The sequence below is a fragment of the Micromonospora sp. CB01531 genome, assembly GCF_001905095.1.
GTDB lineage: Bacteria > Actinomycetota > Actinomycetes > Mycobacteriales > Micromonosporaceae > Micromonospora.
Genome location: NZ_LWLS01000059.1, coordinates 1 through 57,671, shown reverse-complemented (window position 1 = coordinate 57,671; position 57,671 = coordinate 1). Strand labels below are relative to the sequence as shown.

Sequence of the window (57,671 nt, the reverse complement as noted above, 5' to 3'; positions counted from 1 at the left end):
GGCCGGGGTTGTCACGGTGCCGCCCACGGCGAGAGCGTGGCGGCGTGACCGACCCCGACACTCCCGAACAACCCAGCCTGACCGAGGAGGCCGGGGAACCGCCCACGATGCTCACCGAGCCATTCGACGCTCCATGGCCCGCGGCTGGGATCGTCCGGGCGGTCCGCCGCCGGGCCGACGCCGGCCAGCGGGAGCTGGCCCGATTCGCCGGGGTGCATCCGACGACCATCGGCCGGATCGAGGCGGGCTCTCTGACGCCGAGCATCGCCATGCTGCGCCGGATCATCAGCGTGGCAGGGTTCCGCCTTGCCGTGGTCGACGACTCGGGCCGGGTGCTCAAGCCCATGCGCGACCGCGCCGACCTGCGGGACGGGGCGGAGCGAAGGTACCCGTCCCACCTCGACGTCGTCACCGATCCGGAGCCGGGGGAGTGGTGGGCCGACCGGTACGGCCTCGCCCGGCCACCGGAGACCTTCTACCGCGACCGGGCGGTCCGGGACGCCCTGCGCCGGCGCAGCCAGTGGGAGGTGCGGGTGGCCAAGTACCGCGGCGTACCGCCCCCGCCCCGGCCACGACGGCGCACCCACGAGATCGGCCCGCCGTCCGGCTGGTGAGCCGGACGGCGGGCCGCCACGCGGAACGGACCGTCAGTCGTCGTTCAGGATGGTGCCGACGGCGACCGGGTCGGCGAGCCGTAGCCCCGGCACGCCCGCCACGTACAGGGTGAGCTGCTCGTCCGCCTCGCGCTTCTTGTCACCGCGGACGGTCACCGGGAAGACGAGCGAAGTCTGGCCGGCGGCCAGCGTCCGGCAGCCCACGTACGGGTCGTAGTCCGACCCGGCCTGCGCGGTGGTGCCGTAGGTGGCGGCGCAGATCAGGACCGGCTCGGATAGCGGCCGGGACACGGTCACGGTGAACGCCAGGGTGCTGTTGCCCTTGTTGCCCTCGACCACCGAGGTGTCGGCCACGCTCAGCGACGCCCGGGAGCGGAACCGGGCCACCTGCGGGTCGTGGTCGCTGGCGCCCCGGTCACCGAGGCCCTCGGCGTCGGTCGGGTAGTCGGCGTTGATGTGCGCCGCGCGGATCTGCACCAGGTCGCCGTGAAGCTTGCCGTTGGCGAACAGGTTGTCCAATGTCTGCGCCTGCCCGTTGAAGGTGTACGAGTAGGCCGCCGCCGGCACGTCCGCCGCCAGGTCGTCCCAGAGGTTGTGCATCCCGGCCTGGTAGAGCGGGGCGAGCTGGTCCGACGGGGTCGGGTTCTCCCCGGTCGCGATCGGGTCGTCCGGCCGCGGGAAGACGTTCAGGTCACCGCCGTAGATGACCCGGGCGTCCGGGTCGCTCGTCTCGATGGCCCGCACCAGCGCGGCCCCGTACGCGGCCTGCTCCCGCCGCTGCCCGACCCGGGTGTCCGGTCCGGACGAGTAGTGGTTGCTGATCGCGTAGAGCGGGTAGTGCTCGGCCGAGCCCGGCGCCGCCGCCACGGTGAACTTGGCCAGCTGCGCCGCCCGGGTGTAGACGTTGGCGCCGTCCACGCCGGTGGAGCGGTCCACGTCGGCCGGCAGCACCGCGTTGAACGCCTTCGGGTTCTGCACGTCCGCGTTGGATGGCAGCCCCGCCGAGCGGTACTGCACGGTCGGGGCGGTGCCCAGCAGCGGGTCGGCCGCGGACGCCGGGGTCAGGGTCAGCCGGTCCGTGCGGTAGAGGAACGCCGAGGTGATGCCCCGGGCGTCCGAGCCGGTCCGGTCGTACGCCGCCGCGTAGGCGGGGCCGCCATTGGCCGCGATGGCCAGCGCCAGCTCCTGGACGGTGTCCGGCGCGCCGTCGGCGTTGTTCGTGTCGCCGCAGACCAGCTTGCCGTCGGCCACCGCGCAGATGTCCTGGTCCTCCGCCTCCTGCACCATGATCAGATCCGGGCTGTGCAGCGCGTCGACGATCTGCCGGGCCTCCACGTTCAGCCGGGCGGCGTACTCCGCCTCGGTGGCCGGCACATAGTCGAACGGCGGGCTGACCCCGGTGCAGCCCGCGTTGCCGGCGAAGTCGCAGCCGTCGAACGGGTCGTCCCGGTAGTCGTACAGGTTCTCCAGGTTGTAGGTGGCGACCGCGACCTCGGCGTGCCGGTCCGCCGGCTGCGGCGGGTTGTTCTTCGCCGGATCCGCCCCACCGGTCAACGTCAGCTGCTCCGGCTGCACGCTGTACTTGCTGAACGCGTACGAGACGGCCCCGTAGGCGTCCTCGGTGAGCGTGTCGTACGTGCGGGCCTCGGGCAGCAGCGCGGCCGAGTCCCCGGCGGTCGCCTTCACGCCGCCGGCACCCAGCAGGATGCGCTGGTTGTTGCCGTTGTCGAAGAGGGTGCCCGGGATGTCGTCCAGCGGGTGCGCGTCCCGGAACACCCGGCGGGCGTACGGATCGGTCCGCTGCATGATCGGGTCCTCGCGGTCCACCACGTAGATCTCCGAGTCCGCGGTGGAGGCGAAGATGTGCCGCGGCGCGGACACGCCGCTGCCGGAACGGACCCGCATCCGCGTGCCCTCGTGGCGTTCCCAGTACCGCGCGGCGGCGGCCGCGTCGGCCGGCGGCAGTGCGTCATCGACCTGCACGACGCTGTCCACGTCCAGCCCGGAGTCGAGCTTGCGGACCAGCGAGGCGCTGGAGAGCTGGGTCTGGTTGAAGAACTCCGAGACCCGGGCGCGCAGCACCACCTCGTCGCCGACGGTCGGCGCGTAGCCGCCGATCAACGTGGTGAACGAGCCCATGAAGACGAAGATGCCGTCCGAGGTGAGCGGGTCGCCGTCCTCGGTGCCCGTGCGGCTCTGCAGGTAGAAGCCGTACTGGTCGGCCCCGGCGGAGCTGCGGGTGAGCGACTTCTGGGTGATCACGCCGCGCACGTCGTAGAGAGCGGAGCTGGTGCCGTTGCCGCTGGCCGGGGCGAGCGGTGACCGGTCGGTGCCGCCATCCTCGTCGTCGCGGGTCTGGCCCTGCACCTCGCCGACCGACAGCAGGGCGGTGGCCTGCACGGTGAGGGTGCAGGTGGCGGTGCCGCCGTCGGCGTCGGCCGAGGTCACGGTGACCGCGTACGAGCCGGCGGGAAGGCCGGTCGCGGTCAGCGTCGCGGTGGCCGTGCCGCCGACCCCGGTGGCCGGGCTGAAGGCGGTACGGCTGATCGAGCCGCTCGCCGGCGCCGGGCTGACCCCGGTGACCGCGAGGTCGGTGACGGTGTCGTCAACGTCGCTGGCGGTGACCTGGCGGGTCGCCGTGGCACCCGACTCGACGGTCAGCGTGCCGCCGCAGCTCAGCGTGGCCGGCTGGTCGACCGGGCCACCGTCGTCGATGGTGTGGCTGCCCAGTCCGTCGAAGGTGTCGGTGGGGAAGCCGGCCCACTGCACAGCCGGTTCGAACGGGTCTGACGGGTCGGTGTCGCCGGAGGTGACCGAGGGCAGCCGGCGCAGGGTGTTGTCGGCCGTGCTGATGAGCCCGGTGCCCCACTCGGTGCCCGGGTCGACGCCGACCTGCCCGATCGAGTCGAGCACGGTGCCGCCCTTGCGCAGCACGATCGCGTCGTCGCCGTTGTAGAGCGAACCGCCGTACGTCTGGTCGGCCTGGGCGAGGATCGCGGGCGCGGCCGTGGTGGCGGCGAAGACGAAGACGTCGCCGGGGGCGACGGTGCCGCTCAGCGCGACGTTCGTCGACGTGGTGGCGCCGTTGAAGAAGAACTGGAGCTGGTAGCCGCCGGCGGCCAGGTCGACCGGGACACCGGTGCCGTTGTAGAGCTCGATGGCCTTGTTGTTGGACAGGCCCTCGACGTACTCGGAGATGAACAGGTCGGTGGGCGCGGCGCTGGCCGCTGGGGGCGCGACGCCGATGGCCGTCGCGGTGACGGCGGCGGTCGTCGCGAGCGCGGCGAAGGTGCGGCGCGGGCGCATGGGGCCTCCACGATGGGTGGGCGGGAACTAACGAACGTTAAGAGTCGACCCGGTCCGGCGTCCATCCCCCGGGGTGGCCCGTTGGTGAACTTCCGTCAGCGCTGGCTGTCGAGCCGGTGCACCAGCTCGGCGACGTCCACGCTGTATTCACACCACTCGCGGTCCGGGCGGTAGCCCAGCTCCGCGTTGACCTTCAACATCGCCTCGTTGGCCTGCGCGTTCCAGGTCTGCACCTCGGCCAGCTCCGGCTCGGCCGAGCGCAGCTCCAGCAGCATCCGCGCCTTGATGGCCCGGTCGATGCCGTAGCCGCGGTGGTCCCGGACGACGATGGTGTCGTACTGGTCGGCCCGGGTCGGGTGCTGCGCCGGCACCACCACCTCGGTCAGCCCGGCCACCTCGCCGGTCTGCTCGTGCAGGGCGAGCACGATGTACGGCTTCATGCCCCGCCGGTGCAGCGTGTCCAGGCTGTCCCGCAGCCGCTGCGGGTCGTACGAGCTGGGCCGAAGCTCGCCGTCGTCCACATCGCGCACCTCGGCCTTGGCCCGGGCGTACGCCTCGATCAGGTCGTCCGGCGGGCCGCCCGGGCAGAACTCGAGGTGGTAGCCGGCGCCGACGCCGGTGGCCATCTCGGCCAGCGCCGGCCAGTCCACCGTGCGCAGGTCGAGCACGCTGCGGGTCTCGACGTATTCGCGGGTGAAGCCGAGCGACTCGTAGAACCCCAGCGCCGGGGTGTCGCCGACCACCTCCACGCCGATCGACTGGAAGCCCTCCTCCCAGACCCGGCGGCCGGCCACCCGCACCAGCTCGCGGCCCAGCCCGGTGCGCCGGACGACCGGGTGCACCAGCACCTCCAGCACCCCGATACCACCGAGCAGCAGCACGTTGACGTGCCCCAGCATCGGGCTCGGGGTGCCGTCCGGGGCCGGTTCGGCCTGAGCGACCCAGGAGATCCGCCGCTCACCGGGCATGACCTCGGAGAGGTATTCCCGCAGGGAGCTCTCCCGCCAGGGCGGATCCTGCGGCAGGTCGGCCGCCAGGACCGCGTTCAGCGTGTCCAGCAGCGACGCGATCTCGGCGGACGACGCGGTTCGAGGGTCCCACTCGCGCACCATCACCCGTCTAGCTTGCCGGGAACGGCTGCCCGGGGGAAGGGTCCAGTTCTCGAAATGTACGCAACCGGTTACGTCACGTACCGCTCAGCCGTCCGTACTCGTTCGCCTTGTTGAAGACGTCCTGGGCGTACCGGCGCACGTCGTTGTAGGAGAGGATGGCGTTCCACCAGTCGCCCGGGATGGTCATGTTCCGGCCGCCCTTGCACAGGTACTGGCCGGCGGCCAGGGCGGCGTCGTCGATGTCGTGCGGGTTCTTGACGCCGTCGTTGTCGGCGTCCGCGCCGACCTCCTGCCAGGTGCTCGGGATGAACTGCATCGGGCCGAGCGCCCGGTCGTAGACGGTGTTGCCGTCGAGCACGCCCCGGTCGGTGTCGGTGATCCGGGACCGCCCGCCCTGCCCGTCGAGCAGGTCGCCGAGGATGTTGGGCGAGGCGACCCCGTCCGGCTGCAGGGTGGCGCCGTTGGCCGCACCGTGCCGGGACTCGACGTAGCCGATCGCGGCCAGCGTGGTCCAGCTGAGCTGGCAGCTCCGGTGGGTCTGTTCGAGCACCAGCTGGGCGTAGCCGTACGCCTGCAACGCGACCACCGGGATGCCGGTCGTCCGGCTGACCCGCTGGGCCCAGGCGGCCAGCGCGTCGGCCGGGCGGCCGGTCAGTGCCGGTCCGGTCGGCTGCCCGACGCCGGGTGGCGCCCCGGTCGGCTGGCCGGTCGCGCCGGGCAGCCCCGGGGGCAGGCCGGCGCCGCCGGGCGCCACGCCGCCCTGGGGTACGCCGTCGGCCGGCGCGGTCGCGGTGGCGTCGACGGCGACCGGCTGCGGTTTGCGTACGGCCGCGGGCACCAGCAGCGCGCCGGCCGTCGCGGTGCCCGCGACCAAGAGGAGCAGGAAGATACCGAGCACCGTGGTGCGCCCGCTGGGGCGGCGCGACCAGTCCCGGGTGGCCCGGGCCGCGCCGACGGCGATTCGTCGGGGCGGCATCCGGACCGCGTGCGCGAACGGCATCCGCCGCCGACCGCCGGTCTTCGGGTCGGGGCTGCCCGCGGTGGTGGCGTCGGCCGGGGCCGGCTCCGCCTTCGTGGCCGCGTCGGGCGAGGTCGGCTCCGCCTTCGTGGCGGTGGTGTCGGCCGAGGCCGACTCCGGCTTCGCGCCCGTCGGGGTCGGCTGCGGCTTGACGTCGGGGGCGTCCGCCGGGGTGGGCCCGGCCTTCGTGCTGGCCGCGGTGTCGGCCGTCGACTGCGGCTTCGTGTCGGGGGCGTCGGCCGGGGGCGACTCCGGCTGGTGGGTGCTCCCGGCGGCGGTGCCGGTGGAACCCGGCTCCGTGGCCGGCCGGGGGCGGGGCACGGGAACCGGCCCGGCCGCCCCGTCGGGCGGTACGGCCGGTCGCAGGGGTCGAACCTTCGATCGCTCCTCGCCGTCCACCACCCGTCGAGTATCACCCATGCCCGCCGGAACGTCAGACCCGGTCGTACGCTGGTGGCATGCCCCGGTACGAGTTCCGCTGCCGCGCCTGCGGCGACACCTTCGAGGTCAACCGGCCGATGGCCGAGGCCGGCCAGCCGGCATCCTGCCCGCAGGGACACGCCGACACCGTGAAGCTGCTGTCGACCGTCGCGGTCACCGGCCGCGGTGGCGCCGGCCCGGTCGGCGGGGCGTCCGCCCCGGCCGGTGGGGGCTGCTGCGGCGGCGCCTGCGGCTGCTGACTCCGGCGACCTCGTCTCGCCGGTCGATCCGGCCGTGCTGCCGGGCCCACACTCGGTGGGACCTTGGTCGGATGCTGCCCGACCGTTCTCACGATGCGTGATCGCCCGATCATAGGGCAGCATGGAGCCCGACGTCACGGGGCGGAGGTTCCACGCATGTCGCCACGGATCGACCTCCCGAGCGGATGGGTGACCTTCGTGTTCACCGACATCGAGGGCTCCACCCGGCTGGCCCAGCTGCTCGGTCCGGGCTACCCCGCGGTGCTGCGGGAACACCGTCGGCTGCTGCGCCACACGCTGGCCGACGGGGCGGAGCTGCTGACCGAGGGGGACTCGTTCTTCCTCGCCTTCCCGAACGCGGCCGCGGCGGTCACCGCCTGCCTGACCGCGCAACTGGCCCTGGCCAGCCACGACTGGCCCACCCCCGAAGCCGCGCCGCGGGTCCGGATGGGCCTGCACACCGGATACGTGGAACCCCGCGACGGCGAGTACGCCAGCCCGGAGGTGCACCGGGCCGCCCGGGTGGCCGCCGCCGCCCACGGTGGACAGGTTCTCTGCTCGGGGGTGACCGCCCGGCACGCCGATCCGCTGCCGGACAGAGCGTCCCTGTTGGACCTCGGGCTGCACCGGCTGCGCGGCTTCGACGACCGGGAGCGGCTGTTCCAGCTGGTGGCGCCCGGCCTGGAGCGGAGTTTCCCCCGGCCGCGTACCGCCGACGCGGTGCCGCACAACCTGCCCACCCAGGTCACCTCGTTCGTCGGGCGGGAGGTGGAACGCGGCGAGCTGAAGCGACTGGTCGAGACGTACCGCGTGGTGACCGTGCTGGGCGCGGGCGGTGCCGGCAAGACGCGGCTGGCGGTGGAGCTGGCCGGCGGGGTCGTCGAGGCGTACCCGGACGGGGTGTGGTTCGTCGACATTGCCGCGGTGACCGACCCGGGCCTCGTCGCGTTCGAGATCGCCGCGGTGCTCGGGCTCCGCCCGGAGCCCGGCCGCCCGATGGTGGACACCCTGGTGGAGTACGCGGCCGCCCGCCGGATGCTGGTCGTGCTGGATACCTGCGACGCCCAGCCGGCGGCCTCGGCCGCGGTGATCTCCCGACTGCTGGCCGGCGCCCGGGACGTCCGGGTGCTCGCCACCAGCCGGGAGTCGTTCGGCCTCCCCGGTGAGGCGGTGTGGCGGATCCCGCCGCTCTCGGTGGAGCCCCGCCCGGACGGCGGGGAGAGCGACGGGGTGGCCCTGCTGCTGGACCGGACGGCGGCGGCCCGGGGCGGCCGGGCGCCGGATCCCACCGAGCAGGTCGACCTGCGCCGGGTGGTACGCCGGCTGGACGGACTGCCGCTCGCCATCGAGTTGGCGGCGGCGCGGCTGCGGGTGCTCTCCGCCGGGCAGCTCGCCGAGCGTCTCGACGACATGCTGGCCACGTTGGACGCCGGGCGGGAGAAGCCGGAGCCGCCCCCGGCGGGGGAGCCCGGTTGGAGCGGCAACCAGGACCCGGTGGCGGCTGGGGGCGATCCGCTCGCACCGGCGACCCGCGCGGTGCACCGCTCGGCCGCCGAACGGCACCTGACCATGCAGGCCACGGTCACCTGGTCGTACCGGACGCTCGGGGCGCGCTCGGCCCGGTTGCTGCGCTGGCTGGCGGTCTTCGCCGGCCGGGTGGACCTGCCGACCGTGCAGTGGCTGCTCGACGAGGATCCGCTCGACCCGCTCTCAGTGCTGGTGGACAAGTCCATGGTGCTGGCCGAGCCGCACGCCTCGGGCAGCACCTACCGGATGCTCGACCCGATCCGGGCGTACGCGGCCCGGCGGCTGGTGGAGGCCGGCGAGGAGCAGACCGCCCGGGACCGGCACGTCGCCTGGTGCAGCCACACCCTGCAACGCGCCCACCTGGGTTCGGACGGCCACCCGGTCACCCTCTCCCTGTACGCGCTCGACCCGCTCGCCGCAGAGCTGCGGGCCGCGCTGCGCTGGTGCGCCACCGGCGGCAGCGCCCGCACCGGGCTGCGGCTGGCCGGCATGCTGGACCAGTGGTGGCGGGAGCGGGGGCTGGCCCGGGAGGGGCGGCTCTGGCTGTTCCGGCTGTACGGCCGGATCGCCGAGACCGGCGAGGTGATCCCGGAGGCGGAGCTGGCCGCGGCGTACCACCTGCACTCGCTGCACGGCGGCGCGGACGGTGAGTTCGCCGAGGAGCTGCGCTACTCGCAGCGGGCCGAGGCGGCCGCCCGGCAGGCCGGCGACCTGGGGCTGCTCGCCCGGGTGCTGGCGGGCCGGGCCGCGCCGCTGGTCGACATGGGACAGTTCGTGGAGGCGGAACGGGTCTGCCGCGAGGTGATCGACTGGGCCTACGCGCAGGACGTGGTCTCCGACGCCCTGCACGCCATCTACAACCTCGCCGAGCTGCTCTGGCGCCGGGGCGCGCTGGACGAGGCGGCCGAGTTGCTCGGCGCGGCCCGCCCGGTCGAGGCGGCCCGCCCGGTCGAGCGGGGGCGCCGCTCGGTGGACATGCTCCTCGGCATGGTGGCGCTGGCCCGGGACGACCTGGTCGCCGCGCACGAACACCTGCTGGTGGCGCTCCGCTCCCGGATGAACCACGGCTACCTGGGCCGGGCCTGCGACACGGTGAACGCGATCGCGGTGCGCTGCGCGCTGGGCGGGGACCCGGTGACCGCGGCCCGGCTCTTCGGTGCGGCCCAGGCCACCCGGGCGAACCTGCGGGTCACCCCCGGCATCTACGGGCCGTACTGGCTGGCCCGGCAGGCGGAGCTGCGCCGGACGCTCGGCGACGCGGCGTTCGACACCGCGTACGGCGCGGGCGGCGAGCTGGCCCTGGAGGAGGCGGCCGCCCTGGCCCTCGGCGTCGACCACCCCGACCTCGCCCCCGATTCCCCCCGCTTCACCGCCCCCACCCGCTCCTCCTCCCCGTCGCCGCGCCGCTCCACCGCGGGTTGATCAAGAAGTTCGCGTCGGGATGTCCGGCGGGCGGCGACGCGAACTTCTTGATCCGCCGGGGCGGGGTCAGGAGGTCAGGAGCGGAGGGCGGCGCGGCGCTCGGCGTCGGCCTTGATCCGGGCGGCGCGGTCGAGGTCGGCCTGCCGGACGGCGGCCACGGAGCCGAAGATGCTGACCGCCTCGTAGTAGGTCCAGGCCAGGCTGTAGCAGGCCAGCCGGACGACCGCGTTGTACGTGGCGCAGACCCGCTTGAGGTCCTCGTAGAAGGCGCTGTCGAGGCGCGCCTTGTTGGCCGGGAAGACACCCATCGCCTTGTGGTTCCGGTAGCCGAAGTCGTGCCGGTAGCAGGAGAGGCTGAAGTTGAAGCCGAGCGGGTTGTCCGGGCTGGACGAGCAGTAGTCGGTCGACCAGTCGAAGGCGTACGCGGACCAGGCGGCCTTGTTCAGCCGGCCGGCGTTCCAGGCGTTGTAGCTGGTGGCACTGGTCTGGGTCCAGCTCGACAGCACGCTGAGCTTCTGCTCACGGCTCACGGCGGCCTGCGCGGGCGAGGCGACACCGAGGGCGGTGAGCAGTGCGAACGCGCCGGAAGCGAGGACGGTGACGAGGCGTCGGGACACGGGATCCTCCGCGGGTCGAGGCTTGGGACAAGGAGCCGGGTGATCACCAAGTGTCGACATTCATCGATGGGTGGGCAACGGCGGCCAGGCTACGGTTTGGTGACATACGTCGAAACAGACGAATGCCCCCGGTCGCCGGGGCGGCCGGGGGCATCCGAGGTGGGTCAGCGCACGACGCGCGCCGGGCTGGCCGGGCCCTCGTTCCAGACCCGGTCGAGCGCGGTCACGTAGTACGTGTAGCTCTGGCCGGCCGCCGCGTCGGCGTCCACCCAGGACTGCACGGCACCGCCGGTGCCCCGGACGGTCGCCACCAGGTGGGACGCGTCGGCGAAGGCGCACGCCTCGGCCTTCCCGGTGCCGTCGAACCGGTAGACGGCGTACGAGGTGGCGGTGCCGAACGGGCCGTTGCCGTCCGCCGGCTGCCGCCAGGTCAGGTGCACCCCGTCGGCCTGCCGGTCGGCGCCGGTGATCACCGGGAAGAGCAGCGGCTTGGCCGGCAGCTGCGCCATCGCCGGCACCAGCGCCGGACGGGAGTAGTGGTCGGCGGCGTAGCGGTCGGTGGCGTCGAGCCGGTTGGCCTTCACCTGCACCGCCGAGAAGTGCACGTTGCCGAGCACCTCCGGGTACGACCGGTTGAGCGTCAGGTGGTTCGACAGCTCGTCCGGGTTCATCCAGAACGACCCGTACGCGGGGTCACCGCTCTTGTAGTCGGCCTGGCCGATGTAGAGCTGCACCTTGGTGCCGCGCACCTGCTCGGCCCACCACGGCACCAGCCGGGCGTAGTCGGCGGCCGGGTACTGGCCGATGTACCAGTAGAGCTGCGGCACCACGTAGTCGATCCACTCCTCCTTGATCCACTTACGGGTGTCGGCGGAGATGATGTCGTACGACTGCGAGCCGGTGGTGTCCGAGCCGTTCGGGTCGGCCGACTTGTTGCGCCAGATGCCGAACGGGCTGACACCGAACTTCACCCACGGCTTGACCGCCTTGATCTTGGCGTTCATCTCCTGGATGAGCAGGTTGATGTTGTCCCGCCGCCAGTCGGCCTGGTTGGTGAAGCCCCGGTTGTACTGCGCGAAGGTGGCGTCGTCCGGGTACTGGTAGGTGCCGCTCGGGTACGGGTAGAAGTAGTCGTCGAAGTGCACGCCGTCGATGTCGTACCGGTTGACCGCGTCCATCATCGCGGTCTGGACGAACTCGCGGACCTCGGGGATGCCGGGGTTGTAGTAGAGCCGGCTGCCGGCGACCCCGGCCGGCGGGTAGGCGAACACCCAGTCGGGGTGCTGCCGGGCCGGCGAGTTGGGGGCGAGCTTCGACAGGTCGGCGCCGGCGCCGCCCGGCGCCGGCATGGAGACCCGGTACGGGTTGAACCAGGCGTGGAACTCCAGGTTCCGCTTGTGCGACTCCTCGACGAGGAAGGCCAGCGGGTCCCAGCCCGGGTCCTGGCCGCGTACCCCGGTCAGGTACTCCGACCAGGGCTCCACCGGCGAGGGCCAGAACGCGTCCGCCGTCGGGCGGACCTGGACGACGACGGCGTTGTGGTTGAGCTGCTGGGCCAGGTCGAGCCAGCCCAGGTACTCGGCCTTCTGCTTGGCGACCTGGTCCGGCGCGGTCCAGGAGGCCTTGCTGGGCCAGTCGATGTTGGTCACCGAGGCGATCCACATGGCCCGGAACTGCCGCTTCGGGGTGGCCGGGTCGGTGGTGCAGGTGGTCGAGGGGGTGGTCGTGGCGTCGGTGTCCGCGGCGCGCGCGGGGGTGCCGGCGATGAGTGCGCCGAGCAGCGCCACGGCCAGCCCGGCGGCGCTGAGCCGAGTTGCCTTCATGCGGTGCGGTTCCCTTCGTTGGGCTCCGGGAGGTGTCGGGTGGCGACGGGTGCCGAGCGGCATCCGGAAAGATTCGCCGCAGAGCATTCGCCGCTGGTAGGAAAATTTCATCAATCGCCAGGTGGCGCAAGACCTCAGGACGGATCGATGCGCAGGTCGGGCCGAATGCCCGAGGGTGAGCGGTCACCCACTGCTCATCGTGATCTCCCGGGAACGCTTCGTATCGGAATGCCGCTCCCGGTGCCGGGGTGGGAACGTCCCCGCCCTCCGCTGACCCGCGCCCCGCGAGGCACGGGGTCGCGCGGTCAGGGCCTCGGCTGGGGCTCGGCGGTGGGGCCATGGAGAACGGGTCTGCCGTCCTGCCAGACGAGCTCGTCCAGCCAGACCTGGCGGCCGGGGTCGACGCTGCCCTCCTGCCCCGGCGGCCAGGCGTGATAGAGCAGCCAGGTGCGGCCGTCCTGCTCCACCAACGAGGCGTGCCCGGGGCCGGAGGCGACCGCGTTGGACTTCAGGATCGGGTTCTCCGGGGCCTTCACGCACGGCCCGGCCGGGCTCTCGCAGACCGCGTAGCCCTCGGCGTACGTGTCCCGGTCGTAGGCGTTGGCGGCGAAGAAGAGGTAGAGCCTGCCGTCGTGCCGGTGCAGGAACGGTCCTTCCACCAGCGCGCCCTCCCACGCCTCGGTCTGCTTCAGCAGTCTGGTCGGCCGGCCCGTCAGCCGCAGCCCGTCCGGGGAGAGGCGTTGCGACCAGAGCCAGGTGTCCACGCCGATCGCGTTGCCGTCGTTCTTCCACAGCAGCCAGAGGCTGCCGTCGGCGTCCCGGTAGGGGCTGGCGTCGATCGAGCCGCCCAGGTCGGCCTGGCAGATCAGCGGCCCGGACGAGTCGTCCCGGTACGGCCCGAGGGGTGTAGCCGCCACCGCGCGGCCCACGCACTGCCGCCCGGAGGCCCGGTCCGCGACGGTGTAGTAGAGGACGAACCGGTCGGGGCCGAGCTGGATCGCCTCCGGCGCCCAGGTCTTCCCGGTGTCGGCCCAGTCGGGCAGCTCGGGCAGGGCGTCCCCGGCGGGGATCCAGTCGACCAGGTCAGGGGAGGTGAGCACCGGAACGTTTCGGCCGCCGCTGTTGGTGTGGAACAGGTACCAGGTCTCGCCGACCCGGATCGCCTGCGGGTCGGGGGCGTCGGTCCGGACGACCGGGTTGGTGAACACACGCGCCTCCTCCGACGTGCTCAACGTTGGTCCGCTGCCGCAACCGGCGACGAGCAGCGCGGCGGCCAGGGCCGCGCCGCTCCGTCGGGCCCACCCGCCGATCATCCCTTCAGGCCGCTGCGCGAGACACCCTGGATGATGTGTCGTTGGGCGGCCACGAAGAGGATCAGCACCGGTACGCTGGCCAGCACCGCCCCCGCCATGATCACCGGGTAGTCGGTGACGTAGGCGCCCTGGAGCAGGCCGAGGCCCGCGGGGAGGGTGAGCCGCTCCGGACTGAACAGCACGTAGACCGGCCAGAGGAAGTCGTTCCAGTTGGTGAGGAACGACAGCACCGCCAGGGTGGCCAGCGCCGGCTTCGACAGCGGCAGCAGCACCCGGGTGAAGACCTGCCAGTGGTTCGCCCCGTCCAGCACGGCGGCCTCCTCCAGCTCCCGGGGGATCGAGAGGAAGAACTGCCGGAGGAAGAAGACCCCGAACGCGCTGGCCGCGCCCGGAACCACCACCACGGTCAGCGTGTCGAGCCAGCCCAGCCGATCGGCGATCACGAAGTTCGGGATGATCAGCGAGGTCGGCGGGAGGAAGAGCGTCCCCACGATCAGCGCGAAGCTCAGCGCCCGGCCGCGGAACCGCATCCGCGCCAGGGCGTACGCGGCCATCGACGCGGTGGCCAGCACCAGCAGGGTGTGCAGGCTGGCCGCCAGCATGCTGTTGACGAACCAGCGCAGCACCGGATTGGCGGTGTTGTTGATGATCTGGTCGTACCCGTAGGTGGAGAACGGGTTCGGCAGCCAGCTCGGTGGGTCCTGCTGCGCGTCGGCGTAGGTCTTCACCGACGTGAGGGCCATCCAGGCCAGCGGGGTCACGAAGACCGCGGTGATCAGCAGCAGGACGGCGTAGCGCAGGACCCCACGCAGCCTCGTCATCGTCGCCCCCTCAGTCTTCCCGGTAGCGGAACAGCCGGAAGTTCAGAACGCTGACCACCGCGAGCATCAGCGCGAAGAGCACGCTCATCGCGGCCGCCCGGCCGGCGTCGTAGTCCCGCAGCCCCTCGTCCACGATCCGCCAGACCACCGTCCGGGTCTGCTCGCCCGGCGCACCCTGGGTGATCAGGAAGGACTGCCCGAAGACGTTCGCCGAGGCGAGGATCGTGGTGGTCAGCACGAAGAGCAGCACCGGGCGCAGGCCGGGGAGCGTGACGTGCCGGAACCGGTCCCAGCCGTTCGCCCCGTCCACCCGGGCCGCCTCGTACAGCTCGGCCGGAATGTCCTGCAGCCCGGCCAGGTAGATCACCGCGTTGAAGCCGCAGGTCCACCACACCGTCACCCCGACCAGCGACACCCAGGCCCACGGCACGTCGGTCACCCAGGGCGTGTCGGAGGGCAGGCCGAGCACCCCGAGCAGCCGGTTGACCAGGCCCAGGTTGGCGTCGAGCAGGAAGCGCCAGAGCAGGCCGATCACCGCGACGCCGAGGACGTACGGGGCGAAGAAGGCGGCCCGGAAGAAGGTCCGCCCGGGGAAGGAACGGTTGAGCAGCAGGGCCAGCCCCAGGGGTACGACGACCAGCAGCGGTACCGACAGCATGGTGAAGATCGCGGTGGCCCGGAGGCTGGACCACCAGTCGCCGTAGATCGCCGAGTCGCTGGAGAAGAGGTCCCGGTAGTTGTCCAGCCCGATGAAGGGCCGGTTGGGCAGCTGGAGGTCCCACTGGTGCAGGCTGATCCAGACCCCGAAGAGGATCGGCAGCAGCCCGAACACCAGGAACAGGACCAGGTACGGCGCGAGGAAGAGGTAGGGGGTGGCCCGGTGCCCCCGCGCGGTGACACCGCCCGGACGGCGCGTTCCGCCCGCCGGAGGCGGCGCGTCTCCGCGCGCCGCCCCGACCTCGATCACGTCCGCCACGGCGGATCAGCTCCCGTACTTCTTGCGGTTGTCCTCGAGCTGCTTGTTCGCCTTGGCCACGCCGTCGTCCAGCGCCTGCTTCGGAGACTTCTTGCCCAGCGCCGCCTCGTTGAAGGCGTTGTAGAAGGTGGTCATCACCTCACCCAGGCCGGGAGCGGCTGGCGGGAACGCGGCGTACGCCAGCTCCGGCGCGAGCGAGCTGATCTCCGGCAGCGCCTTGAACTCGGCGCTCTCCCGGACCGCCTTGCGGGCGGGCACCTGGCCGCCCTTGGCCCAGTCCAGCGAGTGCTGGCTGAGCCAGTTGATGAAGACCTTCGCGCCGGCGACCTTGTTGTTGTCGGCGCTGCGCTGCTTGACGATGGTGAAGTTGTGCGAGTTGGCCCAGGCCGCCTGCTGGCTGCCGATCTGCGGCAGCGGCGCGACGCCCCACTGCACGTCCGGGCTCTTCTTCAGGTCGTTGACCTGCCAGATGCCGTTCCAGTTGAAGGCGTTCTTGCCGCTCTTGAGGGCCAGGTAGTCGGCGTCCTGGCCCACGTTGGCCGGCGAGAACCCTTGCTTGATCATGTCCACCAGCCAACTGCACGCCTCGACCGCCGGATCGGAGTTGAAGGTGGCCTTGGCGACCTCCCCGTCGAAGAGGCTGCCGCCCCACTGGTGCAGCAGCGAGTAGTAGGTCATTCCGCCGGTGAACTGGAACGGGCTGACCCAGAAACCCTGGATCCCCGCCTTCTTCAGCTCGGTCAGCGCCGCCGTGTACTCGTCCTTGGTGGTCGGCGGCTTGTTCGGGTCGAGGCCGGCCCGCTGCATGGCCGCCTTGTTGTAGTAGAGGCCCAGCGGGTGCATGTCGAGCGGGATGCCGTACCGCTTGTCGTGGTAGAGACCGCCCTTCCAGACCGTCGGCGCGAAGTCCCCCTCGCTGAGTTCCAGCGCCTTCGCCACGTCGTCCAGCTCCATGATCACCCCGCGGGCGGCGAAGGTGGCGAGCTGGTCCATGTGCATGACGGCGATGTCGGGGCCGTTGCCGCTCGAGACGGCACCGGGAAGCTTGCTGTAGTAGTCCTGCCACTCGTAGGTCACCACGCTGACCGCGATGTTCTGGTGTTCGCCGTTGAACTGGGTGACCAACTGCTTGAAGATCTCGCCGTCGCCGCCGGTGAAACCGTTCCACAGCTTCAGGTCGACCTTGGGGCCGGTGTAGTCCTTGCCGCCGTTGCCGGCGGCGCTCGGCTTGTCGGAGATGCTGCCGCCGTCGCCGCAGCCGGCCAGGGTCAGGGTGGCCGCGGCGCCGAGCCCGACGCCGAGGCTGAGCAGCCGCCGCCGGCTCATCTCGTTCTGGATCATGGGTACTCCTTGGGGGACGGGATGCGGTATTTCCTGGTCACGGCTGGGGTGCGAAGCGCAGCAGGTTCCAGGAGCAGGCGGGCAGCACCACGGAGCACCGGCCGCCGTCGAGGGTGGGGGTGGGGAGCCCGCGGGTCGTCACCCGCTCGGGCTCGGCCTCGGTGTTGGTGGCCGTCGGGTCGATCCCGGCGGCGAGAGCGCGGTGTTCCCGGGCGCGCAGGCCGGGCAGCGCGCGCAGGTCCAGGTCGACGACGAGGTCGTCCTGGTCGCGGTTGACCGCGAAGACGGCCAGTTCGCCGGTCTCCTCGTCGTGCACCGCGACCGTGTCCAGCACCGGCACGTCGCCGTACTTCCCGGTGGGGTAGGTGGGCGAGACCGGCTCGGTACGCAGCACCGTGCCGCGGGCGTGGCGGGCGGTGAGGGCGAACGGGTGGAAGATGCTCTGCCGCCAGGCCGGCCCGCCGGTGCGGGTACGGATCGGGGCGATGACGTTGGCCAGCTGTGCCTGGCAGGCCACCCCGACGCGGTCGGCGTGCCGGAGCAGGGTGATGAGCAGGTCCCCCACCACCACCGCGTCGACCGCGGTGAAGTCGTCCTCGATCAGCGCCGGCGCCTCGACCCAGCCGCGTCGGTCCAGGTCGGCCTGCAGGCGGGACTCGTACCAGACGTTCCACTCGTCGAAGGAGATCTTTAGCTTCCGCCGCTGGCGCAGCCGGGCGGCCACATGGTCGGCGGTGGCCACCACCTCGCGGATGAAGTTGTCCATGTCCACCGCGGAGGCCAGAAGGCTGGCCCGGTCGCCGTCGGACGGGTCGTAGTAGGTGTGGGCGGAGATGTAGTCGACGTGCTCGTAGGTGTGCTCCAGGACGGTCGCCTCCCAGGAGGCGAAGGTGGGCATCCGCCGGTTGGAGCTGCCGCAGGCGACCAGACTGATCGACGGGTCGATCTTCTTCATCGCGCGGGCGGTCTCGGCCGCGAGCCGGCCGTACTCGTCGGCGGTCTTGTGGCCCACCTGCCAGGGCCCGTCCAGCTCGTTGCCGAGGCACCATAGCCGCACCCCGTACGGCTCCTCGGCGCCGTGCTTGCGGCGCAGGTCCGACAGTTGGGTGCCGCCCGGGTGGTTGGCGTATTCGAGTAGGTCGCAGGCCTCTTGCACACCCCGGGTGCCGAGGTTGACCGCCATCATCGGCTCGACGCGGGCCTCCGCCGCCCAGGCCATGAACTCGCCCAGCCCGAACGCGTTGGTCTCGATGGTCTTCCAGGCCAGGTCGAGCCGGCGCGGCCGGTCGCCGACCGGGCCGACGCCGTCCTCCCAGCGGTAGCCGGAGACGAAGTTGCCGCCGGGGTAGCGCACCACGGAGACGCCCAGTTCCCGGGTCAGGTCCAGGACGTCCCGGCGGAACCCGCCGGCGTCGGCGGTGGCGTGGCCCGGCTCGTAGACACCGCCGTAGACGCAGCGCCCCATGTGCTCGACGAAGGAACCGAAGAGACGGCGGTCGGCCGCTCCGATGGTGAACGACGGGTCGATCGTCAGCTGCGCGCTCCGCACGGGTGCCACCTTTCCTCGTACCGGTCGGGGTGACCTCGGTCACCCCGTACCTCAGGTTTCTACAACGTTGTAATCAACGTTGTAAAGAGGTCTCGGCGCGATACAGTGCCGGCAGAGCCGACAGGGGAGGACGGGCCAGTGCGACACAGGCTCAAGGACGTCGCCGAACGGGCCGGCGTGTCGGTGAAGACGGTGTCCAACGTGGTAAACGGCTACCAGCACGTACGGCCGGACACCCGGGCCCGGGTCGAGCAGGCCATCGCCGAGCTCAACTACCGCCCGAACCTGTCGGCCCGCAGCCTGCGGAAGGGGCGGACCGGGGTGATCGCCCTGGCCGTGCCGGAGCTGGACATCCCCTACTTCGCCGAGCTGGCCCGGCACGTGGTCACCGCCGCCGCCGAGCACGGCTGGACGGTGCTGATCGACCAGACCGGCGGCGGCCCCGAGCAGGAACGGAAGGCGGCCCGCGGGATCGGCGACCATCTGATCGACGGGCTGATCTTCAGCCCGCTCGCGCTCACCGCTGCCGACCTCGCCGGCCTCGACGGCCTGCCCATGGTGCTGCTCGGCGAGCGGGTGGACCACGGCCCGGCCGACCACGTGATGATCGACAACGTGAGCGCCGCCCGGCAGATCACCGCACATCTGGTCGGCCTCGGCCGCCGCCGGATCGCCGCGATCGGCGCCCAACGCACCCCCGAGGGCGCCAGCGCCCGGCTCCGACTGGCCGGCTACGCCGCCGCGCTGGCCGACGCCGGCCTCGGGTACGACGAGCGCCTGGTGGCCCCCGCGGCCGCCTGGCACCGCGCCGACGGCGCGGCTGCCATGCGCGCCCTGCTGGATTCCGGCGTACGTCCCGACGCGGTCTTCTGCTTCAACGACACCCTCGCCCTCGGCGCCCTGCGCGCGCTGCACGAGGCCGGGCTGCGGGTGCCCGAGGACGTGGCGGTGGCCGGGTTCGACGACATCGAGGACGGCCGCTTCTCCATCCCCACCCTCAGCACCGTCGCCCCGGACAAGGAGCGGATCGCCCGCCTCGCCGTCGACCTGCTCGCCGACCGCCTCGACGCCGACCGCGGCGCGCCGCCCCGGGAACTGGTGGCTCCCCACCGCCTGGCCCTCCGCGAAAGCGCCCCCTGACGCCTGCCCCGGTGGTCCCGCCGCCCGCACCCCCTGCGTTGATCATGAGGTTGGTGGCGTTCTTGATCACTACGTCCGCCGTCAACCTCATGATCAACCCATGCGTCGGTGAGGGTGGGGTCAGTCGAAGAAGCGGGCCAGGTGGTACGGGGGTGGGGGTGGGTCGTCGGGGGCGAGGGGAGTGAGGTCGGCGAAGATGGAGGCGCCGTCGCACCCGACGTGCAGCGGGTACCAGCGCGGGGTGCCGGGCGGGCGCTGACCGCAGATGCCCTTGAAGGTCTGCACGTCCAGCAGTCGTACGTGGGTCGGGTCGGCGACCGCGTTCACGTGCCGCCACCAGGGGCTCATCACGTGCAGGACGCCCCCCGGCCGCAGCGCCCGGTGGCACTCGTCGAACAGCGGCAGGAAGTCGATCAGGTGCTCCATGATATGCACCGCGAAGAACACGTCCACCGAGTCATCGGCGAGCGGCAGCGCGCCAGCGAGGTCTGCCACCGCGTCCACCCCCGGCGCCGGGTAGATGTCCAGCCCCAGGTTGCCCGGCCACTGCTTGGTCGCGCCGCAGCCCAGGTCCACCACCACCGGCGCCCGGCCGGCGACGGCCACCCGGCACCAGACGCCGAGCACCCCGGCGAGGCGGCCCACCATGTCCCGGACCAGGCGCAGCTCGCCCGGGTCGGCCACCTCTCCGCTCAGGTGCGCGACGCCCCGGTCGAAGCGCACCTCCACGGTGAGCGGGCGCAGCCGCTCATCGTGGCGGGTCAGATCGGCCCACGCCTCGACGAGGAACCCGTCGATCATCCTCAGCCGCTGGGCCGAGGGTGGGGACTGCCCCATCGTGACCATGCGCCACCTCCGGGCGCGCGATACCCGCATCGCCGCCCGGTATGCCTCGGATCGCCGACCGACAACCACGGAAGCGGCCCCAGGGCGGCGACGCCGGCATCCGCCGAGCGGCGGGGGCCGGATCAGCCGGAGAGGCTGCGGCGGCCTCGGTTGGCGCCCCGGATCCGCTGGCGGGGCGGCGCCACGGCCGGCTTGGGCCGCTTGAGGTGGTACCGGTGCAGCTCGTTGTTGCCCGGCAGCGAGGGGTCCTCGCTCATCGCGACCAGTTCCCAGCCCTGGTCACCGGCCCGGTTGAGGTGGGCCAGCGCGGTGTCACCGTACGGGGTGACGTCGACCATCGAACCGTCCGGGCCGTACCAGACGAACACGATCTCCCACCCGATGTCGCTGGTGGCCGCCTGGCGCCGGCGGACCAGCAGCGCGTACTCCCACTTGAGCATGGGGTCATTGTCACCCGGCGCGACCGGGTCGGCACGGATCAGTCTTCGGCGATCCGTCCGGCGTCGACCCGCAGCCGCCGGTTGACGCTCACCGCGTCCAGCATCCGCCGGTCGTGGGTCACCAGCAGCAGCGTCCCCGGGTACGTGGCCAGGGCCGACTCGAGCTGCTCGATCGCCGGCAGGTCGAGATGGTTGGTCGGCTCGTCCAGCACCAGCAGGTTCACCCCGCGCCCCTGGAGCAGGGCCAGCGCGGCCCGGGTCCGCTCGCCGGGGGAGAGAGTCGCCGCCGACCGCAGCACATGGTCCGCGCGCAGGCCGAACTTCGCCAGCAGGGTCCGCACGTCCGCCGGGCTCAACTCCGGTACGGCGGCGCCGAAGGCGTCCACCATGGGCTGGTCGCCGAGGAACAGCCCCCGGGCCTGGTCGACCTCGCCCACCACCACCCCTGGGCCGAGCGCGGCGTGGCCCTCGTCGAGCGGCAGCCGGCCCAGCAGCGCGGCGAGCAGGGTGCTCTTGCCGGAGCCGTTCGCCCCGGTGATCGCCACCCGGTCGGCCCAGTCGATCTGGAGGTTCACCGGGCCCAGCGCGAAGCCGCCCCGGCGTACGACGGCACCCCGGAGCGAGGCCACCACGGCACCGGCGCGGGGCGCGGCGGCGATCTCCATCCGCAGCTCCCACTCCTTGCGCGGCTCCTCGACCACCTCCAGCCGCTCGATCAGCCGCGCCGTCTGCTTGGCCTTCGCCGCCTGCTTCTCGGTGGACTCGGTGCGGAACTTGCGGCCGATCTTGTCGTTGTCGGTGGCCTTGCGCCGGGCGTTCTTCACGCCCTTCTCCATCCAGGCGCGTTGCATCCGGGCCCGTGCCTCCAGATCGGCTCGGGTCTCGGCGTACTCCTCGTACTCCTCCCGGGCGTGCCGGCGGGCCACCTCCCGCTCCTCCAGGTACGCCGCGTAGCCGCCCCCGTAGTGCCGGACCTGCCGCTGGGGCAGGTCCAGCTCCACCACCCGGGTCACGGTCCGGGTGAGGAACTCCCGGTCGTGGCTGACCAGCACGGTCCCGGCCCGCAGCCCGGTGACGAACCGCTCCAGCCGGTCCAGCCCGGCCAGGTCCAGGTCGTTGGTGGGCTCGTCGAGCAGGAAGACGTCGTACCGGCTGAGCAGCAGGGAGGCCAGCCCGGCCCGGGCCGCCTGGCCGCCGGAGAGGGCGGTCATCGGATGGTCCAGGTCGACCGCCAGGCCCAGCTCGGCGGCCGCCTGCTCGGCCCGCTCGTCCAGGTCCGCGCCGCCGAGGTCGAGCCAGCGCTCCAGCGCCTCGGCGTACGCGTTGTCGGCGCCCTCGGCCCCGGCGGTGAGCGCCTCGGTGGCCGCGTCCAGCGCGGCCTGTGCCGCCGCCACCCCGGTACGCCGGGCCAGGAAGTGCCGGACCGTCTCGCCCGGCCGGCGCTCCGGCTCCTGGGGCAGGTAGCCGACCGTGGCGGTGGGTGGGTTCAACGCCACCGAGCCGTGCTCGCGTGGCTGGAGCCCGGCGAGGGTACGCAACAGCGTGGACTTGCCGGCGCCGTTCACCCCGACCAGCCCGACCACGTCGCCGGGGGCGACGACCAGGTCCAGGTCGGCGAAGAGCAGGCGGTCACCGTGCCCGGCGGTGAGGTCCTTGGCGATCAACGTGGCGCTCATGAGGAGATCGAGCCTACCGGCGCGGCACTCCGCAGCCGATGGGGAGAACCGGGGCTCGGAACGTGACCGAGCTGAGGGAGACTCACTGCCGTGGTGACCACTCTGGCGATCGACTGTGGCGGTGGCGGCATCAAGGCGTCCGTGCTGGACGCCGCCGGGACCATGCGGGCCCGCCCGGTACGGGTGCCGACGCCGTACCCGCTGCCGCCGTCGCTCTTCGTCAAGACGCTGCTGGACCTGGCCGGCAGCCTGCCGGCGGCGGACCGGCTCACGGTCGGGATGCCCGGCATGATCCGGCACGGCGTGGTGGTGGCCACCCCGCACTACGTCACCCGGTCCGGGCCGCGCAGCAAGATCGACCCGGCGCTGGTGGCCGACTGGTCCGGATACGACGCGCGCAGCGCACTGGCCGAGGCGTTCGGCATCCCGGCGCTGGTGCTCAACGACGCCGAGGTGCACGGCGCGGGCGTGGTCGCCGGGACCGGCTGTGAGCTGGTGCTGACCCTCGGCACCGGGCTGGGTAGCGCGCTCTTCGACGGCGGGGTGCTCGCCCCGCACCTGGAGCTGTCGCACGCCCCGGTGCGCTGGAACACCACCTACGACACGTACATCGGGGAGCCGGAACGCCGGCGCCTGGGCGACGCGTTCTGGTCGCGGCGGATCCGGCAGGTGGTGGAGGGGCTGCGGCCGGTCTTCCGCTGGGACCGGCTCTATCTCGGCGGGGGCAACTCGCGACTGATCCGGCCGGAACAACTCACCCGGATGGGCGACGACGTGGTGGTCGTCCCGAACACGGCCGGGATCGTCGGTGGTGTCCGGGCCTGGGAGCTGGTCGGCGACCGGTACGACCCGACGGCCTGAGGCACAACTTCGACCGGGGGAACACTCGCGGTCCGGCTGATGTTGTGCCAGCGTCGGACAAAGGGCGGTGCGACACGAGGAGGTGGGTCGAGTGGATCTTCTGGCGGAGTACCGGCGGGCGACCATGTTCTTCGAAGCGGGTGACCCGACCGGAGCGGCCCGGCTGCTCGAGCCGATCGTCGAGGCGGAGCCCGGCAACTCCTCGGTGCGGCAGCTGCTGGCCCGGGCGTACTTCCAGTCGGCCCAGCTCAACCGGGCCGAGGAGCAGCTCCGGGAGCTGGTCGACCGGGACCCGAGCGACCACTACGCCCACCACGTGCTGGGCCGGACCCTGGAACGGCTGAACCGGCCCGTCGACGCCCTGCGGCACCTGCGCATCGCGGCGGCCATGCACTCGACCAACGCCGACTACGCCGAGGCGCTGCGCCGGGTGGAGAGCCGGGTCAGCGGCGGTCGCTGACCGCCACCAGTACGAGACGGCGAAGGGCAGCCCGGGCGGGCTGCCCTTCGCCGTCGCCGGGCCCGGCTGCCGCGTGCCTACGATGGGCTGGTGAAGCTCAAGCTCGATCTCCACGACATCTTCAACAAGGGGCACGACATTGACCGCGCGCTGCGCGGGATCATGGACGAGGCGGTGGCGAAGAAGGCCACCCTGGTGGAGATCATCCCCGGCAAGGGCTCCGGCCAGCTCAAGAAGCGGGTGCTGCGCTTCCTCGACCAGAAGGAGGTCAAGCAGCTCTACCACCGGGTCGAGAAGGACTCGAAGAACTTCGGCCGCCTCTTCGTGCACTTCCGCTGGAAGTAGTGCCGCCGGCGAGCGGGTCAGGTCGGGCTGTGTCGGTCAGGAGACTGCGGCCTTCATCAGCTCGACGATCTTCTGCTCCACCACGGGGCTCCACTTCTGGATCGCGTACGACACCGGCCACATGTCCCCGTCGTCAAGGTTGGCCGCGTCCTGGAATTCCAGGGTCGAGTACCGGGAGTTGAACTTGCCCGAGTTCTTGAAGGCGACGACGACCTTGCCGTCCGCGTTCGCGTAGGCGGGCATCCCGTACCAGGTCTTTGGCGACAGCTCCGGGGCGGCGGTGGTGACCGCCATGTGCACGCGCTCGGCGAGCTCACGATCCTCCGGCGCCATCTTCGCGATGCTGTCGAGGGCCGCCTGGAGATCGTCGGCCTTCTTGGCACCCTTCTTGCCCTCGGCGCGCAGCTCGGCGGCGCGCGCCTTCATCGCGGCGCGCTCCTCGGCGCTGAAGCCGTCGGACACGGTCTGGGAGTTCTTCGTGGGCATTTCGGGACTGCCTTTCGACGCTCAAGGCTCGGCGCGGCGCCGGCCATAAGGAAGGCTAGGCACGACGACACGCTGGCGCTTCTTGATTCCTGATCGGATCGGGGGCCGGCCGAGGCGGCCCTTACCTGCCGTTCGCCGGCGGACGGCCGGAGCCCGGCGGCGCGCTTCCGGGTCCCGGCCGCCCGGTCCGGGTCACAGGGGATACGTGCGGGCCACCGCCAGCATCTCGGAGCTGTGCGAGCCGACCACGCCGACATCGGGTGGGCGGGGCCGGAACCCGGGTACGCCGGTCAGGCCGTCGCTGGCGTCCATGACCCGCAGCGTCGGTCGATGCCGGGGCGCCATCACCAGGGTTATCTCGACGCCCTCCGGCGGGGGCGCGTGGAAGACGATGCCGAAGCCCCAGGGCCGTTCCTCGGTGAACCGGCCGCCGGCCAGCTCCAGGCCGGCCACCCGGGCCGAGGTCACCACCGTTCCGCTGTCCACGTGCAGGGAGAGCAGGCGGACCGGCCGTTGTGGGGTCACCCGGACCCGCAGGGTGCGCTGCTCGATGAGCGCGGCGTCGGCGAGCACCTCCAGCTTGGGCGCGGGCAGGTCGACGGCCCGCGCCGGGCCGCTGCGCAGCCTGGCGTCGCCCAGCGCGGGGAAGTCGTCGGCCGCGGAGACCGCCCCGTCGACGTACCCGGCGGTCCAGGGCTGCGGCTCGTCCTCGCGGCTGAGCCACCGGGCCTCGCCGGTACCGGCGTCCAGGGCGTACATCAGGTGGGTGGGCACGGGATGGGCGGCGTCGAAGGGGTCCACGGCCAGGCCGACCCCGGCGAGCACCACGGCGGCGAGCCCGGCGGCGGCCGCCGGCAGCGGGGCGAGCCGGCGGGCCCGCAGCGCCAGCAGGCCGCGCTGGCCGCCGGCCTGCGGGTGCAGCAGGTCGACCACCGGCAGCGTGGCCAGGCCGAGCAGCACCGCGAACAGCGCCGCCACCCCGCCCATCGCCATGCCGAGCGCCGGGAAGAGCAGCACCACGGTGGGGAGCAGGATCACCACGGCCACCGCGCCGGCCAGCGCCACCGCGACCACCGGCCCGGGACCGTCCAGCCGGGTGGCCAGCGCCGCCAGCCCGGCGAGCGCGCCGGCCAGCGCGGGCAGGGTGGCCAGGTACGCGCCACCCGGAACCAGCACGGCGAGCAGCACCCCGAACAGGGCCAGCCAGGTCAGGCCGCCGAACGCGAGGGCGGCCGGACCGGCCCACCGGCGGGTCAGCGCGTACCAGGTGAGCAGGACCGCCGCGGCGAGCGCCACCACGGCGAGCCGGTACCAGACCGGCCGGTACGGGTCGAGCAGTTCGACGTAACCGGGGCGGATCCTGGTGATCGCGGCCCAGAGCAGCCACGCGCCCAGCGGGGCCACGACGACGGGCACGAGGGCCAGCCCGACGCCGGCGGCGAGCCGGCCGGTGGTGGCTCGGCCGCGCCGGCGCAGCAGCCAGCCGAGCAGGCCGACCGCGACCAGGGCGAGCAGCCCCAGTGGCAGGCTGAGCCAGCCGGGGTAGCGGACCAGGCCGCCCGGCACCGGGAAGTAGGTCGCGTCGTGGTCGGCGTGCAGTGTGGTCAGGTCGGTCCGGCCGAACTCGCGGGCCAGCCCGAGCGCGTTGTCGCCGTGCATCTGGAGGCTGCCCCGGTCCAGCACCGCCGGGACGTCCAACGGCGTGTGGTAGATCGCGCCGCCGTCGATGTACGCCGAGTTCAGCCCGACGAAGTCGTGGTCGAGGAAGGCGGTGAAGTCGGTGTCGTTCGGCAGCGCCCGGTAGATCTCCACGGCGAACGAGGTGCCCACCGGGTGCGGGGCGGCCCGGCCGAAGACGTCCACCAGCTTCGCGTTGTCCCGGGACGTCTCGAACATGATCACCGGACCGGTGGAGCCGCGCGCCTCCAGGTTGAGCACCACCCCGCCGTCGGCGGCCAGCGGGTGGCTGCCGGCGAACGCGGAGGCGCCGCAGAGGCACGCCTCCTCCGCGTCGGTGAGCACGAACACGATGTCGTTGCGCGGGCGCGGGCCGGCGGTCAGCGCCCGGGCCACCTCCAGGATGCTGGCGGTGCCGGCGGCGTCGTCGTTGCCGCCCGGGCCGGACTGCACCGAGTCGTAGTGGGCCACCAGGAACACCCGCCCGGTGGCGGCGGTGCCGGGCAGCCGGGCCACCACGTTGCGTACCCGGGCCACGGTCGCCCCGCCGGCGGCCCCGCTGAGCTGCCCGGCCTCCGGGGCGACGGTGTCCTGCACCGTGGTCTCCAGGCCGAGGCCGCGCAGCACCCCCACCAGGTGCTCGCGGACCTGGTCGTTGGCCGGGCTGCCGGCCACGTGCGGCCGGGCCGCGACGACCTTGACGTGCTCGTACGCCCGGTCGGCGCTGAACTGGTCCGCCGGTGCGGTGGCGGGGCGGGGCGCCGGGGTGGCCAGGTCGACGAGGACGCCCGCGCCGACGGCCAGCAGTGCCGCGAGCGCCGCGGCGGCGGCGAGCAGCCGGCGGCGCGGCCGGGCCAGCGCCCGGTCGGCCGCCCGGGTGGGGGGTACGCCCACGGGAACTCCTCGGGGTGGTCGGGGTGGGATCATCCTGCACCCCGGCGGACCGTGGCGACACTCCCCACCTGGGCCGCCGCCGGTGGGCGCTCCGGTCGTGTTGTGTGCGACCGTGGTCTGAGACAGGATCAGCAGGGCACTCGGAAGGAGTCCGACATCACCAGCGAACTCCCGCGTCTCGCGGCGGTGACCCGGCCGCACCGGGGGCCCGGCCTGCCCGGAGCCTCCGTCGCGCCCCGGGCCGTTCCGCAGGGTGGTTTCGGGCATCACGCCAACGTGCCGCCCGGTGAACGGCTGCGGGTGTTGCTGGTCGAGGACGACGAGGGCGACGCGTTCCTGGTCGGCGAGCTGCTTGCCGAGACCAACGCCAACATCGACCTGCTGGTCGCCGCCAGCCTCAGCGAGGCCCGGCAGCGGATGACCGGGGTGGACTGCGTGCTGCTCGACCTCGGCCTCCCCGACGCGCAGGGCCTGGACGGGCTGCGCCGGGTGGTGGAGATGGCCAGCGGGGCGGCGGTCTGCGTGCTCACCGGCCGCTCCGACGAGCACCTGGGCATCGTGGCGGTCGCCGAGGGCGCCCAGGACTATCTGGTCAAGGGCCAGGTGGACGGGGTCCTGCTGGCCCGTGCCCTGCGCTACGCGGTGGAACGTAAGCGGGCCGACGAGAACGCCCGCCGGCTGCGCGAGGTGGAGCTGCGTCAGGCCGAGTCCGCCCGCCTGGAGCGGGGCCTGCTGCCGCAGCCGCTGATGACCACCGACCAGGTGTCGGTGCACACCTTCTACCGTCCTGGCCGGCACGCAGCGCTGATCGGCGGTGACTTCTACGACGTGGTACAGACCCGGCCGGACCGGATCGACCTGATCGTCGGCGACGTCTGCGGCCATGGCGTGGACGAGGCCGCCCTCGGCGTCGAGCTCCGGGTGGCCTGGCGGGCCCTCGTGCTGGCCGGGGTGCCGGACGACGAGGTGCTGCCCGCCCTGGAGCAGGTGTTGATGAGCGAGCGCCGGCTCCAGGAGATCTTCGCCACGGTGGCGACCACCCGGCTCGACCTGGCGGCCGACCGGGCCACCGTGCGGCTCGCCGGGCATCCGCCGCCGCTGCTGCTCAGCGAGGGCAAGGTCGCCCCCGTGCCGGCCCGGGGCGGCCTCCTGCTCGGGGTACGACCGCGCCCGCCCGTGGCCTTCGACCTGGAGTTCAACACGGATGACTGGTCTCTGCTGATGTACACCGACGGCCTCATCGAGGGTCGGGTGGGCACCGGCGACGATCGGCTCGACGTGCCCGGCCTCACCGACCTGCTCGCCGACCCCGCCAACCAGGCGGTGTCCCTGCCCGAGTTGCCCGGGTGGCTGGTCGGCCGGGCCGAGCAGCTCAACGGCGGTCCGCTCGCCGACGACGTCGCCATGCTGCTGGTCACCCGGGGCGGTGGCCGGTGACGGCGTACCGGGAGGGCTGGACCCTGCGGCGCCGGGTGGTCGTGCTGCTCAGCGTGGTCCTGCTGTTGCTGCTCGGACTGGCCGCGGCGGAGGCGCTGGTCGCCGAGAAGAACCGGCAGAACATCGACGCCGTCCTGGTCAAGACCGCTCCGCTCCAGTTGCAGAGTCAGGAGCTGATGAGCGCCCTGCTCGACCAGGAGGCAGCTGTCCGCGGGTACGCGGTGAACGGTGACCGCAAGGACCTCGCCCCGTACGACTCGGGCCGGAAGCGGGAACGCGACACCGTCGCCTCGATGCAGCGGTTGGCCACCGACTACCCGGACGTGCGGCGCGAGCTGGCGGTGGTCGAGCAGCGGGCGGCGCGGTGGCAGGCGGACGTCGCCGAGCCGGTGATCAGCACGATCGAGCGCAGCGGCCCGGAGGCCGGGCAGGCGCTGGTCACCGACCAGACCCGGCAGCAGTTCGACGGCGTCCGGGCCGCGGTCGACCAGCTCCAGGACGAGATCGGCCTGGTTCGGCAGCAGACCGCCGACCGGGTCAGCAGCACCAGCAACGTGCTGGTCGTGCTGCTGATCGCCGCGGCCCTGGTGGTTGCGGTGGCCGGCGCACTGCTGCTGCTCTCGCTCGACCGGATCCTGATCCGGCCACTGGCCGCCCTGGCGGGCCAGGTACGCGAGGTCGCCGCCGGCGACTACCGGCATCACATCGAGGGGTCCGGGCCGCCGGAGTTCCGCCGCCTCGCCGAGGACGTCGACGGCATGCGGCAGAAGATCGCCCGGGAGCTGGACGAGGTACGCGAGGCCCGGGAGCGCATCGAGTGGGTCAACAGCCAGCTGCAGAAGCAGGCCGAGGAGCTGACCCGGTCCAACCGCGACCTGGAGCAGTTCGCGTACGTCGCCTCGCACGACCTGCAGGAGCCGCTGCGCAAGGTGGCCAGTTTCTGCCAGCTCCTCCAGCGGCGCTACGCGGGCCAGCTCGACGAGCGCGCCGACCAGTACATCGCGTTCGCCGTCGACGGCGCGCAGCGGATGCAGCGGCTGATCAACGACCTGCTCGCGTTCTCCCGGATCGGCCGCCTCACCACCGGCTTCACCGAGGTCGACCTGAACAAGGTGATGGGCGACGTGGCCGCCCAGACCGAGGCCGCCCGCCAGTTCGCCGACGCCGAGCTGACCTGGGACGAGCTGCCGGTGATCCGCGGCGAGGAGCCGTTGCTGACCAACCTGCTGGCCAACCTGGTCAGCAACTCGATCAAGTTCCGCCGCCCGGATGCGCCGCCGAAGGTGCACGTGTCGGCCCGGCTGGTCGGCGACGAGTGGGAGATCAGCTGCCAGGACAACGGCATCGGGATCGAGTCGGAGTTCGCCGACAAGATCTTCGTCATCTTCCAGCGGCTGCACTCCAAGGACGCGTACCCGGGCACCGGCATCGGCCTGGCCATCGTCAAGAAGATCGCGGAGTACCACGGCGGCCGGGTCTGGGTGGACACCGGCACCGAGGAGGGCACCGCGATCCGGTTCACCCTGCCCGCGCCGCCAGCCGACGTCGAGGCGGCGCCGGCGACGGACGGGGACGAGCCGGCGGCCGGTGAGGAGTCGACCGGGGACCCGGCGGCGACCGGGGACGGTGCGGAGGCGCCCGTCGGCCGGCAGCCGGACGCGGGACCGGGGGAGACGGCCCAGGGCGCGGTCCGGGACGGTACAACGGGTGGCATGAAGGAGACGGTGGGATGACGGCGCCGGCAGACGGCAGGAGCCCGATCGAGGTCCTGCTGGTCGAGGACGACCCGGGTGACGTGCTGATGACCCAGGAGGCGTTCGAGGAGCACAAGCTCCGCAACCGCCTCACCGTGGTCTCGGACGGTGCCGAGGCGCTCGCCTACCTGCGCCGCGAGGGCCGGTACGCGGACGCGGTGACCCCCGACCTGATCCTGCTCGACCTCAACCTGCCCCGCCGGGACGGCCGGGAGGTGCTGGCGGAGATCAAGAAGGACGAGCAGCTCTGCCGGATCCCGGTCGTGGTGCTCACCACCTCTCAGGCTGACGAGGACATCCTGCGCAGCTACCAACTGCACGCCAACGCCTACGTGACCAAGCCGGTGGACTTCGAGCGCTTCATCGCGGTGGTCCGCCAGATCGACGAGTTCTTCGTCAGCGTGGTCAAGCTGCCGCCGCGTGGCTGAGCCGCTGCTGGAGGACGTCGGCGACCTGCTGCGGAAGGCCGCGGCCGAGGTCGTGGTACCGATGTTCCGCCGGCTCGACGACGCCGACATCTCCGAGAAGGCGCCGGGCGAGGTGGTCACCGTCGCCGACCGCCAGGCGGAGGAGCTGATCTCCGCCGGGCTGCGGCGGCTGCGCCCCGGCTCGGTGGTGGTCGGCGAGGAGGCCGTCGCCGAGGACCCGGACCTGCTGCGGCACCTGCGCGGCACCGGCGATGTCTGGGTGGTCGACCCGATCGACGGCACCGCCAACTTCGCCGCCGGCCGGCGCCCGTTCGCCCTGATGGTGGCGCTGCTGACCGACGGCGTGCCGGCGGCCTCCTGGGTGTACGACCCGCTGGCCGGCACGATGGCGGCCGGCCGGGCCGGCGCGGGCACCCGGCTGGACGGCACGCCGGTCCGGATCAGCCGGTCGGCCCCGAAGGTCGGTGCCCTGCGGGGCACCGCGATGACCCGGTTCCTGCCGCCGCAGACCCGGCGGATTGTGGAGGCGGGCGGCGAGCGGCTGGGTGAGCTGCTGCCCGGGCAGCACTGCGCCGGGCGGGAATACCTCGACATGCTCACCGGCGCGCAGCAGTTCGTCCTCTTCTGGCGCACCCTGCCCTGGGACCACGCGCCCGGCACCCTGCTGGTACGCGAGGCCGGCGGGGTCGCCCGCCGCTTCGACGGGACCGACTACCACCCGGCGGACGGCGGCCGGGGCCTGCTGGTCGCGGCCAGCGAGGAGATCTGGGACGAGGTCCGCGCGGCGCTGCTGGGTGGCTGAGCCCCCTTCTGTCGCGGTCCGCGACAGGGTCGGCACCATGCGTCGACGATCAGTGTCGCCCGAGGTCGGGGGCCTGGCGTGGCGCGCGTGGTCCGGTATCGTGACCGGCGGCTCCGCCAGCAGGCCGCCGTCGTGGCCGGCGGAGCCGCCGCCGCGCAGCGGTCAACCGGGGGTCGACGGTCGACGGAAGGACGCTCTCGTGCCCAGGACCAGGCTCATCCGGCGGCGCGCCGGCCGGCCGTTGCTCGCCCTGCTCGCCGCGGCGGCCCTGCTGCTCGGTGCCGGCCTCGCCCCGGCTGGGCCCGCCGCCGCCGCGCCCAGCCCGAGCGCGCCCGACGAGGGCGGCAGCAAGCAGCTCCGGGCGGCCCTGGAGGCGGCGGCGAAGGGGCACATCGAGGCCCAGGCCCGCCTCGACAACTCCAAGCGCCGGCAGGTCGCGCTGAATGGACAGCTCAAGCAGATCGAGCTGCGCCTGGTCGAGTTGAAGGCGCAGGTGGGTGAGGTGGCCGCGCATTCGTACCGGGTGGGCCGGCTGACCCCGGTGTCGGCGCTGCTGGCCAGCACCGATCCGGATTCGTTCCTGCAGCGCGCCGCCGAGCTGGACGTGATGGCCCAGCGGGACAGCCGGCGGCTGCGGGACCTGCACGAGGCGCAGGCCGAGGCCACCCAGGCCAAGGTGGCCCTCGACGCCGAGGTCCGCGAGCAGCAGAAGCAGCTGGCGATCCTGGCGAAGAAGAAGCGGGACGCCGAGATCGCGCTGGCCAAGGTCAGCTCCGGCAGCAGCCGCGGGTTCAGCGGCGGCTCCGGGTCGGCCAAGCCCGCCCCGCGCAACCCCGACGGCTCGTGGCCGGCGGAGTCCTGCTCGGTGAACGACCCGACGCCGGCCGACGGCTGCATCACCCCACGCACGTTGCACATGCTCCAGCAGGCCAAGGCGGCCGGCTACAAGCGGTACGTCTCCTGCCACCGCAGTGGTGGCGGGGGCGAGCACCCGAAGGGGCGGGCGTGCGACTTCTCCGCCGCCAGCGGCGGCTTCGAGAACGTCTCGGCCACCGGCGGCGACAAGGCGTACGGGGACAGCCTCGCCAGCTACCTCAAGAACAACGCGAGCAAGCTCGGCGTCATGTACGTGATCTGGTATCGGCAGATCTGGATGCCGAACACCGGCTGGCGGTCGTACAGCGGCGGGGGCAGTCCGGCCGCCGACCACACAAACCATGTTCATGTCTCGATGTACTGACCCTGGTGGCCCGGAACGCTGCGTAGCATCGCCACGGTGAGCAGCACATCGTCCGACGTCGAGGCGGAGCCGGCCCCGAGCGCGCCGGCCCCGCCCCGGGCCCTGCCGAACGGGCTCGCCGCGTTCCTCGTCTTCCTCTCCAGCGGGGCCGTGCTGGTCCTGGAGACCGTCTCGCTCCGGCTGGTCGGCCCGTACGTCGGGGTGACCCTCCAGGTGACCAGCTCGGTCATCGGCATGGCGCTGGGCGCCATCGCGTACGGGGCGTGGATGGGCGGGTGGCTGGCCGACCGGCGGGACCCGCGCAGCCTGCTCGCCCCGGCGCTGGTGCTGGCGGGCATCGCCACCGCGGTCACCCTCCCCGTCGTCCGGTACGCCGGCGAGGCGCTGCGCGGTGGCGCGGCGAGTGGGGTGCTCCTGCTGACCGCGCTGGCGGTGCTGGTGCCGGCCGCGTTGCTGGCCGGGGTGACCCCGCTGGTGGTCAAGCTCCAGCTCGCCGACCTGCGACGGACCGGGCAGGTGGTCGGCCGGCTGTCCGGCATCGGCACGCTGGGCGGGATCACCGCCACCCTGGTCACCGGCTTCGTGCTGGTGGCGGCGCTGTCCAGCATGGTGATCGTGCTCGGGCTGGCGGCGGTGCTGGGGGTGACCGGGCTGGCGCTCGGGGCGTACCTGCGCCGGCGGGCCGGGACCGGGCTGCCCGCCCCGACCCGGGTCAAGGCCACCCTGGCGGTGCTCGGCCTGGCCGCGGCGGGCCTGTCCGCGGTCGCCCCGAACCCGTGCGACGTGGAGACGGCGTACCACTGCGCGAAGGTGGAGACCGACTCGCAGTGGACGCAGGGGCGCGTTCTCTACCTCAACTCGGCCGAGCACTCGTACGTGGACCTGGCCGACCCGACCCACCTGAAGTACGCGTACACCCAGTGGATCGGCCTGGTCGCCGACCTGGCCGCGCCGGCCGAGCAGCGGCTCGACGCCCTGCACCTCGGCGGCGGCGGCTTCACCATGCCGCGTTACCTCGCCGCGACCCGGCCGGGCACCGACAACCTGGTCTTCGAGATCGACGGCGGGCTGGTCGACCTGGATCGGCGGGAGCTGGGCGTGCGCACCGGACCGCAGTTGCAGGCCCGGGTCGGGGACGCCCGGGTGCTGCTCGGCGCCGAGCGCACCGACAGTCGCGACTTCATCGTCGGCGATGCCTTCGGGCACCTGGTCGTGCCCTGGCACCTGGCCACCCGGGAGATGGCCGCGGAGGTCCGCCGGGTGCTCCGGCCCGGCGGGATCTACGTGCAGAACGTCATCGACGTGCCGCCGGGCCGGTTCATCCGGGCCGAGCTGGCCACCGTCCGGGCCGAGTTCCGGCACGTCGCGCTGATCGCCCCGCCCTGGGGTATCGAGGGGCGGTCCGGTGCCAACTTCCTCATCGTCGCCTCGGACGCGCCGCTGCCGCTGGCCGGCGCCCTGTCCCGGCTGGGCATGCTGCCCGAGCCGGCCAGCCTGCTGTCCGGGGACGAGCTGACCGGGTACGTCGGCGACGCGCTGGTGCTGACCGACGACTACGCCCCGGTGGACCAGCTTCTGGCGACCGCCTGAACGGGTGACTTTCCTGACCGATTCCGACCCTTCAGGTGTACGGCGGTCCGCTCCGGGCAACAGGACCGACCATGGGTGCAGCGGTGAGGGGCGGCGCGCAGCTGCTGGGTGAGCGGTACCGGCTGGTCGAGCAGCTCGGTGCGGGCGGCATGTCGGTGGTCTGGCGCGGCTACGACGAGGTGCTCGGTCGCCAGGTCGCGGTCAAGGTGCTCGCCTCCCGGCTCGCCAGCGACAAGGCGTTCCGGCACCGGATCCGGATCGAGGCGCAGGCCGCCGCCCGGCTCTGCCACCCCAACATCACCAACGTGTACGACTACGGCGAGTCGGATCAGGCCGGGCTGACCGTGCCGTACGTGGTGATGGAACTGGTCGACGGCGCCCCGCTCAGCGCCCGGCTCGGCCGCGGCGGGCAGCTGCCCTGGCGGGAGGCGGTGACCATCGGCGCGGAGGTGGCGTCGGCGCTGGCCACCGCGCACGCCCGGGGGGTGGTCCACCGGGACGTGACCCCCGGCAACGTCATGCTCACCTCGACCGGGGTGAAGGTCGTCGACTTCGGCATCTCGGCGCTGGCCGGGGAGAGTGAGCACGGCCCGGACGGCGCCCTGCTCGGCACGCCCGCCTACCTGGCTCCGGAGCGGCTGAACAACGGCCAAGTCTCCCCGGCCACCGACGTGTACGCGGTCGGCCTGCTGCTGTATCGGATGCTCACCGGCGGGCTGCCCTGGCAGGCCAGTACCACCACCCAGATGCTCCGGGCGCACATGTATCACGATCCGGAGCCGATGCCGCCGGTGCTGGGACTCCCCGACGAGGTGGCGCAGCTGGTCCGGCAGTGCCTCGCCAAGCGCTGCGCGGATCGGCCGGCGACCGCCGAGGTGGCCCGTACGCTCGCCGAGGCGGCCGGCATCTCGGCGATCGTGCCGGTCTCCCCGGCGGTCGGCCAGGTCGATCCGACGCTGGCGGAGAACGCCGGGACCACCATCCTGCCCTGGTCGGCGGAGACCGACGCGCTGCCCTTCTCCGCCGTCCGCACCCGTACCCGGGCCGCCACGCGGAGGCGCAGGGTGGAGGCCGGGGTGGCCGCCGCCGGCCTGGTCGCGGTCACCGCCACCATGTGGGGGATGACCTCGAAGAGCTCGGCCAGCGGCGGCGTCGAGCCGGCCCAGGCCCGGATGGCCCTGCCGCAGCCGATCCCCTGCGCGGTCGACTACACGCTGCGGCGGGACTCCGGAAAGGACTTCACCGCGGACCTGACCCTGACCAACACCGGTGACCGGGAGCTGCGCGGCTGGACGATGAGCTTCACCTTCCCGGGCCGGCAGACCGTGACGAGCGCCCAGCCGGCGGTCCACCAGCAGGGGCGGACCGTGCAGCTCCAGGCACCGGCCACCGACCCGGCGCTGGCGCCGGGCGCGTCCCGGAAGATCTCGCTGACCGGCCGCTACACGGGCGGCAACCTGCTGCCGGTGGAGTTCAAGGTCGGCGACAGCACCTGCGGCGTGCAGGTCTCCGGGGTGGCCGGCTCGGTGCCGACCACCGCTCCGGCCCGGACGGCGGCCCCGAAACCGCCCCAGAAAGCGAGCACGGGGAAGAGTAGCGGCAGCCGGGCCAACCCCGAGAAGCATGGCAAGGGCAAGGGGGACGGCAAGGGAAAAGGCGACTGACCGAGGGAAAGGGGGACCACGGCGGCAAGGGCAAGGACCGGGGCAAGGCCAAGGCCAAGCAGAGGTGATGCTCAGTCGAGCGCGGCGAAGCGCTGCACCTGGCTGATGCTGCCCTCCACGACGAGCACGCTGTCCGCTTGCAGCACCGTGTCCGGGCCGGCGTAGCGGAACGGCTCGCCGGGCAGTTTCGCGCCGACCACCATCACCCCGTACCGGTCCGCCGGGGTCAGCTCCCGCAACGGCCGCCCGACCATCGTCCGCGGTACGCGTACCTTGGCGATCGCGAAGTCGTCGCCGAACTCGACGAAGTCCAGCATCTTGCTGACGATCAGGTGCGCGACCCGCTCGCCGGTCTCCGCCTCCGGAAAGATCACGTGATGCGCCCCCACCGAGTTGAGGATCTTCGCGTGCTTCTCCGAGGTGGCCCGGGCCCAGATCTGCGGGATGTCCAGCTCGGTCAGGGCGAGCACGGTCAGCACGCTCGCCTCCACCGAGGCGCCGATGGCGACCACCACCCGCCGGAAGTCCGCCACGCCGATCTGGCGCAGCACGTTCTCCTCGGTGGAGTCCGCCTGCACCACCCGGTCCAGCCGCGCCGACCAGCGCTGGACCCGCTCCGGGCCGCGGTCGATGGCCAGCACGTCGTGACCGAGGTGGGCCAGCGAGCCGGCCAGCCGCGAGCCGAACCGGCCGAGGCCGATCACCGTGATGCCGCTGTCGTCTGTCTTCCTAGCCGACAATGGGTTGCTCCTCCGGGTAGCGGTACTGGCGTCGTCGGGTGTTCAACGCGATCGCCGACCCGAGGGTGAGCGGGCCGATCCGGCCGATGTACATGAGCGCGGTCAACAGGTACTGCCCGGGTTCCTTCAGCTGCGCGGCGAGCCCGGTGGTCAGGCCGGTGGTGCTGAACGCGGACGTGACGTCGAAGAGCGCGGTGTAGTAGCGGACGTGCTTGGTCGTCGCGATCACCACGACCGTGCCGGCGACGACCAGCGCCACGCTGATCAGTGCCACGGTCAACGCCTGCCGCTGGCTGGCGGTGGCGACCCGTCGGCCCCCCACCGTCACGTCCGGTTCGCCGCGCAGCTCGGCCCAGATGACGAAGGCGAGCAGGAAGAAGGTGGACACCTTGATCCCACCGGCGGTGCTGGCGCTGCCGCCGCCGATGAACATCAGGACGATCAGCAGCGGGTAGCTCTCCTCGCTCAGCCGATCGATGTGGATCACGTCGAAGCCGCCGGTGCGGCTCAGCGCGATCTGGGTGAACGCCGCCAGGATCTTTCCCCGCGCATCGAAGGTGCCGATGGTGGCGGGATTGCGCCACTCGGCGAACAGCAGAGCGCCGAAGCCGAGCGCGATGAGCGTCAGGCTGCCCCAGATCGTCAGCTTGGTGGCGATCGCCCAGCCCTTCGGCCGCCGTCGCTCCCGGACCGCTTCGAAGATCGCCGGGAAGCCCAGCCCGCCGATGATCGCGCCCAGCCCCAGCGGCAGCGCCACCCAGGGATCGCGGGAGAAGGCGACCAGCCCGTCGGAGTAGAGGCTGAAGCCGGCGTTGTTGAACGCCTGGATGGAGTGGAAGGTGGCGTACCAGAGGGCCCGCCATGGGGGGTAGCCGTAGGTCAGCCAGAGCCGGCCGGTGATCACCGCCGTCATCACCGCCTCGGTGACGAGGACCGTCACCGCGATCCGGGTCAGCAGCCGGCGGACGTCGCCGACGCCGAACTCGGCGGTCTCGGCCTGCACCAGCAGCCGGTTGCGCAGGCCGAGTTGGCGGGAGACCACCAGGATCACCAGCGCCGCGACGGTCAGGATGCCCAGGCCGCCAAGCTGCGTCAGCACGGTGATCATCGCCAGGCCGAAGCCGTTCCAGTAGTTCGGGGTGTCGTTGATGGCCATGCCGGTGACCGACACCGCCGAGGTGGCGGTGAACAGCGCCGTGAGGAACGGGGTGTACCGGTGGTGGCTGGTGGCCCAGGGCAGCATCAGCAGGCCGGTGCCGAGCAGGATGGCCGCCAGGAACCCGAACGGCACCAGCCGCACGGGGTTACGGAGCAGACGGCGCACCAGGTCATCTTCCGTCCGGACATTCACCGGCAGGTCAGGAAACGACCAACTGCCGGCCAACCGCGACCGGTCTGCTGTGCGTACCCATCGACGACAGGAGACGGTGTTGCGACGTACCCTTTCCGCCCTCGGCGTGGCCGGCACGCTGCTCGCGGCGGCCGTGGCGGTGCCGGCCATGGCCGCCCAGGCCCGGCCCGAGGCCGCCGCCGACCAGTCCCGCGCGGCCCACCGCCCCATCGTGATCGCCCACCGCGGCGCGAGCGGCTACCGGCCCGAGCACACTCTGGAGGCCTACCGGCTGGCCGTCCGGATGGGCGCCGACTACATCGAGCCCGACCTGGTCTCGACGAAGGACGGCGTGCTGGTCGCCCGGCATGAGAACGAGATTTCCGGTACGACCGACGTGGCCGCCCACCCCGAGTTCGCCGCCCGCAAGGCGACGAAGACCATCGACGGGGTGCAGGTCACCGGCTGGTTCACCGAGGACTTCACCCTGGCCGAGCTGAAGACGCTGCGGGCCAAGGAGCGGCTGCCCCAGGTGCGGGTGGCCAACACGGCGTTCGACGGGAAGTTCGAGGTGCCGACCTTCCAGGAGGTCATCGACCTGGCCCAGGCCGAGTCGAAGGCCCGGGGCCGGACCATCGGCGTCTACCCGGAGACCAAGCACCCCAGCTACTTCACCTCGATCGGGCTCCCGCTGGAGGAGCCGCTGGTCGCGGTGCTCGAAGCCAACAAGCTGACCCACCGCAACGACCCGGTCTTCATCCAGAGCTTCGAGACGGCCAACCTGCGCAAGCTGGACCGCATGATCGACGTACGGCTGGTCCAGCTGATGGACGCGGCCGGCCGCCCGTACGACTTCACCGCCGCCGGCGACCCGCGCAGCTACGCCGACCTGGCCTCGGCTTCCGGCCTGGCCTGGGTGGCCCGGTATGCCGACGGCGTCGGCCTGCACAAGAACCTGATCGTGCCCCGGGACGCGGCCGGCAAGCTGCTCGCCCCGACCACGGTGATCCGGGACGCGCACCGGGTGAAGCTCCTGGTGCACGCCTGGACGTTCCGCGCGGAGAACCAGTTCCTCCCGGTCGACTACCGGATCGGCACCGACCCGAACGCCCGCGGTGACATCACGTCCGAGTACGAGCTGTTCTTCGGCCTCGGCCTGGACGGCGCCTTCGCCGACCAGCCGGACACCGCCGTGGCGGCCCGCGCCGGCCGCTAGACGACGTCCGCGCCGGGGCGCTCGGGGCCCCGGCGCGGCGCTTCCGCGACGTGGGGTGCCCGGCGGTGTCCGGGCACCCCACGTGCTGTTTCTCCGGCTGTTTCGCTTCTCTGGGGCGCGGCGCAGTCGTGGGCGGCCTGGCCTGGCAGGTCGGGCGGGCGGGCGGGCGGGGCGAGAGTGCTCCCGTTCGACGTTACGAACTTGATGACGTGAATGGATCGGCGAACCGGGCGGAGGTTGCGCTCGTCGGTTCCTTTGGAGCTGACGGCGCGAACGATTCAGGCGCGCCCAGCGTGCCTGAATCGTTTACGACATCAAGTCTGTAGGGAGTGCGGACCCTACTGCCCGGGGCGCTCGGCGACGTAGGTGCCACGGCCGGAATGGCTCCCGGCCTACCGCGGTAGCACTGCCCGCGCCCGGCCGACCACGACGGCGAGTGCGGGTCCGGCGCGCCGGACAGGAGGCCGGCTCGCGGGTGCGGCTCCGCGATGGCGGGGTGCGACACACCGGCCGGCGCATCGATGGCGGCGGCGGCCATCCGGAGTCGACGGGGTTACGCGAGGATGTCGGGGGGTTGTTACGCGGGGCCATCCCACCCCGATCACTTGTGTGTTTCGACCACATAGCTCGTGGGTGACGTCACTTCTAGCGTGAGCCGACAACTGACGTTCCCCCCTGTCCTCACCTGGAGTCGCAATGACGATCCGGCACACGCGACGGGTGTTCCTTTCCGCCGCCACGATGATGGCGGCCGCGGTGGCCGTCACGGCGTGTGGCAGCCCGCAGGACACCGCCTCCGGCGGCGGCGACGCCGCCCCGGTCAAGGTCGGGCTGGTGTATTCCCAGTCCGGGCCGCTGGCCAGCTACGGCAAGCAGTACATCGAGGGTTTCAAGGCCGGCCTCGACTTCGCCACCAAGGGCACCGGCAAGGTCGGCGACCGGAAGATCGAACTCACCGAGGTCGACGACGCGGGTGACCCGGCGAAGGCGGTCTCCGCGGCCAAGGACCTGATCGGCAAGGGTGCGAAGATCATCGCCGGCTCCACCTCCTCCGGCGTGGCCCTCCAGGTCGCCCCGATCGCCGCGCAGAACAAGGTGCTCTTCATCTCCGGGCCGGCCGCCACCGACGCGGTGACCGGGGCGAACAAGTACACGTTCCGGTCGGGCCGGCAGTCCTACCAGGACGTGGTGACCGCCAAGTCCTTCATCGGCGACGCCACCGGCAAGAAGGTGGTCGTGTTCGCCCAGGACGGCGCCTTCGGTGACGCGAACGAGGCCGCCGTCAAGGCGGTGATCGGCGGTGCCGGCGCGACCGTGAGCAGCGTCCGGGCCCCGGCGAGCGCCACCGAGTTCACCCCGTTCGCCAGCCAGATCAAGGCCGCCAAGCCGGACCTGCTCTTCGTCGCGTGGGCCGGCACGACCGCCCCCGCCATGTGGCAGACGCTCGACCAGCAGGGCGTACTCGCCTCCACCACGGTCGTCACCGGCCTGGACATCCGCGCCTCCTGGCCGACCTTCGGCGCGGCCGGCAGCAAGATCTCCTTCCTGTCGCACTACTTCGACGGGGCCAGCGACACCGAGGCGGCCAAGGCGGCCAAGGCCAAGATCCCGGGCGGCACCCTCGACCTGTTCCACCCGGACGGCTTCGCCGCCGCCCAGATGGTGGTCCGCGCCGCGCAGGAGGGTGGCGACGACGTCGACAAGATGATCAAGGCGCTGGAGGGCTGGCAGTTCGACAGCATCAAGGGCCAGATGACCATCCGGCCCGAGGACCATGCGCTGCTCCAGCCGATGTACCAGGCCAAGCTGTCGGGCAGCGGCACCGCGTACACGGCGACCGCGCAGAAGACCCTGACCGGCGACGAGACCGCGCCGCCGGTCACCCAGATGAAGGGCTGATCCGTGCTCGCCACCCGCGGTCTGACCTGGCGGATCGGTGAGGTCGCCATCGTCGACAGCGTCTACCTCGACCTCGCGCCGGGCGAGTTCCTCGGCGTGATCGGGCCGAACGGCGCCGGCAAGACCTCATTGTTCAACCTGATCACCGGCCTGCGTCGGCCAACCGAGGGGCGGATCCTGCTGGACGGGGAGGACGTCACCGCCCTCCCGCCGCACCGGCGGGCGCGCCTCGGGCTGGGGCGCACCTTCCAGGCGTCCTCGGTGTTCGGCTCGCTGACGGTGCGGGAGAACGTCCGGCTCGCCGTACAGGCGCACCGGGGTGGCTCGATGAAGCTGTGGCGGCGGGCGGCGGCCGACCGGGAGGTGGCCGCCGCCGCCGACGCGGCGCTCGACCGGGTCGGCCTCGCCCACCGGGGTACGGCGCTCGCCGGGGCCCTGGCCCACGGCGAGAAGCGCAAGCTGGAGATCGCCCTGCTGCTCGCCGGGGAGCCCCGGGTGATGCTGCTCGACGAGCCGATGGCCGGGGTCAGCGCCGAGGACGTGCCCGAACTGGTCGCCGTCATCAAGTCGTTGACCGACGACAGCGGGCGGTCGGTGCTCATGGTGGAGCACCACATGGACGTGATCCTGGAACTGGCCGACCGGATCGCCGTGATGCACCACGGGGCGCTGCTGGCCTGCGACACCCCGGACACGGTGATGGCCAACGCCACCGTGCAGGAGGCGTACCTGGGGGAATCGCTATGAGTGAACCTGTCCTCAGCGTCGAGAACCTGTCGGTGCGGATCGCCGGGCTGCACATCCTCCAGGGGGTGTCGTTCGAGGTCGCCCCGACCGGGGTGACCGTGCTGCTCGGCCGCAACGGCGTCGGCAAGACGACCACGTTGCGCGCGATCGTCGGGCTGACGCCCCGCAACGGCGAGGTGCGCGGCACGATCCGGATGGGCGCGCGCAGCCTGCTCGCCCGCCCCACCCACCGGCTGGTCCGCGACGGCCTCGGCTACGTGCCGGAGGACCGCTGCGTCTTCGCTGGCCTCACCGTCGCGGAGAACCTGCGGCTCGCCGAACGGCGGGGCACCACCCCGGCGTACGACAAGGTCTTCGCCCTCTTCCCCGAGCTGGACCGACGCGGACGGCAACGGGCCGGCTCGCTCTCCGGCGGGCAGCAGCAGATGCTCGCCATCGGTCGGGTGCTGCTCAACGACAACCGGCTGCTGCTGATCGACGAGCCGACCAAGGGGCTGGCGCCGAAGGTGGTGACCGAGGTGGCCGAGGTGCTGGAACGGGTGGCGGAATCCGTGCCGGTGCTGCTGGTCGAGCAGAACCTGGCGGTGGTCCGGCGGCTGGCCAGGGACGCGGTGGTGCTCTCCACCGGCAAGGTGGCCTGGACCGGCGACGCACAGGAACTGCTGCTGGAGACCGCGCTGACCAAGTCGCTGCTGGGCGTCGGCTCGGAGGTCGCGGAGAGCGCGAGGAGCGAGTCGGGCCCGCGAGCCGCGCAGTCGCGAACGAAGGATGGCATCGCGTGAGCACGGTGATCCTGCTGGCGCTGACCGGGCTCGGCCTGGCGGCGCTCTACTTCCTGGTGGCCTCCGGCCTCTCCCTGGTCTTCGGCCTGGCCGACGTGCTCAACTTCGCGCACGGCCTGTTCCTCGGCGTCGGCGCGTACGCGACCTGGTGGGCGGCGGGCAACCTGCCCGGTGCCGGGCCGGGCGGCTTCGGGTTCGTGGTGGCGGTCGCCTTCGGCGTGCTCGCCGGGGCGCTGGTGGCGGTGCTGGTCGAGCTGGTGCTGATCCGGCCGCTCTACTCCCGCACCATCGAGCAGGTGCTGGTCACCGTCGGCCTGTCGCTGGCCGGGGTGGCACTGCTCCAGGCCACCTGGGGCGCCGACCCGCGGCCGTTCCCGCGCCCCGCGTGGACCCGCGAGGTGACCTCGATCCTCGGCGCGAACGTGCCGAACGCCGGGCTGCTGCTGATCATCGCCGCGGTGCTGGTGCTCGGCGGTCTGCTCGCCTTCCTCCGGTTCACCAGGTACGGCCTGATCATCCGGGCCGGCGTGGAGAACCGGGAGATGGTGACCGCGCTCGGCATCGACGTACGCAAGGCGTTCACCCTGGTCTTCGCGATCGGCGGGGCGGCCGCCGCGCTGGCCGGCGCGCTCGGCGGGGTCTACTTCGGCACCGTCTCGCCCGGGCAGGGCGGCTCGCTGCTGATCTTCGCGTTCATCGTGGTGGTGATCGGCGGCATGGGCTCGGTGGTCGGGTCCGCGTACGCGGCGGTCGCGGTCGGGCTGCTGCAACAGTTCGTCAACTACTACGGCACGTCCGGGCTGGGCGACCTCTGCGTCGTCGGGCTGCTCGCCGTGGTGCTGCTGCTGCGTCCGCAGGGCCTGGCCGGAAAGGTGGCTCACGCATGACCGAGGTGAAGAGTCCCGAGGTCGCGGCGCCGCCCGAGGCGGTGCCCGACGAACTGACCCCCGGGCACTCCCGCTGGCTCGGGCTGCGCCCGTACGCGCCGCTGGCCGCCCTGGTGGTGGCGGCGATCCTGCCGTACTCGACGCTGAACCTGCCGGGCGTCTTCGAGGGGCCGTTGAACTCGCCGGGCACCCTGCAACTGCTCGCCATCTGCCTGGTGTTCGGCGGCCTGGCGGCCGGCTACGACCTGCTCTTCGGGCGGACCGGGATGCTCTCCTTCGGGCACGCCCTCTACTTCGCCGCCGGCGTGTACGGCACCGACATCCTGATCACCCGGTTCGGGCTGCCGCTGTGGCAGGCCGCGCTGTTCACCGTCGTCGGCGGGGCGATCCTCGCCGCGCTGCTCGGCGCGGTCGCGCTGCGCACCGTGGGGATCGCGTTCGCCATGGTGACGCTGGCCTTCGCCCAGGTCGGGGCGATCCTGGTGGCTCGCGACTTCGGCGGCCTCACCGGCGGCGAGGAGGGGCTGCCGCTGGACGTGTCCGGGCTGCCGTCCGCGCTGGTCGGGGTCGCCAACACGGTGAACCTGTACTGGCTGGCGCTGGCGTACCTGACCCTCGTGGTCTTCGTGGTGCACCGGGTGAGCGGCTCGCCCACCGGCCGGGTGCTGGCCGGGCTGCGCGACGACGAGCGCCGGATCGGGGTGCTGGGGCTCGACCCGTACCGCTTCAAACTGGTCGCGTTCGCCCTGGCCGGCGGGCTGGCGACGGCGGGCGGGGTGGTCTACTGCCTGATCGTGGGCGGTGCGAGCCCGCACGTCACGTCGTCCGAGCTGACCCTGTCGCTGCTGGTCATGGTGGTGCTCGGCGGTCCGGGCACCCGGTGGGGTCCGGTGCTGGGCGGCATCCTCTACATGTACCTGGACCACCGGCTCACCGCCTTCGGCACCAGCGACGCGGTGAACAGCCTCCCGGCGTTCCTCAGCCACCCGCTGTCCCAGCCGCTCTTCGTCCTCGGCACCGTCTTCATCCTGGCCGTCTACTTCTTCCCCGGCGGCCTGGCCAGCCTCCGATCCCGCCTAACCCCCGTGCTGGCCGCCCTCCGCCGCCGCTGACCCCCCGGCCCTCCCGTCTCGTTGATCATGAGGTTGGCGGCACGACACACCGGCGCCGACCAGGCTAACCTCATGATCAACGGAGCTCGGCGGGCAGGGAGCTGAGCCGGCAACGACGCGGGGGCGGCGGCCCCCCGTGTGGCCGCCGCCCCTCCCGTCGTGGGTCAGCCGTTCAACAGCTGGTACGCCAGCGAAGGTGCCTTCGTCACCGCGCTCCCGGTCGGCGCGGTGATCTTCTCCGTGCTGCCGAAGTCGGTGTAGGCGACGACGTACTGATACGCTTTTTGCTTACCGGCCGCGGGCATCTCCAGCACCAGCGAGGTGAGGTGCCCGTCCGGCCCCACCTGCGCGGTGAACGGCACGTGCTTGCCGGCCTCGCCGAGCGCCGCCGCCTCGCCGTCGTCCAGCGCCTTGGCCGCCTCGCCGCCGGTCACGTCGATGAACCCGGCGTACTTCCCGGGGCCCTGCTGCTCGACGGAGGTCGCCGCGTCGAGCAGCGGGCCGGCGTTGCCCTGGTCGGCGCCGTCGTAGCTCGGCACGCCGCTGGCGTCGGTCAGCTTGGCCTTGTCCAGCGCCATCCACTTCTCCGGGAGCTTCGGCAGGCCCGGCTTACCGCTGAACTTCGCCTTCATCCAGACCTTGTCCTCGATGACCAGGAACGACATCTTCACGGTGATCCCGTCCTCGGGTGGCATCGCCATGTTCATCTCCAGCGCCTTCGACGCCGGGTCGATCCGCCCGCTCAGGCTGCTGGAGGCGTCCTTGCCGGTGAACCGGAACGCGCTCGTGGCCTCGTCCGGGACTGTTGCGAGGAGCGCCTGCTTCGGGTCGACGGACGGGGACGCCGCAGGGGTGGATCCGGCGCCGGTGGAGGCGCCGTCCTTGATCGTGCCGCACCCAGCGGACAGGGTGGTGGCGGCCAGCACGGCCGTCGCGATGCCCGCGACCCGCCGGATCGTCGCGGCGGTGCCGATACGCTGCGTCATTTCGTTGACTCACTTTCCCAAGGGGCTGTTGCGGGGAGATCTTGGCAGGTCACCACGGCCGTCCCGCTGCCGATATGCTGCGGTCCGACTGCCGCGGGCCGCCGTCGGCGTACGGGGCGGGGTGTAGGAGCGGAAACTCGCATGTCACAGGTCTTGCGCTTCGAGATCCTCGGGCCGCAGCGGGCCTGGTACGCGGACCGCCCACTCGATCTCGGCGCCGGCAAGCAGCGGGCGGTACTCGCCGTGCTGCTGCTCTCCGCCGGCCGCCCGGTCTCCACCGGCCAGGTCGTCGAGGCGGTCTGGCCGGAGGACCCGCCCGCGAACGGCCCCAACGTCGTGCAGAAGTACGTCGCCGGGCTGCGCCGGGTGCTGGAACCGGACCGGTCCCCGCGTACGCCGGGGCGGGTGCTGACCCTCACCGACGCCGGCTACTTGCTGCGGGTCCCGCCGGAGTCGGTCGACGCGGTCCGTTTCGAGCGCGGCGTGCACCGGGCCCGGCAGCAGCACGCGGCCGGGCGTACCGCCGAGGCGCTGGCGGAGCTGACCGCCGCGCTGGACCTGTGGCAGGGTGACCCGTTCACCGGGTTCCCGGGGCTGTACTTCGACACCGCGCGGCACCGCCTAGTGGAGCTGCGGGCCGTCGCCCTGGAGACCCGCGCCGAGCTGGAACTGGACAGCGGGCGGCACCGCGAGCTGGTCGGCGAACTGGTGGAGCTGGTGGCCGAGTTCCCGGTCCGGGAACGGCTGCGGTACCAGCTCATGCTGGCGCTGTACCGCAGCGGCCGGCAGGCGGAGGCGCTCGCCGCGTACCGGGAGTTCGCCGTCCTGCTTCGCGAGGAGTACGGCATCGAGCCCGGCGAGGTGCTGCGGGAGCTGCACGGACGGATGCTGCGCTCGGACGCCACGCTGCTGCGCACGCCTCCGCAGGGCGCGCTCACCGCACCGGACCCGACCCCGGCCGTGCCGGTCCAGTCGGCGCGCCCGGCCGCGAGGCTCACCGCCGCCGCGCCCGCCGCGCCGGTCGCATCCGAGCACCTGGCCGCGCCGGCAGCGCCTGCCGCATCCGGGCACCCCGCCGCGCCCGCCGTGCCCGAGCACCCGGCCACGCCCGCCGCACCGGCCGCACCTGAGCTCCCGGCCGCACCGCCCGGATCGGCGCCGCCGTCGGGTCCGGCTGCCGGACCGGTCCCTCCGCCGTCCGTCGGCTGGCTACCGCCCGACACCGCCGGCTGGCCCGCCGGCGGCCCGCCGCCAATGCCGATGCCCGTGGTCGCGCGCCGCGGCGTGCCACGCTGGCTGAGCATCGGCACCACCGTCGTGTCCGCGCTCACCGCCCTGGCCTCCTTCGGCCTCCTCACCTGGCTGGTGGTGCTCCTGTACGCGATCTGGCGACGGAGCTGGCGCAACGGGCTCGCGGCGGGCTACTACCTGGCGGTGGCCGTGTCCTTCTTGGCCGGCGTCCGCAGCGAGACGGAAGAGGTGACCGACCTCGAGGGCGTAGTGATCACCATCTGGCTGATCACCTGGCTGGCGGGCGCGGTGCACGCCGTGTTGCTCAACGGCCGGCTGCTCGGCTGGTTCCGCGCCCACTGGGGCCGCCGGCCGCCGGCGGACGACCGTCGGCTGCGCCGAGAGCATGCCCGCTACCTGCTCTACCACTACCCGACGGCGCGCGGGGAACTGCGCATCGGCCGCCCCGACCTACCCCGGGCGTACGACGACGGTGGTCTCGTCGACATCAACGCGGTGGCGGACCAGGTGATCATCGGGCTGCCCGGGCTGAGCCCGGCGCAGGCGCAGCACCTGGTGCTGGACCGGCGCGTGCGCGGCGCGTACGCCTCGATGGAGGAGTTGGCCGCGCGGTGCCTCCTGCCGCCCGCCGTGAGCGACCCTCTCCGTGAGGTGCTGCTCTTTCTGCCGCCCCCGCCGGCCAACCTGCCCGCGTGATCCCGGACGCCGCCCGGGTGCCTGGTAGAAATGCCGGATGAGCCAGGATCGGGTGGCCGTACGGGAGCGGGCCGAGGCGGTGCTGCGGCGGCTGGCGGGTGAGCACGCCCGGCTCCGCGAGGACCAGTGGCGGGCCATCGAGGCGCTGGTGGTGGACCGCCGGCGGGTGCTCTGCGTGCAGCGGACCGGCTGGGGTAAGTCGGCGGTCTACTTCGTGGCCACCGCGCTGCTCCGCCAGGCCGGCGCCGCCGGCGTGGGAGGCGAGGCAGCCGGCCCGACCGTGATCGTCTCGCCGCTGCTGGCGCTGATGCGCAACCAGGTCGGTTCAGCGGCCCGGGCCGGCATCCGGGCCCACACCATCAACTCGGCCAACCTCGACGAGTGGGACGAGATCACCGCCGAGATCCACGCCGGGACGGTGGACGTGCTGCTGATCAGCCCGGAACGCCTCAACAACCCGGACTTCCGGGACGGGGTGCTGCCGAAGCTGGCCGCCACCACCGGGCTGCTGGTGGTGGACGAGGCGCACTGCGTCTCCGACTGGGGGCACGACTTCCGGCCGGACTACCGCCGGCTGCGGACCTTCCTCGGCAACCTGCCCGAGCGGACCCCGGTGCTCGCCACCACCGCCACCGCCAACGCCCGGGTCACCGAGGATGTCGCCGAGCAGCTCGGTGACGCCTTGGTGCTGCGCGGCACCCTCGACCGGGAGTCGCTGCGGCTGGGTGTGGTCGACCTGCCGAGCCCGGCCCACCGGCTGGCCTGGCTCGCCGACCACCTCGACGGGCTTCCCGGTTCCGGGATCATCTACACGCTCACCGTCGCGGCGGCCGGCGAGACGGCGGAGTTCCTTCGCGCCCGGGGCTGGCAGGTGGCCGCGTACACCGGCCAGGCCGACGACGCCGACCGCCGCGCCGCCGAGCAGGACCTGCTGGACAACAAGATCAAGGCGTTGGTGGCCACCAGCGCGCTCGGCATGGGCTTCGACAAGCCGGACCTCGGCTTCGTGGTGCACCTCGGCGCGCCGCCCTCGCCGATCGCCTACTACCAGCAGGTCGGCCGCGCCGGCCGGGCCGTGGAGCACGCGGAGGTGCTGCTTCTCCCCGGCGCCGAGGACGCGGCGATCTGGCGGTACTTCGCCTCGCTCGCCTTCCCGCCCGAGCAGCAGGTGCGCGCGGTGCTCGCCGCGCTGCACCCGGACCGGCCCAGCTCCACCCAGGGCCTCGAACCGATCGTCGACCTGCGCCGGGCCCGGCTGGAGCTGATGCTCAAGGTGCTCGACGTGGACGGCGCGGTCCGCCGGGTGCGCGGCGGCTGGCTCGCCACCGGCGAGCCCTGGGTCTATGACGAGCCCCGGTTGCGGCGCGTCGCCCAGGCGCGCGCCGCCGAGCAGCAGGCCATGCTCGGGTACGCGAGCACGACCGGCTGCCGGATGCGCTACCTGCGAGAATGCCTGGACGACGGCGGGGCGGCCGACTGCGCCCGCTGCGACAACTGCGCGGGCCCGGTGGTCGGCGCCGAGGTCAGCGACACCGCGCTCACCGCCGCGCAGACCTTCCTCGGCCGCCCCGGCGTGGCGATCGCGCCGAAGAAGCTCTGGCCGACCGGCCTCGACGCGGTGGGCGTACCCCTTAAGGGGCGCATCCCCCCGACGGAGCAGGCGCTGCCCGGCCGGGCCGTGGGTCGCCTCTCCGACCTGGGCTGGGGTGGACGGCTGCGCGGCCTGGTCGGGCCGGACGCGGCGGACGGCGCGGTCCCCGACGACGTCGCGGCGGCCGTGGTCGAGGTGCTGAAGGCGTGGGCGCACGGCGACGACCCCTGGCCGCGCCGGCCGGTCGGCGTGGTGGCGGTCGGCTCCCGCACCCGTCCGGCGCTGGTCGGCTCGCTCGCCGAGCGGATCGCCACCGTGGGCCGGCTGCCGCTGCTCGGCCGGGTCGCCCGGACCGGCCCGTCGGGGGCCGGCGGGCCGCGCGGCAACAGCGCTCAGCGGGTACGCGCCCTGCACGACGCCTTCGCGCTGCCCGACGAGCTGGCCGACGCCCTGGTCGGGCTGGACGGGCCGGTGCTGCTCGTCGACGATCTGGTGGACTCCGGCTGGACCATGACCATGGTGGCTCGGCTGCTGCGCCGGGCCGGCGCCCCGGAGGTGCTCCCGCTGGCCCTCGCGATCGCCGGCTGATCCGTCGACGGCTGCCGGTCTCACCCTCGATCTGGGGTAGTCGTCCACCGGCCGGGGTAAGTTCCCGGGCCGGCCGGATTGCGAGCGTCGCCACCGTCACCGACGGTGCCCCGGGCGGTACCCCGGTTGGCGGTACCGTGGGCGCATGACCGAGCAGCGACCCGTCACCCAGACCTACGCCGTCAGCGGGATGACCTGCGAGCACTGCGTGCGGGCGGTGACCGAGGAGCTGTCCGCCCTGCCCGGTGTCGAGGAGGTCCGGGTCGATCTCGCCGCGGGTACGGCCACCGTCACCAGCAGCGATGCGCTGCCGGTCGAGACCGTCCGGGCCGCCGTGGACGAGGCGGGCTACGAACTGGCCGGCGGCGTTGCCTGAGCCGCCGTCCGTCACCCGTCCCGAGGCACCGGCCGCGGCCGGTCCCGACGCGTCGACCGCCCCGGCCGGTCCCGACGCGTTGCCGGCCGTGCTCGACCGCGACCTGCCGGCCGTGGCGGGCCCCGGCATGGTGGACCGGGCCACGTTGCGGCTCGCCCTGACGGTGGGCGGGCTGGTGCTCGCCGTGCTGCTCGGCTTCGGCCTCGGACGGCTGAACCCGCCGCCGACCACCGCGTCCGGCGCCGCCCCGGCGACCGCGACGCACAGCCACGCGCCGGGCACCGGCGCGCACTCGCACGGCGGGGCCACGGTCACCCAGGGCGACGGAGCGGACGCGGTCGGGCTCTCGCTCAGCTCGGCCGGCTACACGCTCACCCCCCTGACGGTGGAGTTCACCCCCGGCCGGGCTGGTGAGCTGCGGTTCCAGATCCGGGACGAGCGGCGGCGACCGGTCACCCGGTTCGCCGTCGTGCACGACAAGCCGATGCACCTCATCGTGGTGCGCCGCGACCTCACCGGCTATCAGCACCTGCACCCGACGATGGCGGCGGACGGCTCGTGGTCGGTGCCGCTGACCCTGCCCGAGGCGGGAGTCTGGCGGGCGTACGCCGACTTCACCGCGGTCGCTGACGACGGCCGGCAGACCGCCGTCACCCTCGGCACCGACCTGGCCGCGCCCGGCGGGTACGCGCCCCGGCCGCTGCCGGCGCCGGCCACCTCGACCACGGTCGACGGGTTCACCGTCGGATACGAGGGCACCCCGACGGTCGGGGCGGCGACCCCGCTGCGGTTCCAGGTGCTCACCCCCGGCGGCCCGGCCGCGGCGCTGGAGCCCTACCTCGGCGCGTACGGCCACCTGGTCGCGCTCCGCGAGGGCGACCTCGGCTACGTGCACGTGCACCCGGAGACCCGGCGGGACGGCGACCCGGTCACGTTCTCGCTCAGCGCGCCCGGGCCCGGCCGCTACCGGATGTTCTTCGACTTCCAGGTCGGCGGCGTGGTGCGTACCGCCGCGTTCACCGTGACGGTCGATTGAGGCGTCAGCCGGCCCGGCGGACCGGGCGGCGCGCCAGGTAGCGGAGCAGGTCCCGGATGTGGTGCTTCTCCTCGGCCGGGACGTTGGGATCGGCCAGCCGCTCCAAGATCACCCGGACGTCCGCCTCCACCGGGGCGTCCTCGGCGCGGCGGCGGGGGACCTGGCCGGCGTCGGGCAGGCCGAGAGCGCGGAAGGCGGCCGCCACCGGCAGGTCGAGTGCGGCACAGAAGCCGCGCACCTTGGCCAGCTCCGGGTAGTCCTGCCAGTCGCCGGCCAGCCAGCGGAACACCGTGGACCGCCCCACACCCGTGTGCGTGGCCAGCTCGGTCACCGTCCAGCCGCGCTCCTCGCGGGCGTCGTCGATGGCGCGCCGCACGAAGCGGGCGAACGCCATCTGTGGTGAAACCTCTGCGGAACCCATCCCTCCGGGTCTTCCCTTTCCGGCGCGAGCACCGGACGGTGCGGCCTCCGACAGGGTAGTACGAACGAGGGTCGAAGTAACTGACTGATCGGTCGGGTGGCAGGACGGCCGGGACGGCAGATCGGTTGCCCCGAATCAACTACCGCGACCGGCCGCCGTCAGGCCGGCGATCCGGACAGCAGGGTCTCCAGCCGGGGCGTCACGGCCCACTGGTCGACCAGCTCCCGATACTCCGCCCGCTGGTCGGCGGTCGGCGTGTTCCCGGTGTGCCGGGCCCGGATCAGCAGGTTGCGCGGGGTGTGCCGGGAGTCGACGAACTCCACCACGTCGGCCCGGTAGCCGTGCAGCCGGAGCAGGCCGGCCCGCAGCGCGTCGGTCAGCACGTCCGCGAACCGCTCGCGCAGGATGCCCTGCCGGGTGAGCAGCTCGTACGGCCCCGGGGCCGTACGGGCGCGGAGCTGGGCCGCCACGTCGTGGTGGCAGCAGGGGGCGGCGAGCACCCACCCGGCATTCCAGCGGACGGCGCGGGCCAGCGCCTCGTCGGTGGCGGTGTCGCAGGCGTGCAGCGCCAGCACCAGGTCGGGTACCGGCTCGACCACCGCCTCGGCGATGGTGCCGGCCACGAAGCTCACCTGGTCGGCCCAGCCCAGCCGCTCGGCCAGCTCGGTGTTGCGGCGGCGCTGGTCCTCGCGGACGTCCACCCCGACCAGCGTCACGTCCAGCCCACGCCGGATCAGATAGCGGTACGCCGCGAACGTCAGGTACGCGTTGCCGCAGCCGAGGTCGACCACGCGCAACGGCCCGGTCAGGTCGTCGGGCAGGGTGGCCGCCAGCGCGCGCAGGAACGCGTCCACCTGGCGGCGCTTGGCCGCCGAGCCGCCGATCTCGGCGAAGATCGGGTCGCCCGGGTCGAGCAGGTAGTCCTTGGCCCGGTCGTGGCCGCCCGGTTCTGGCGCCGGTCGGCTCGCCGCCGCCCGGTGCACCTGCGCCTCGCCCGACTTGGTCACCCGGAGCTGGAGCGTGGTGTCGGCCGTCTCCACATGCCAGTTGCCGAAGGGCTCGGCGAGCAGCGCGTCGACCGCCGCGCCGGCCTCCGCGCCCGGTGCCACGTTGCGGGTGTACGGCCGGGCGGCGTCCGAGGTGGCGATCTGCAGCCGCAGGCCGGCCTTCAGGGTGACCGGGCGCAGCTCGGCGCGGACCACCGAGGGACGCTCGCCGCGGCGCCGCCCGGCGGCGACCGCCCGGGTCAGGGCGGGGTCGAGCAGCAGCGCCCGCACCTCGGTCAGGGCGGCGTCCAGCGGTTCCGGCATGGCCTCATCTTCCTCGTTGTCGGGCGGGTCACAGCCGCGCCCCGTCTCGCGGGTGTCCCGCGTCGCCATCCCTGCCGCACTGCGCCCCTGGCTGCAGAGCGCTCTGCAGCCATGGACGCAGCGGTCGGTTGGTCCACTCGGGGTGCGGGTGCCAGGGAGCTCGGTTACCGCGACGTGCAGGACGTGGAGTTGATCTGAAGCGGGAACGGCCCTCGGACCGGTCCCGGTCCGAGGGCCGTCGCCCATCGCTGTCAGTCGGCGGTCGCCTCGGCCGGCGTACCGCTGCCCGAACCACCACTGCGGCGGCGCCGGCGGCGGCGCGGCTTGGTCGGCGTCTCGCCTTCGGCGGCTGCGGCCACGGCCGGCTCGGCTCCGCCCTCGGCGGTGACCGCCGCGGTGGGCTCGCCGGCGGCGGTCTCACCGGCCCGGCGGCGCCGGCGGCGGCGTGGCGTGCGGGTGCCCTCCTCGGCGGCCGACTCGGCGCCGCTGTCGCCCTCGGCGGGCGTCGCGGCGGCGTCGCCGCCCCGACCCCGCCGGCGCTCCCGGCCCCGGCTCTCGCCGCGCCGCGCACCGCGCTCGCCGCGTCGCGACCGGCCACCGCCCAGGTCCTCCTCGACCTCCGCCGACAGCCCGGCGCGGGTGCGCTCGGCGGTCGGCAGCGTGCCGGTGATCTCGCGGGAGATGTCCAGGTCGGTGTAGAGGTGCGCGGAGGTGTGGTACGTCTCCGGCGGCTCGGGCATGTCGAGCCCGAGGGTCTTGTCGATGATCCGCCAGCGCGGCATGTCGTCCCAGTCGACGAAGGTCACCGCGACGCCGGTCGCCCCGGCCCGGCCGGTACGGCCAATCCGGTGGGTGTAGGTGTCCTGGTCCTCGGGGCAGTCGTAGTTGATCACGTGGGTGACGCCGGTGACGTCGATGCCCCGGGCGGCCACGTCGGTGGCGACCAGCGTGTCGATCTTGCCGGCGCGGAACGCCCGCAGCGCCCGCTCCCGGGCGCCCTGGCCCAGGTCGCCGTGCACGGCGGCCACCGCGAAGCCGCGGAAGTCCAGGTCCTCGGCGACCCGGTCGGCGGCCCGCTTGGTGCGGGTGAAGATCATGGTCAGGCCTCGGCCCTCGGCCTGGAGGATGCGGGCGACGATCTCGACCTTGTTCATCGAGTGGGTTCGGTAGGCCAGCTGCTGGGTCTGCGGCGACGGACCGGTCTCGGCGGTGTGCCCGGCGTGGATCGTCACCGGCCGGCGCAGGAAGCGCCGGGACAGGGCGACGATCGGGTCCGGCATGGTGGCCGAGAAGAGCATGGTCTGCCGGTCCTCCGGCAGCATCGCGAGGATCTTCTCGACGTCGTCGAGGAAGCCCAGGTCGAGCATCCGGTCGGCCTCGTCGAGCACCAGCGCGTGCACCCGGTCGAGCCGCAGGTGCTTCTGCTTGGCCAGGTCCAGCAGCCGGCCCGGGGTGCCGACCAGGATCTCGACGCCCTTGCGCAGCGCCTCGATCTGGGGCTCGTAGGCCACGCCGCCGTAGATCGGCAGCACCCGGACGCCCCGGGTGCGGCCGGCGGCGTCGAGGTCCCTGGCGACCTGGATGCCCAGCTCGCGGGTGGGTACGACGACCAGCGCCTGCGGCACGCCGTCGCTGCCCTCGGACGGGGCGAACACCCGCTCCAGCAGCGGGATGCCGAAGCCGAGGGTCTTGCCGGTGCCGGTCGGTGCCTGGCCGATCAGGTCGACGCCGCGCAGCGCGATCGGCAGCGCGTACTCCTGGATGGCGAACGCGCGGGTGATGCCGGCGGCGGCGAGCGCCTCGACGGTCTCCTTGCGGGCGCCGAGCTCGGCGAAAGTGGGAGCTTCCGGACGAACCGGAGCGGTGGGGGCCAGTTCCTGGCCTTGAATCTGCTCGCTCATATGGATTTGGGGGTGCCCTCTCGTGGTGCGCCCCTCATGTCCTCAGGGCGCGGTCGGTTTGGCGCGGGCCACACGGTCGGGGGCGGTACGCCGAGCCGGACCGGGCCGCACGCGCGCCGGGGGCCGGACAGTGATCAGCTCGGTTGATGTCCTCTGCTGATCGGATCGGTGCCCACGGCAACTGCTCCATACTACCTGAACGGCCTCTGGGCCGTCCTGATTCCGCTGCTGGGCCGCTGTCCCGGGGCCATTGGGCGTGACCTGGGCCACAGATCAATGGGGTCAGCGGGGGTGGCGGCGGGGCGGTAGCCTGCGCTCGTGTCCGCCCCCGATCCCGCCCTGGTCGACCTGCTCGGCCTCGTGGCGTACGGCGAACTGCTCGCCTTCGACCGGCTGGCCGCCGACGCCCGCCTCGCCCCCGACCTGCCCCGACGGGCCGCGCTCAGCGAGATGGCCGCCGCCGAGATCGCGCACTACCGGTGGATCGCCGACCGGATCACGGCGCTGGGCGCACGGCCCGACGAGGCGATGACCCCGTACGTCGAGGCGTTGCAGGCGTACCACGACTCGACCGAGCCGAAGGACTGGCTGGAGGCGGTGACCAAGGCGTACGTCGGGGACGCCGTCAGCGACGACTTCCTGCGGGAGATCGCCGACGGGCTCGACGGGCCGGACCGGCAGCTCATCCTCGACGTGCTGCACGACTCGCGGTACGCCGAGTTCGCCGCCACCGAGATCCGGGCGGCCATCGAGGCCGAACCCCGGGTCGCCAACCGGCTCTCCATGTGGGCGCGACGGCTGGTCGGGGAGGCGTTGTCCCAGGCCGGCCGGGTCGCCGCCGCGGACCGGGGCGCGCTCACCGCGTTGATCGCGCGCCGGGAGGGGGTGGACGTGCCGGCGCTGTTCCGCCGGCTGACCGACGCGCACACCGCGCGGATGACCGCCGCGGGGTTGAACAACTGACGCCCGAGCCGCCGTGGCGGGGTGCCCGCCGCGGCGGCTCCGGCAGGAAACTCAGCGGACGGTGAACCCGACCGCGCGGGGTGCGGCCTCGGCGATCTCGACGTAGGCGACCTTGCCGACCGGCACGATGACCCGCCGGCCCTTCTCGTCGGTCAGGGAGAGCGTGCCCTCCCCCTTGGCGATCGCGTCGGTCACGATCTGCTCGACCTCGGCCGGCGACTGCCCGCTCTCCAGGACCAGCTCACGCGGCGCGTACTGCACGCCGATCTTGACCTCCACGGTGCCTCCTCAACTGGGGCGAAAAAGCCGCCGTGAGAAGGCTATCCGATCTGGCGTACCGATGTTCAGGCTGACTCGCCTTGCAGCGGGAAGCTGGCGATGCCCCGCCAGGAGAGGGCGGCGACCAGCGCCTCGGCCTCCGCCTTGGGCACCTGCCGGCCGCTGGCCAGCCAGAACTGGGCGGCCGTCTCGGCGGCGCCGACCAGGCCGGAGGCGAGCAGTTCGGCGTGCGCCCGGCTCACGCCGGTGTCCGAGATGATGGTGTCGGTGATCGCGGCGATGCAGCCCTGCTCGACCCGTTCCACCCGCTGCCGGACGGCCGGGTCGTTGCGCAGGTCCGACTCGAAGACCAGGCGGAACGCCTCGCTCTCGTGGTCGACGAAGTCGAAGTACGCGCGCACCGACGCGCTGACCCGCTCCTTGTTGTCGTTGGTGCCGCGCATCGCGTCGCGCACCTTCGCCACGATGGCGTCGCAGTGCGTGTCCAGCAGCGCGAGGTAGAGCTCCATCTTGCCCGGGAAGTGCTGGTAGAGCACGGGCTTGGAGACTCCCGCCCGCTCGGCGATGTCGTCCATCGCGGCAGCGTGGTAGCCCTGCGCGACGAACACCTCCTGGGCGGCGGCGAGCAGTTGCTTGCGGCGCGCCGAGCGGGGCAGGCGGGTGGGCCGGCCGGCGGTCTGTGCACCGTTCCCCACAGCGGTCATGGGAACCTCCGAGTTTCATCGTACGAGCCGGCACTTATCACCCGAACCGGTCCGGGCTCGTGAGCCCGTCGCGGAATTGGCCCGCCGCTGTAACTTATCGCCACTGTCGCCACACGGTAGCCTCAGCGGGGGCGACCAAGGAGCGCGCGGTGAGTGATTCAGGGCAACCCGGAGCCGCCACCCCGGGAGAGCACGGCGACGGGCGGGGTCAGCACGACGACCTGGCCCGCACCGGCGGCGGGTGGGCGCCCCCGGCGTCCGGCTGGGCCCGGGGCGCGGAGCCGCCGGCCGCCTGGCCCCGCGCCGATCTCACCGGCTGGGGCGCCTCGTCGCCCCGCCACGGCGACCTCCCGGCCCCGCTGCCCGGGCTGCCCGCCGAGGAACCGTCGGGCCGGGTCAACGGCCGCCACGTCAACGGCGTGGACCACGCCGGGGAGGATTCGCCCGTGACCCGCCAGGCGCCGGTGAGTGCCCCGCCCGTCGACGAGCCACGCCGGGAGACCGACGCCGACCGCCTGGCCGTCCCGGCCCAGCGGCCCGTCCCCGCGGTGGAGCAGCCGTCCGCCGAGGCGGAGCCACCGGCCCGGCATTCATCGGACGAAGCGCTGCCCGGCCGCGTGTCGCGCCGGGCGGAGGGCAGGGGCCCCACCTCCGCGCCGCCGGCCCTTCAGGTGCCGCCGGTCGGCGCGGCCGCCTCCGGCTTCGAGGTCCCGCCCGGCTTCCACGCCCCGGCCGCCGAGCGGGCCGCCGCGGAGCCGCCCCCGTCACCCTCCCGGGGCTGGGCCGACCCGCGCCCGCCCGAATCGCCGGCCGGGCCGCCGACCGCGTCCGGGGACTGGGCCGACCAGCGCCCGCCGGAGTCACCGGCCGAGCCGCCGCCCGGGTCCCGGGGCTGGGCCGACCGGGGGCCGGGCGAGCCGCCGTCGCTGTCGCGCGGCTGGGCTCCGGCCGACTCGCCGGCCGAGCCGCCGTCGCTCTCCCGGGGCTGGGCCGAGCG

General features: G+C 73.1%; 47 protein-coding genes and 2 pseudogenes. 26 read left to right on the top strand and 23 right to left on the bottom strand.

All coding sequences use genetic code 11. The features are described from left to right. Window positions 1–44 precede the first annotated feature (44 nt). Window positions 45–614: a helix-turn-helix transcriptional regulator gene (locus tag A6A27_RS10690; protein WP_073834414.1), complete on the top strand. Its 570-nt coding sequence runs from the start codon at window positions 45–47 to the stop codon at window positions 612–614. Between the two features lie 33 nt (window positions 615–647). Here A6A27_RS10690 and A6A27_RS10685 read toward each other — a convergent pair whose 3' ends face one another. From A6A27_RS10685 to A6A27_RS10675, 3 genes are all read right to left on the bottom strand, one after another. Next, window positions 648–3,920: a lamin tail domain-containing protein gene (locus A6A27_RS10685; protein WP_073834413.1), complete on the bottom strand. Its 3,273-nt coding sequence runs from the start codon at window positions 3,918–3,920 to the stop codon at window positions 648–650. Window positions 3,921–4,015: 95 nt separating this feature from the next. Further along, window positions 4,016–5,032, bottom strand: a complete 1,017-nt coding sequence (locus tag A6A27_RS10680; RefSeq protein WP_073834412.1) for a GNAT family N-acetyltransferase — start codon at window positions 5,030–5,032, stop codon at window positions 4,016–4,018. A 73-nt stretch (window positions 5,033–5,105) separates the two neighbouring features. Then, complete coding sequence (locus A6A27_RS10675) at window positions 5,106–6,452, bottom strand: lytic murein transglycosylase (RefSeq protein WP_073834411.1); 1,347 nt, start codon at window positions 6,450–6,452, stop codon at window positions 5,106–5,108. Between the two features lie 56 nt (window positions 6,453–6,508). On the opposite strand from A6A27_RS10675, the gene A6A27_RS10670 reads away from it, so the two are divergent. Both A6A27_RS10670 and A6A27_RS10665 read left to right on the top strand, forming a co-directional pair. Continuing rightward, window positions 6,509–6,730: an FmdB family zinc ribbon protein gene (locus A6A27_RS10670; protein ID WP_073834410.1), complete on the top strand. Its 222-nt coding sequence runs from the start codon at window positions 6,509–6,511 to the stop codon at window positions 6,728–6,730. Between the two features lie 156 nt (window positions 6,731–6,886). Then, entirely contained in the window at window positions 6,887–9,679 is a 2,793-nt protein-coding gene (locus A6A27_RS10665; RefSeq protein ID WP_073834409.1) for an ATP-binding protein, read from the top strand. Between the two features lie 74 nt (window positions 9,680–9,753). Here the strand turns inward: A6A27_RS10665 and A6A27_RS10660 are convergent, their stop codons facing one another. From A6A27_RS10660 to arfA, 7 genes are all read right to left on the bottom strand, one after another. Then, entirely contained in the window at window positions 9,754–10,296 is a 543-nt protein-coding gene (locus tag A6A27_RS10660) for a phospholipase (RefSeq protein ID WP_073834408.1), read from the bottom strand. Between the two features lie 164 nt (window positions 10,297–10,460). Continuing rightward, on the bottom strand, window positions 10,461–12,119 hold the full coding sequence (locus A6A27_RS10655; RefSeq protein ID WP_073834407.1) for a glycoside hydrolase family 10 protein: 1,659 nt from the start codon (window positions 12,117–12,119) through the stop codon (window positions 10,461–10,463). Between the two features lie 305 nt (window positions 12,120–12,424). Beyond that, window positions 12,425–13,327, bottom strand: a complete 903-nt coding sequence (locus tag A6A27_RS10650) for a glycoside hydrolase family 43 protein (RefSeq protein WP_241825218.1) — start codon at window positions 13,325–13,327, stop codon at window positions 12,425–12,427. A gap of 101 nt (window positions 13,328–13,428) precedes the next feature. Further along, window positions 13,429–14,253 (bottom strand): carbohydrate ABC transporter permease, encoded by an 825-nt coding sequence (locus tag A6A27_RS10645; RefSeq protein ID WP_073834405.1) that lies wholly within the window; start codon window positions 14,251–14,253, stop codon window positions 13,429–13,431. Between the two features lie 10 nt (window positions 14,254–14,263). After that, window positions 14,264–15,229, bottom strand: coding sequence for a carbohydrate ABC transporter permease (locus tag A6A27_RS10640; RefSeq protein WP_073834404.1), 966 nt, complete (start codon window positions 15,227–15,229; stop codon window positions 14,264–14,266). A gap of 6 nt (window positions 15,230–15,235) precedes the next feature. Then, on the bottom strand, window positions 15,236–16,570 hold the full coding sequence (locus A6A27_RS10635) for an ABC transporter substrate-binding protein (protein WP_073834403.1): 1,335 nt from the start codon (window positions 16,568–16,570) through the stop codon (window positions 15,236–15,238). Between the two features lie 37 nt (window positions 16,571–16,607). Then, complete coding sequence (arfA, locus tag A6A27_RS10630; protein WP_073834402.1) at window positions 16,608–18,119, bottom strand: arabinosylfuranosidase ArfA; 1,512 nt, start codon at window positions 18,117–18,119, stop codon at window positions 16,608–16,610. A gap of 138 nt (window positions 18,120–18,257) precedes the next feature. Between arfA and A6A27_RS10625 the strand changes: the two genes are divergently transcribed. Continuing rightward, complete coding sequence (locus tag A6A27_RS10625; RefSeq protein WP_073834401.1) at window positions 18,258–19,259, top strand: LacI family DNA-binding transcriptional regulator; 1,002 nt, start codon at window positions 18,258–18,260, stop codon at window positions 19,257–19,259. A 120-nt stretch (window positions 19,260–19,379) separates the two neighbouring features. On the opposite strand, the gene A6A27_RS10620 is transcribed toward A6A27_RS10625, so the two are convergent. The 3 genes and pseudogenes from A6A27_RS10620 to A6A27_RS10610 all read right to left on the bottom strand — a co-directional run bounded on the left by A6A27_RS10620 (window position 19,380) and on the right by A6A27_RS10610 (window position 22,221). Next, entirely contained in the window at window positions 19,380–20,105 is a 726-nt protein-coding gene (locus A6A27_RS10620; protein WP_073834400.1) for a methyltransferase domain-containing protein, read from the bottom strand. Window positions 20,106–20,299: 194 nt separating this feature from the next. Further along, a pseudogene (locus tag A6A27_RS10615) lies at window positions 20,300–20,545 on the bottom strand (hypothetical protein); the annotation flags it as partial. Window positions 20,546–20,583: 38 nt separating this feature from the next. Continuing rightward, complete coding sequence (locus A6A27_RS10610) at window positions 20,584–22,221, bottom strand: ABC-F family ATP-binding cassette domain-containing protein (RefSeq protein WP_073834398.1); 1,638 nt, start codon at window positions 22,219–22,221, stop codon at window positions 20,584–20,586. Between the two features lie 90 nt (window positions 22,222–22,311). On the opposite strand from A6A27_RS10610, the gene A6A27_RS10605 reads away from it, so the two are divergent. The 3 genes from A6A27_RS10605 to A6A27_RS10595 all read left to right on the top strand — a co-directional run bounded on the left by A6A27_RS10605 (window position 22,312) and on the right by A6A27_RS10595 (window position 23,887). Then, the gene (locus A6A27_RS10605) at window positions 22,312–23,082 is read left to right on the top strand and encodes an ROK family protein (protein ID WP_073834397.1); all 771 of its coding nucleotides are present in this window, start codon (window positions 22,312–22,314) and stop codon (window positions 23,080–23,082) included. Between the two features lie 91 nt (window positions 23,083–23,173). After that, the gene (locus A6A27_RS10600; RefSeq protein WP_073834396.1) at window positions 23,174–23,542 is read left to right on the top strand and encodes a tetratricopeptide repeat protein; all 369 of its coding nucleotides are present in this window, start codon (window positions 23,174–23,176) and stop codon (window positions 23,540–23,542) included. Between the two features lie 90 nt (window positions 23,543–23,632). Continuing rightward, on the top strand, window positions 23,633–23,887 hold the full coding sequence (locus tag A6A27_RS10595; RefSeq protein WP_073834395.1) for a Smr/MutS family protein: 255 nt from the start codon (window positions 23,633–23,635) through the stop codon (window positions 23,885–23,887). A gap of 36 nt (window positions 23,888–23,923) precedes the next feature. On the opposite strand, the gene A6A27_RS10590 is transcribed toward A6A27_RS10595, so the two are convergent. Both A6A27_RS10590 and A6A27_RS10585 read right to left on the bottom strand, forming a co-directional pair. Continuing rightward, on the bottom strand, window positions 23,924–24,373 hold the full coding sequence (locus A6A27_RS10590) for an iron chaperone (protein ID WP_073834394.1): 450 nt from the start codon (window positions 24,371–24,373) through the stop codon (window positions 23,924–23,926). Window positions 24,374–24,565: 192 nt separating this feature from the next. After that, window positions 24,566–26,944: a M28 family peptidase gene (locus tag A6A27_RS10585; RefSeq protein ID WP_073834393.1), complete on the bottom strand. Its 2,379-nt coding sequence runs from the start codon at window positions 26,942–26,944 to the stop codon at window positions 24,566–24,568. A gap of 186 nt (window positions 26,945–27,130) precedes the next feature. Here A6A27_RS10585 and A6A27_RS10580 point away from each other — a divergent pair, with 186 nt between their 5' ends. The 7 genes from A6A27_RS10580 to A6A27_RS10550 all read left to right on the top strand — a co-directional run bounded on the left by A6A27_RS10580 (window position 27,131) and on the right by A6A27_RS10550 (window position 35,859). Next, a complete protein-coding gene (locus A6A27_RS10580) occupies window positions 27,131–28,381 on the top strand; it encodes a PP2C family protein-serine/threonine phosphatase (RefSeq protein WP_198940261.1) in 1,251 nt (416 codons plus the stop codon). Then, on the top strand, window positions 28,378–30,114 hold the full coding sequence (locus A6A27_RS10575) for a sensor histidine kinase (protein ID WP_073834392.1): 1,737 nt from the start codon (window positions 28,378–28,380) through the stop codon (window positions 30,112–30,114). The genes A6A27_RS10580 and A6A27_RS10575 overlap by 4 nt, the downstream gene beginning before the upstream one ends. Continuing rightward, window positions 30,111–30,563 (top strand): response regulator, encoded by a 453-nt coding sequence (locus A6A27_RS10570; protein ID WP_073834391.1) that lies wholly within the window; start codon window positions 30,111–30,113, stop codon window positions 30,561–30,563. The genes A6A27_RS10575 and A6A27_RS10570 overlap by 4 nt, the downstream gene beginning before the upstream one ends. Continuing rightward, entirely contained in the window at window positions 30,556–31,365 is an 810-nt protein-coding gene (locus tag A6A27_RS10565; RefSeq protein ID WP_073834390.1) for an inositol monophosphatase family protein, read from the top strand. The genes A6A27_RS10570 and A6A27_RS10565 overlap by 8 nt, the downstream gene beginning before the upstream one ends. Window positions 31,366–31,564: 199 nt before the next feature. Next, window positions 31,565–32,605 carry a coiled-coil domain-containing protein gene (locus tag A6A27_RS10560; protein WP_073834493.1) on the top strand — a complete coding sequence of 347 codons (1,041 nt, stop codon included), beginning with the start codon at window positions 31,565–31,567 and terminating at the stop codon, window positions 32,603–32,605. 36 nt (window positions 32,606–32,641) lie between these two features. Beyond that, window positions 32,642–34,195 (top strand): fused MFS/spermidine synthase, encoded by a 1,554-nt coding sequence (locus A6A27_RS10555; RefSeq protein ID WP_073834389.1) that lies wholly within the window; start codon window positions 32,642–32,644, stop codon window positions 34,193–34,195. Window positions 34,196–34,266: 71 nt separating this feature from the next. Further along, the gene (locus A6A27_RS10550; RefSeq protein ID WP_073834388.1) at window positions 34,267–35,859 is read left to right on the top strand and encodes a serine/threonine-protein kinase; all 1,593 of its coding nucleotides are present in this window, start codon (window positions 34,267–34,269) and stop codon (window positions 35,857–35,859) included. Window positions 35,860–35,930: 71 nt separating this feature from the next. On the opposite strand, the gene A6A27_RS10545 is transcribed toward A6A27_RS10550, so the two are convergent. Continuing rightward, complete coding sequence (locus tag A6A27_RS10545) at window positions 35,931–36,599, bottom strand: potassium channel family protein (protein ID WP_073834387.1); 669 nt, start codon at window positions 36,597–36,599, stop codon at window positions 35,931–35,933. Continuing rightward, window positions 36,589–37,923, bottom strand: coding sequence for a TrkH family potassium uptake protein (locus tag A6A27_RS10540; protein WP_073834386.1), 1,335 nt, complete (start codon window positions 37,921–37,923; stop codon window positions 36,589–36,591). The genes A6A27_RS10545 and A6A27_RS10540 overlap by 11 nt, the downstream gene beginning before the upstream one ends. Window positions 37,924–38,029: 106 nt before the next feature. Between A6A27_RS10540 and A6A27_RS10535 the strand changes: the two genes are divergently transcribed. The 6 genes from A6A27_RS10535 to A6A27_RS10510 all read left to right on the top strand — a co-directional run bounded on the left by A6A27_RS10535 (window position 38,030) and on the right by A6A27_RS10510 (window position 44,572). Continuing rightward, complete coding sequence (locus A6A27_RS10535; protein ID WP_073834492.1) at window positions 38,030–39,145, top strand: glycerophosphodiester phosphodiesterase; 1,116 nt, start codon at window positions 38,030–38,032, stop codon at window positions 39,143–39,145. Window positions 39,146–39,841: 696 nt separating this feature from the next. Further along, a complete protein-coding gene (locus A6A27_RS10530; RefSeq protein WP_073834385.1) occupies window positions 39,842–41,044 on the top strand; it encodes a substrate-binding domain-containing protein in 1,203 nt (400 codons plus the stop codon). A gap of 3 nt (window positions 41,045–41,047) precedes the next feature. After that, window positions 41,048–41,791 carry an ABC transporter ATP-binding protein gene (locus A6A27_RS10525; RefSeq protein ID WP_073834384.1) on the top strand — a complete coding sequence of 248 codons (744 nt, stop codon included), beginning with the start codon at window positions 41,048–41,050 and terminating at the stop codon, window positions 41,789–41,791. Beyond that, window positions 41,788–42,573, top strand: a complete 786-nt coding sequence (locus tag A6A27_RS10520; RefSeq protein ID WP_073834383.1) for an ABC transporter ATP-binding protein — start codon at window positions 41,788–41,790, stop codon at window positions 42,571–42,573. Before A6A27_RS10525 ends, A6A27_RS10520 begins: the two co-directional genes overlap by 4 nt. Further along, window positions 42,570–43,460, top strand: a complete 891-nt coding sequence (locus A6A27_RS10515; protein WP_073834382.1) for a branched-chain amino acid ABC transporter permease — start codon at window positions 42,570–42,572, stop codon at window positions 43,458–43,460. Before A6A27_RS10520 ends, A6A27_RS10515 begins: the two co-directional genes overlap by 4 nt. Beyond that, window positions 43,457–44,572: a branched-chain amino acid ABC transporter permease gene (locus tag A6A27_RS10510; RefSeq protein WP_073834381.1), complete on the top strand. Its 1,116-nt coding sequence runs from the start codon at window positions 43,457–43,459 to the stop codon at window positions 44,570–44,572. The genes A6A27_RS10515 and A6A27_RS10510 overlap by 4 nt, the downstream gene beginning before the upstream one ends. 164 nt (window positions 44,573–44,736) lie before the next feature. On the opposite strand, the gene A6A27_RS10505 is transcribed toward A6A27_RS10510, so the two are convergent. Beyond that, on the bottom strand, window positions 44,737–45,558 hold the full coding sequence (locus tag A6A27_RS10505; RefSeq protein ID WP_073834380.1) for a hypothetical protein: 822 nt from the start codon (window positions 45,556–45,558) through the stop codon (window positions 44,737–44,739). A gap of 141 nt (window positions 45,559–45,699) precedes the next feature. Here A6A27_RS10505 and A6A27_RS10500 point away from each other — a divergent pair, with 141 nt between their 5' ends. From A6A27_RS10500 to A6A27_RS10485, 4 genes are all read left to right on the top strand, one after another. Continuing rightward, entirely contained in the window at window positions 45,700–47,505 is a 1,806-nt protein-coding gene (locus tag A6A27_RS10500) for a BTAD domain-containing putative transcriptional regulator (RefSeq protein WP_073834379.1), read from the top strand. Window positions 47,506–47,542: 37 nt separating this feature from the next. Continuing rightward, the gene (locus A6A27_RS10495) at window positions 47,543–49,684 is read left to right on the top strand and encodes a RecQ family ATP-dependent DNA helicase (protein ID WP_073834378.1); all 2,142 of its coding nucleotides are present in this window, start codon (window positions 47,543–47,545) and stop codon (window positions 49,682–49,684) included. Window positions 49,685–49,829: 145 nt separating this feature from the next. Next, the gene (locus tag A6A27_RS10490) at window positions 49,830–50,060 is read left to right on the top strand and encodes a heavy-metal-associated domain-containing protein (protein WP_073834377.1); all 231 of its coding nucleotides are present in this window, start codon (window positions 49,830–49,832) and stop codon (window positions 50,058–50,060) included. Then, window positions 50,053–51,096 carry a hypothetical protein gene (locus tag A6A27_RS10485; protein ID WP_443189967.1) on the top strand — a complete coding sequence of 348 codons (1,044 nt, stop codon included), beginning with the start codon at window positions 50,053–50,055 and terminating at the stop codon, window positions 51,094–51,096. Before A6A27_RS10490 ends, A6A27_RS10485 begins: the two co-directional genes overlap by 8 nt. 4 nt (window positions 51,097–51,100) lie before the next feature. Here A6A27_RS10485 and A6A27_RS10480 read toward each other — a convergent pair whose 3' ends face one another. The 3 genes from A6A27_RS10480 to A6A27_RS10470 form a co-directional block, all read right to left on the bottom strand. Next, window positions 51,101–51,517: a helix-turn-helix domain-containing protein gene (locus A6A27_RS10480; RefSeq protein WP_073834376.1), complete on the bottom strand. Its 417-nt coding sequence runs from the start codon at window positions 51,515–51,517 to the stop codon at window positions 51,101–51,103. Window positions 51,518–51,675: 158 nt separating this feature from the next. Beyond that, on the bottom strand, window positions 51,676–52,827 hold the full coding sequence (locus A6A27_RS10475) for a class I SAM-dependent methyltransferase (protein ID WP_073834375.1): 1,152 nt from the start codon (window positions 52,825–52,827) through the stop codon (window positions 51,676–51,678). A gap of 251 nt (window positions 52,828–53,078) precedes the next feature. After that, window positions 53,079–54,728, bottom strand: a complete 1,650-nt coding sequence (locus A6A27_RS10470; protein ID WP_073834374.1) for a DEAD/DEAH box helicase — start codon at window positions 54,726–54,728, stop codon at window positions 53,079–53,081. Window positions 54,729–55,046: 318 nt separating this feature from the next. Between A6A27_RS10470 and A6A27_RS10465 the strand changes: the two genes are divergently transcribed. Further along, window positions 55,047–55,691 carry a ferritin-like fold-containing protein gene (locus A6A27_RS10465; RefSeq protein WP_073834373.1) on the top strand — a complete coding sequence of 215 codons (645 nt, stop codon included), beginning with the start codon at window positions 55,047–55,049 and terminating at the stop codon, window positions 55,689–55,691. A 51-nt stretch (window positions 55,692–55,742) separates the two neighbouring features. Here A6A27_RS10465 and A6A27_RS10460 read toward each other — a convergent pair whose 3' ends face one another. Then, window positions 55,743–55,970 carry a DUF3107 domain-containing protein gene (locus A6A27_RS10460; protein ID WP_073834372.1) on the bottom strand — a complete coding sequence of 76 codons (228 nt, stop codon included), beginning with the start codon at window positions 55,968–55,970 and terminating at the stop codon, window positions 55,743–55,745. A gap of 65 nt (window positions 55,971–56,035) precedes the next feature. Further along, window positions 56,036–56,674: a TetR/AcrR family transcriptional regulator gene (locus A6A27_RS10455; protein WP_073834371.1), complete on the bottom strand. Its 639-nt coding sequence runs from the start codon at window positions 56,672–56,674 to the stop codon at window positions 56,036–56,038. Between the two features lie 149 nt (window positions 56,675–56,823). Between A6A27_RS10455 and A6A27_RS10450 the strand changes: the two are divergent. Further along, a pseudogene (locus tag A6A27_RS10450) lies at window positions 56,824–57,671 on the top strand (hypothetical protein); the annotation flags it as partial.

What these genes read in the sequence shown, in the direction of transcription:
- A6A27_RS10470 (WP_073834374.1), bottom strand. Translation starts at nt 54,728, where the DNA reads ATGAGCGAGCAGATTCAAGGCCAGGAACTGGCCCCCACCGCTCCGGTT.
- A6A27_RS10635 (WP_073834403.1), bottom strand. Translation starts at nt 16,570, where the DNA reads ATGATCCAGAACGAGATGAGCCGGCGGCGGCTGCTCAGCCTCGGCGTC.
- A6A27_RS10655 (WP_073834407.1), bottom strand. Translation starts at nt 12,119, where the DNA reads ATGAAGGCAACTCGGCTCAGCGCCGCCGGGCTGGCCGTGGCGCTGCTC.
- A6A27_RS10505 (WP_073834380.1), bottom strand. Translation starts at nt 45,558, where the DNA reads ATGACGCAGCGTATCGGCACCGCCGCGACGATCCGGCGGGTCGCGGGC.
- A6A27_RS10455 (WP_073834371.1), bottom strand. Translation starts at nt 56,674, where the DNA reads ATGACCGCTGTGGGGAACGGTGCACAGACCGCCGGCCGGCCCACCCGC.
- A6A27_RS10620 (WP_073834400.1), bottom strand. Translation starts at nt 20,105, where the DNA reads ATGGTCACGATGGGGCAGTCCCCACCCTCGGCCCAGCGGCTGAGGATG.
- A6A27_RS10645 (WP_073834405.1), bottom strand. Translation starts at nt 14,253, where the DNA reads ATGACGAGGCTGCGTGGGGTCCTGCGCTACGCCGTCCTGCTGCTGATC.
- A6A27_RS10570 (WP_073834391.1), top strand. Translation starts at nt 30,111, where the DNA reads ATGACGGCGCCGGCAGACGGCAGGAGCCCGATCGAGGTCCTGCTGGTC.
- A6A27_RS10670 (WP_073834410.1), top strand. Translation starts at nt 6,509, where the DNA reads ATGCCCCGGTACGAGTTCCGCTGCCGCGCCTGCGGCGACACCTTCGAG.
- A6A27_RS10680 (WP_073834412.1), bottom strand. Translation starts at nt 5,032, where the DNA reads ATGGTGCGCGAGTGGGACCCTCGAACCGCGTCGTCCGCCGAGATCGCG.
- A6A27_RS10500 (WP_073834379.1), top strand. Translation starts at nt 45,700, where the DNA reads ATGTCACAGGTCTTGCGCTTCGAGATCCTCGGGCCGCAGCGGGCCTGG.
- A6A27_RS10530 (WP_073834385.1), top strand. Translation starts at nt 39,842, where the DNA reads ATGACGATCCGGCACACGCGACGGGTGTTCCTTTCCGCCGCCACGATG.
- A6A27_RS10495 (WP_073834378.1), top strand. Translation starts at nt 47,543, where the DNA reads ATGAGCCAGGATCGGGTGGCCGTACGGGAGCGGGCCGAGGCGGTGCTG.
- A6A27_RS10520 (WP_073834383.1), top strand. Translation starts at nt 41,788, where the DNA reads ATGAGTGAACCTGTCCTCAGCGTCGAGAACCTGTCGGTGCGGATCGCC.
- A6A27_RS10475 (WP_073834375.1), bottom strand. Translation starts at nt 52,827, where the DNA reads ATGCCGGAACCGCTGGACGCCGCCCTGACCGAGGTGCGGGCGCTGCTG.
- A6A27_RS10590 (WP_073834394.1), bottom strand. Translation starts at nt 24,373, where the DNA reads ATGCCCACGAAGAACTCCCAGACCGTGTCCGACGGCTTCAGCGCCGAG.
- A6A27_RS10550 (WP_073834388.1), top strand. Translation starts at nt 34,267, where the DNA reads ATGGGTGCAGCGGTGAGGGGCGGCGCGCAGCTGCTGGGTGAGCGGTAC.
- A6A27_RS10510 (WP_073834381.1), top strand. Translation starts at nt 43,457, where the DNA reads ATGACCGAGGTGAAGAGTCCCGAGGTCGCGGCGCCGCCCGAGGCGGTG.
- A6A27_RS10480 (WP_073834376.1), bottom strand. Translation starts at nt 51,517, where the DNA reads ATGGGTTCCGCAGAGGTTTCACCACAGATGGCGTTCGCCCGCTTCGTG.
- A6A27_RS10610 (WP_073834398.1), bottom strand. Translation starts at nt 22,221, where the DNA reads ATGAGCGCCACGTTGATCGCCAAGGACCTCACCGCCGGGCACGGTGAC.
- A6A27_RS10685 (WP_073834413.1), bottom strand. Translation starts at nt 3,920, where the DNA reads ATGCGCCCGCGCCGCACCTTCGCCGCGCTCGCGACGACCGCCGCCGTC.
- A6A27_RS10490 (WP_073834377.1), top strand. Translation starts at nt 49,830, where the DNA reads ATGACCGAGCAGCGACCCGTCACCCAGACCTACGCCGTCAGCGGGATG.
- A6A27_RS10665 (WP_073834409.1), top strand. Translation starts at nt 6,887, where the DNA reads ATGTCGCCACGGATCGACCTCCCGAGCGGATGGGTGACCTTCGTGTTC.